The following is a 57,246-nucleotide window of genomic DNA, read 5'->3' as shown; positions in this document are numbered from 1 at the left end:
TCGATCTCGGTGTCCTTCGCGGTCAGCATGATGACCGGGACGTTGGAGCGGGTGCGCAGCTCGCGGCACACCTCCGTGCCGGAGAGGCCGGGCAGCATGAGGTCGAGCAGGACGAGGTCGGCGCCGCCGTCGTCGAACGCGGTGAGCGCGTCCGGTCCCGTCGCGACGGCGACGACCTCGAAGCCCTCGCGCTCGAGCTGGTAGGTCAGGGGTTCTGCGTAGGACTTCTCGTCCTCGACGACCAGGATGCGGGTCATGCGGAGCGTTCCTCCTCGGTGTCGGCCGCCGACGGCGCGACGGGAGCGGCGTCGAGCTCCTCGGGTGCGCGGGCGGCCGGGATCTTGATCGTGAAGGTAGAACCCTGGCCCGGCTCGGACCAGATGGAGATCTCGCCGCCGTGGTCGGCGACGACGTGCTTGACGATGCTCAGCCCGAGGCCGGTGCCGCCGGTCTCGCGCGAGCGCGCCGGGTCGACGCGGTAGAACCGCTCGAAGATCCGTTCCTGCTGGTCGGACGAGATCCCGATGCCCTGGTCGACGACGGACAGCTCGACGAAGTCGTCGACGCGCCTGACGCCGACCGACACGGCGGAACCGTCGGCCGAGTAGCTCACGGCGTTGTCGAGCAGGTTGCGCAGGGCGGTCACGAGGAGGTTGTGGTCGCCGTACACGTACCCCGACAGGTCACCTGCGACGGACAGCCGGATCTTCCGGCTCTCCGCGGGGGTGCGGGCGCGGTCGACCGACTCGGTGACGATCTGCTCGACCGGCACGGCACGCAGGCCGTCGAGCGCACCTGCGACCTGCAGCCGGGAGAGCTCGATGATCTCGTGGACGAGCGCGCCGAGGCGCATCGCCTCGGACTGCATGCTCCCTGCGAAGCGACGCACCGCCTCCGGGTCGTCTGCGGCGTCCTGCACCGTCTCGGCGAGGAGCGAAAGGGCGCCGACGGGCGTCTTGAGCTCGTGCGAGATGTTGACGACGAAGTCGCGCCGCACGGCCTCGAGCCGGCGCGCCTCGGTGCGGTCCTCGGCGAGGACGAGCACGTGCCGGGCGTCGACCTGCGCGACGCGCACCTGGAGCAGCACGTCGCCCCGGCCGGAAGGGCCGCGCGGCAGCTCGAGCTCCTCGTCGAGGATCTCGCCGCTCGCGCGGACCTTCGCGACCATGTCGTCGATCGCGCGGTGCACGATCGCGTCGTGGCGCACGATCCCGAGCGCGTACGCGGGTGCGGAGGCGCGTACGACCTCGTCGGCCTCGTTGAGCACGATCGCGGCGGAGCGCAGCACGGCGAGGACGCGGACGAGCCCTTCGTCGAGGTCGGCAGGCGGGCCGACCGGGTACTCGCGCTGCTGGTTCTCGCTGTACCGGAACGCGAGCATCGCGACGACGCCGGTGCCGAGCCCGACCACCCCGGCGATGAGCATCCCGATTCCGTCCACGCGCCCAGCGTACGGGGGTCTCGGCGGCCGCGGGCCGCCTGAGCGGGGGCTTCGCGTACCGCTCGACAAGAGTTCACCTGGGGACGGCCTGGTGTTCACCGAGGCGCCGCGCTGGCTTGCGACGGTCGCGGTGACAGGTGCCCGAGCGGGCGCCGGGACGAGAACGAGGTGGACATGCGGCAGATCTTCGACGCCGAGCTCAAGCAGGTCGGCGACGACCTCGCGGAGATGAGCCGGCTGGTGGAGCAGGCGATCGTCAAGGCGGGCACGGCCCTCCTGACGGCAGACATCGAGCTCGCGCAGCAGGTGGTGGCGCAGGACCAGGCGATCGACGAGCTCGAGCGAGACCTGGACGAGCGGTGCGTGCTGCTGCTCGCGCAGCAGCAGCCGGTCGCGACGGACCTGCGCATCGTCGTCTCGGCGCTGCGCATCAGCTCGTCGCTCGAGCGGATGGGCGACCTCGCGCGGCACATCGCGCAGGTGGCGCGGGGCCGCTACCCGCGGCACGCGGTGACGGGCGACCTGCAGGCGACGTTCGCGCAGATGAACGACGCCGCAGTCCGGGTCGCGCGGCGCGTCACCACGCTGCTGACGACGCGCGACCTCACGGTCGCGCACAACATCGAGCGTGACGACGACCTGCTCGACACGTTGCACCAGGACACGTTCGCGGCCCTGCTCGGGACGGGCTGGACCGGGACACCGCAGGAGACGGTCGACGTGACGCTCCTGGGGCGCTACTACGAGCGGTTCGGCGACCACGGTGAGTCGGTCGCACGGCGCATGCTCTACCTCGTGACGGGAGCGTTCGAGGAGGCGCGGCCCTGAGCCGCTCCGCCTGAGCGGGAGCACCCGAGACGACAGCAGGCCCGGACCGTACGGTCCGGGCCTGCTGCGTGCGTGGGGTTCGCTGTTACTTCTTGCCCTGGTTCGCGACGGCCTTGATGGCCTCCGCCGCGGCGTCGGGGTCGAGGTACTTGCCGGGGCCGACGGGCTTGAGGGTCTCCTCGTCGAGCTCGTAGACGAGCGGGATGCCGGTCGGGATGTTGAGGCCCGCGATGTCGTCGTCGGAGATGCCCTCGAGGTACTTCACGATCGCGCGCAGCGAGTTACCGTGCGCGGCGACGAGGACGGTCTTGCCGGCCTTGAGGTCAGGCACGATCTCGGCGTCCCAGTACGGGAGCGCACGCTCGAGGACGTCCTTGAGGCACTCGGTGAGGACCTGGGGGGCGTCGGCGTAGCGCGGGTCGGCGTCCTGCGAGAACTCCGAGCCGACCTCGATCGCGGGCGGCGGGACGTCGTAGGAGCGGCGCCACAGCATGAACTGCTCCTCGCCGAACTCGGCGAGGGTCTGGGCCTTGTCCTTGCCCTGGAGCGCACCGTAGTGACGCTCGTTGAGGCGCCAGCTGCGCTTGACCGGGATCCAGAGGCGGTCCGCGGCGTCGAGCGCGAGGTGCGCGGTGTTCATCGCGCGGCGCAGGAGCGACGTGTGCACGACGTCCGGGAGGACGCCGGCCTCGCGCAGGAGCTTGCCGCCGCGCTTCGCCTCCTCGACGCCCTTCTCGGAGAGGGCCACGTCGACCCAGCCGGTGAACAGGTTCTTGGCGTTCCATTCGCTCTCGCCGTGGCGGAGCAGCACGAGGGTGTAGGTCATGGTTCCCATTGTTGCGCACGCAGGGACCGCGCACGCAGGGACCTTTCGTCCGTGGACGGTCGAGACGCCTCGCGGCCCTGTCCCGCGCTCAGGGCGCCCCCCCGCGGCTCAGGCGCGCTCGCGCCGCACCTTCGCCGCGAGGTCGTACACGTCGAGCATCGCCGCGGCGGCGGCGTCCCACCCGTACGAGCGTCCGACGGCGAGCGCGCCCTCCGCGAGACGCGCACGTCGTGCCGGGTCCGCGAGCAGCCGCTCGAGCTCCCCCGCCCACCGGCGCGGGTCGTGCCCGTCGACGAGGACGCCCGAGACGTCGTCGCGCACGACGGTGCGCAGGCCTCCGACGGCGGCCGCCACGACCGGGGTGCCGCACGCCTGCGCCTCGACCGCGACGAGACCGAACGACTCGGTGTGGCTCGGCACCGCGACCACGTCGACCGCGCGGAACCAGCGGGCGAGCTCCTCGCGCGGCGCGGGCGGGCGGAACACCACGTGCTCGCTCACGCCGAGCCGGTAGGCGAGCGCCTCGAGCTCGCGCACCGCCGTCGGCCGGCCTGACGGCCCGCCGAGGACCACGAGCGTCGGCAGCGCGTCGAGCGTGCCGCGCTCGACGGCGTGGGCGCGCATGACCGCGAGCGCCTCGACGAGCACGTCCGGGCCCTTGAGCAGCTGCACGCGCCCCGCGAACAGGACCACGGGGCCGTCCGGGAGGCCGAGCACGCGACGCTCGTCGGCGCGCGGCGCCGACGACGGCGTGAAGATGTCGAGGTCCACGCCCGGCGGCACGACGTGCACGCGCTCCGGCACGGCGTCGTACAGGTCGACGAGCTCGTGCGCCTCCTGCGCGGTCGACGCGACGAGGCCGTCCGCGGCGTCGACGACCTGCTCCTCGCCGATGACGCGACCGCGCGGTTCGGGGGTGTCGCCCGGCGCGAGCGCCGCGTTCTTGACCTTTGCCATCGTGTGCATCGAGTGCACGAGCGGCACGTCCCAGCGGTCCGCCGCGAGCCAGGCCGCCTGGCCGGACAGCCAGTAGTGCGAGTGCACGACGTCGTACCAGCCGGCGCGGCGCGACGCCTCCGTGCGCAGCACGCCCGCGGTGAAGGCGCACAGCTGGCCGGGAAGGTCGTTCTTGTCGAGGCCCTCGAACGGCCCGGCGGTCACGTGCCGCACGAGGACGCCGTCCGACATCTCGACGCTCTCCGGCTGGGACGACGCCGTCGCCCGCGTGAAGATCTCGACCTGCGCGCCCGTGCGCGCGAGCGCGTCCGCGAGCCCGGTGATGTAGACGTTCATGCCGCCCGCGTCGCCCGTGCCCGGCTGCGCGAGCGGCGACGTGTGGACGCTCATCATCGCGACGCGCAGCCCGTCGCCCCGCGCGCTCACCGGGATGCCCCCGGGGCGCGGCGCACGCAGGAAGGACGCAGGTTCATGCGACAAGTATCCGCCCGTCGGGCGACCGCCACCCGCCACGTTCCCCATGGGCGAAACCCCGGCCGCCGGGAAGCTCCCCTTCGCGACCGACGACACGCCCGATCCGGGCCGGAAGTCCCATGCGAGGCCGTGAATAACCCGGAAGCGTAGAAGCCATGACAGGAACCACCACGCCGGCAGCGGGCCTCAGCGGCCTCGCAGCGCTGCGTGCCCAGCTCGAGTCGGAACCCGCCGTCGTCGACCCGGACGCACCCGTCGTCGACGCCGCGACCCTCGCGGACGAGCACATCGTCTGTCACTGCACGAACGTCACGGCCGGCGAGCTGCGCGGCCTCATCCACGAGGCCGGGGTGGCCTCGCTCGCCGAGGTCCAGCGCTGCACGCGCGCGGGCGGCAGCTGTGGCAAGTGCCTGCCGCTGCTCACGGACGTCGTGACGATCGAGCTCGGCCGCGCAGGGATCTCCGCCTGACACGACCCCAGTTCTCCGACGCCGGCTCCCTGTCATCCCCCGAGACAGGGCGTCGGCGTCGGTCCTTCTCGGCTTGCGAGCGGCACGCGTCGGCGGACCGGGCGCCCGGTGGCGACAGGTCCGGGCCGTGGCGGTGCCGGAGCGTGCGGTGCTAGACCGGCACGACGCACGACGGGCGCACCGGCAGCGTCAGCCGCGAGAGCACGCGGCCCGAGCCGTCCGCGCCGATCTCGAGAGCGACGAGCTCGTGACCGCCCTGCGCCGCCACGACGACGACGTCCCGGTCGGCTGCCGCGCCCGCGAGCACGGCGTGGTGCCGCGGCCACTCGCCGCAGGGCGTGTCGGCGAGGTGCGTGAGCGCCACGCCGTCGTCGCCGCGCTCGACCGCGAAGGTCGCGAGGACGTCCTGCCCCCGCACGCCGACGTGCAGGCGCGTTCCCGCGTCGTTGAGCGTGATGTGCGAGGGCTGGCTCGGTCCGTCGCCCGCGGGCGTCGCGCACGCGGGCAGCACCTGCAGCACCTCGCCGTCCGGGCCGCCGTCCGCGCCGGGCAGGCGCACGACGGCGACGGTCGAGTCGAGCTCGCACGCGACGATCGCCACGTCGTCGGGCAGCAGCACGAGGTGCCGCGGGCCCGAGCCCGCGGGCATGCGCGCGGTCACGCCGTCGGCCGTGACACCCGCGTCCGTGACGCGGTAGCGCACGAGCTGGTCGGTGCCGAGGTCCGCCGCCCACACGTGGGTACCGCCGGGCGCGAGCGTCGCGGAGTGCACGTGCGACGCGTCCTGGCGGTCCGCGTGGGGGCCGGGCGCGCCGTCGTGCCCGTGGGTGCGCGCGTCCCCCGCGGGGGCGCCGTCGGGCGAGAGCGGGACGCTCCCGAGGACCGCCGAGCCGGGCGCGCCCGAGCCGTAGCAGGACACGAGCACCTCGGACCCGAGCACCTCGAGGTGGCACGGGTAGCCGCCGCCGGCCGGCACGGTCACGAGCGGGCGCAGCGACATCGCGGCGTCGTCCGGGTCACCCGTCGCGAAGGCCGCGACCGCTCCACCGGGCTCCGCCTCCTGCGTCGCGTAGAGGACGGGCAGCGTCGGGTGCACCGCGACGAACGACGCCTGCGCGAGCGCCGCGGCGCGGCCGCGGTCGACGAGCGTGCCGTCGTCGAGCAGGTCGACGCGCCACACCCCTTCTGCCGGTGGGACGACCCCGTCGCGCGACGGGTACGTGCCGATCCAGAACCTCACGCGTCGACCACCTGCTTCGTCGCGGGCTGTCCCGTCGCGCCCTGCGCCGCCTGCCGGGCCGCGCCCGACGGCACCGGGATGCCCTCGAGCTCCGACCACGCACCCGGCTCCAGCGCGCCCCAGGCTCCCGGGTTCGAGACGACGAGGTGCAGCACCGACAGCGCGGCACCCGACATCGCGGCCCGCGTCCCCGACACCGACGCCTTGACGTTCATCTCGACCCACGGGGCCGTCAGCACGCGGCGGTCGAGCTCGCGGCGGACGTGGTCGACGAGCAGGTCGGTGAGCGGCGAGTAGATGCCGCCGAGCACGACCTCGTTGATGTCGGTGAGGTTCATGAAGGACGACAGCGCGATGCCGAGCGCGCGCCCGCCGCGGGCGAGCGCGTCGAGCGCCTTCTCGTCGCCGGAGCGCGCGGCGTCGACGAGCGCCTCGACCGGGAGGTCGCGCGCAAGACCGGCCGCAGCCATGAGCGAGTCCTTGCCGGCGTACGTCTCGAGGCACCCCTCGGAGCCGCACGTGCAGTCGGGGCCGTTCGGGTCGACGGTCACGTGGCCGAGCTCGCCGCTCCAGCCGTGGTCGCCCTTGAAGACGACGCCGCCGTCGACGAGGGCGCCACCGATGCCGACCTCGCCGGAGACGTAGAGGAAGCTCGGGCGCGCGGCGTGCTGGGCGCGGATCTCCGCGACGGCGGCGAGGTTCGCCTCGTTCGCGACGCGCACGCCGATCTCGTCGAACGGGGCGACCGTGCGCAGGGCGCCGAGGTCCTCGTCGGCCCAGCCGAGGTTCGGGGCGAGCCGCAGGGGCCCGCTGACGCGGTCGACGATGCCGGGCAGGGCGAGGCACGCGCCGGCGACGCGTGCGCCCTTGTTGGTCGTCGTGGTGACGACACGCTTGCCGAGACCGCCGAGCAGCGGCAGGACCTCCGCGGGCTCGGAGTGGCGGAAGTCGTCCTCGATGATCTCCTCCGCGAGGACGTTGCCGGCGAGGTCGATCGCGCGGGCGCCGAGGTAGTCGACGTTCGCCTCGAGGCCGATTCCGACGATCGTGCCGCGCGCGGGGACGAGCGGTACGGCGGGCCGGCCGGCGGTGCGGCGGGCGACCGGTTCGAGCTCGTCGACCATGCGTGCGGAGACGAGGAGGTCGACGAGGGCGGAGACGGTTGCCCGCGTCAGGCCTGTGCCGACGGCGAGGTCGGCCCGGGACACGGGCTCGGTCGCGTCGACGATCTGCTCGAGCACGAGCCCCAGGTTGTGCTCGCGCATCGCCGACTGGCTGGCGCCCGCGCCTGCGGCACGGCCGCGTGACGTGGCCTTCGTCCGGGCTGCCGCGCTGCCGCCCGCTCCGCTTGCGTTCATGGGTTGACCTTAGCCGAATCTGGCGATAAGTTCAGCCGCACAACAAATCTCGATGAGGAGACCCCCATGTCGCTCACCCCCACCCGCGAAGACAAGTTCTCCTTCGGTCTCTGGACCGTGGGCTGGAACGCACAGGACCAGTTCGGAAGCGCGACGCGCCCGTGGCTCGACCCGGTCGAGTCCGTGCACAAGCTCGCCGAGCTCGGCGCCGCCCACGTCACCTTCCACGACGACGACGTCGTCCCGTTCGGCTCCTCCGCAGCTGAGCGCGACACGATCCTCGAGCGCTTCAAGGGCGCGCTCGCGGAGACCGGCATCACCGTCGAGATGGTCACCACCAACACCTTCTCCCACCCGATCTTCAAGGACGGCGCATTCACCTCGAACGACCGCCGCGTGCGCCGCTACGGCCTGCGCAAGGTCCTGCGCAACGTGGACCTCGCCGCCGAGCTCGACGCCGACACCTTCGTCATGTGGGGCGGCCGCGAGGGCGCCGAGTACGACTCGGCCAAGGACCTCAAGGCCGCGCACGACCGCTACGCCGAGGGCCTCGACACCGTCGCCGCGTACATCAAGGAGAAGGGCTACAAGCTCCGCATCGCGATCGAGCCGAAGCCGAACGAGCCCCGCGGCGACATCCTCCTCCCGACGATCGGTCACGCCCTCGCGCTGATCTCGACCCTCGAGAACGAGGACATCGTCGGCCTCAACCCGGAGACGGGCCACGAGCAGATGGCCGGCCTCAACTACACGACGGGTCTCGCGCAGGCGCTGTGGGCGGGCAAGCTCTTCCACATCGACCTCAACGGCCAGCGGTCCATCAAGTACGACCAGGACCTCGTCTTCGGCCACGGCGACCTGTTCTCCGCGTTCGCCACCGTCGACCTCATCGAGAACGGCTTCCCGTCGGGCGGCCCGAAGTACGACGGCCCGCGCCACTTCGACTACAAGCCCTCGCGCACCGAGAGCTTCAAGGGCGTGTGGGAGTCGGCCGAGGCCAACATCCAGACGTACCTCCTCCTCAAGGAGCGCGCGATCGCGTTCCGCGAGGACCCCGAGGTCCAGGAGGCCCTCGAGGAGGCCGGTGTCTACGAGCTCGCGCAGCCGACCCTCGCCGAGGGCGAGACGCTGGACGACCTGCTCAACGACCCGACCACGTTCGAGGAGCTCGACGTCGACGAGGTCGCCTCGCGCGGCTTCGGCTTCGTCCGCCTGAACCAGCTCGCTCTCGAGCACGCCATCGGCGCTCGCTGAGCAGAACGGTCCGCAGCGACATGCTCCCGGACGCCCGCCGCTGCGGGCGTCCGGGAGGCCGACAGCGGCCCAGAACCACGGTCTGACGACCGCCACCGGAGCTCCACCCGTGCGAGCACCGGCGACGCCGCCCCGGCGGCGCACCGAGCCGTCCGGTCCTCGCCACTCCAGCGACGACCGGGCGGCTCGACCCTCATCCACCTCTGGTCACGAGGCCGTGGCCGCTCACCCGAAGGACCCTGATGGCACTCGTCGCCGGCGTGGACTCGTCCACGCAGTCCTGCAAGATCGTCATCCGCGACTCCGAGACCGGAGCGCTCGTCCGCTCCGGCCGCGCGAAGCACCCCGACGGCACGACCGTCGACCCGAACGCCTGGTGGACCGCGCTCGTCGAGGCGGCCGCTGACGCTGGCGGTCTCGACGACGTCGCCGCGATCGCGGTCGGCGGACAGCAGCACGGCATGGTCGCGCTCGACGCCGACGGCAACGTCGTCCGCGACGCGATGCTGTGGAACGACACGAGCTCCGCGCCCGACGCCGCGGACCTGATCGCCGAGCTCGGCGACGGCGACGCCGCCGCCGGCGCGCAGGCGTGGGCGGACGCGGTCGGCTCGGTGCCGGTCCCCTCGCTCACGGTCACGAAGCTGCGCTGGCTCGCACGCGTCGAGCCGGAGAACGCCGCTCGGGTCGCCGCCGTCGCGCTCCCGCACGACTGGCTGACATGGCGCCTCATGGGCGCGAAGAGCCTCGACACGCTCACGACGGACCGCTCGGACGCCTCGGGCACGGGCTACTGGTCGCCCGCGACGGGCGAGTACCGCCGCGACCTGCTCGTGCGAGCCCTCGGCCACGACGTCACGCTGCCGACCGTCCTCGCCCCCGGCGCGAGCGCAGGCACGACCGACTGCGAGCTCACGCGCGGCGCTGTCGTCGGCGTCGGCGCGGGCGACAACGCGGGCGCCGCCCTCGGCCTCAACCTGCGCCCGGGCGACGTCTCGATGTCGCTCGGCACGTCCGGCGTCGTGTGCGCGGTCTCCGAGGCCCCGTCCGCTGACGGCTCGGGCCTCGTTGCGGGCTTCGCGGACGCGACTGGCCGCTACCTGCCGCTCGTGTGCACGCTCAACGCGTCGCGCGTCCTCGACTGGGCGTGCCAGCTCCTCGGCGTGGACTACGACCGCCTCGCCGAGCTTGCCCTGTCCGCGCCTGCGGGCGCCGACGGCGTCGTCCTCGTCCCCTACTTCGAGGGCGAGCGCACGCCGAACCGCCCGACGGCCACGGCGTCGCTCCACGGCCTGCAGCTCGGCACGGGCACCCCGGCGAACGTCGCGCGCGCGGCGGTCGAGGGCATGCTGTGCGCCCTGGCCGACGGCGTCGACGAGATCGAGCGTCACGGCGCCTCCGTGTCGCGCCTGCAGCTCATCGGTGGCGGCGCGCAGTCGCCCGCGGTGCGGGCGATTGCGCCGATCGTCCTCGGCGTCGACGTCGTCGTGCCGCAGCCGGGTGAGTACGTGGCCGACGGCGCGGCCCGCCAGGCCGCCTGGGCGCTCTCGGGCGCCGCCGAGGCGCCCTCGTGGTCGACGTCCGTCGAGGAGCCTGTCGTGGTGGCTGCGGACACGTCCGAGTCGGGACGCGCGACGACGCGTCTCGTCCGCGAGCGTTATGCGGCGGCGCGCGAGCTGATCCTCGAGCGCCCCTGACAAAGCCTCACCGGGAGGAGGGCCCGTGCGCGAGAGATCGCGCACGGGCCCTTGTCTTTTACTGCGTCGGCGGTGCCGCGGCATGGCACGGCCGCCTATGTTCTTCCGCCGCCTTCGTCGCCGCGCGGGCGTGCGAAAAGGGGCCCCACCGTCAGATCGGCGGGGCCCCTTTTCGTGCCGGCCGCTCGCGGCCGGACCAGATCAGCTGGCGGCCTCGTAGGCGGCCTTGATCTCTGCGGAGATGCGTCCGCGGTCGTTCACCTTGTAGCCGTTGGCACGCGCCCACTCGCGAATTTCGTTCGCGTTCGAGGAGCTGCGGGACGAGCTCGAGCGGCGGGCCGCGCGCGGGGCCGCGGACTTGCCGACCTTGCGTCCGTGCCCGATCCACGGGGCGAGCGCCTCGCGCAGCTGAGCGGCGTTGTCGGCATTGAGGTCGATCTCGTAGGTGACACCGTCGAGACCGAACGAAACCGTCTCGGAAGCCTCGCCACCGTCGATGTCATCCACCAGGATGACCTGGACCTTCTGCGCCATGCGTCTCTCACCTCGTCATCATTGTCAGATCCTGCGGACGATCTGAGAATACGCCCGCAGGCGTACGATCGCCCCCGATATGGCGATTATTGAGGTGTGCGCCTAATACGTCAAAACGAGCGCAGAAAACAACCGAGGCGCGAGACGGTCGCTTCAGGCCGAGGGACCGGATTCCTGTGCGCGGCGGGCCGCGCGCTCCTTCAGGCGCTCTTCCGCCTCGAATGCGGCAAGCGCCTCTCGCTCGGAACGGTCGGAGCGGATGATCGCGCGGATAGCGAGGTAGAAGAGCGCGAAGACCCCGACAGAGGGGATCAGCGCGCCCAGGGCCGCGAGGAAGGAGTCCACTGGCTCAGCCTACTCGTGGCTCCCTGGACGGAGCTGCTCGCCCGCATGGGACCTTCGTCACCGCGGCGATACACGAGATGAACCCATGACCAGCCGCTCGATGCCCGACTTGTCCGGATCTGCCACACGACAAACCGGACAGCGCTGCACCGTTAGCGGATCGTTACCTCCCAGGATTCCGCAGGATGCTGCGGCTGAGATATGTTCAGTCGCAGAACAAATCGGCGCAGCGTTGCGTTCAAGAAGTGAAGGCTGCACGATGGTGTCCGCCGGATCCGGTCAGACCCGATGGTGGGGCTGATCACGAGGCGTCGAGGTCGACGCCGGACCCGGCCGCACCCGGTTCTTCGTTCCGACCGGAACAGCAAGATCAGACGAAGGGAAATGCCAACGATGTCTACCACCCGCAAGCTGCTCGCGATCGCCGGCTCGGCGTCGCTCATCCTCGGGATGGCTGCGTGCAGCTCCGAGCGCGAGACCCCCGCCGCCACCACGCCCGCCCCGGGCGCATCCTCCGGAGCCCCCGCAGGCGACGGCGCACTCATCGGTGTCGCGATGCCGACCCGTTCGCTCGAGCGCTGGAACAACGACGGCGCGCACGTCGAGTCCCTCCTCAAGGAGGCCGGCTACGAGGTCTCGCTGCAGTACGCCGACAACAAGGTCGAGCAGCAGATCCAGCAGCTCGAGACCATGATCAACCAGGGCGCCAAGGTCCTCGTCGTCGCCTCGATCGACGGCACCGCTCTCAGCAACGTCCTCGAGACCGCCGCCGCCGCGGGCATCAAGGTCATCGCGTACGACCGTCTCATCAACGGCACGGACGCTGTCGACTACTACGCGACGTTCGACAACTACCAGGTCGGCCAGCTCCAGGGGAAGTTCATCGAGGAGCAGCTCGAGCTCGCGACGACGACCGAGAAGTTCAACCTCGAGCCCTTCGCCGGTTCGCCCGACGACAACAACGCGAAGTTCTTCTTCTCCGGCGCGTGGGACGTCCTGCTCCCCTACGTGCAGGACGGCAAGCTCGTCGTCCCGTCCGGCAAGGACCCGAAGTCGAACGACGAGTGGACCAAGATCGGTATCCAGGGCTGGGAGTCCGCGAAGGCTCAGGCTGAGATGGACAACCGCATCAACTCGTTCTACGGCGACAAGAAGGTCGACGTCGTCCTGTCCCCGAACGACTCGCTCGCCCTCGGTATCGAGCAGTCGCTCGAGTCCAACGGCTACAAGCCGGGCGGTGACTGGCCGATCATCACGGGCCAGGACGCCGACAAGGCCAACGTCATCAACATGCTCGCTGACAAGCAGTCGATGACGGTCTGGAAGGACACCCGCACGCTCGGCACGCAGGTCGCCAAGATGGTCGACCAGATCCTCAAGGGCGAGACCGTCGAGGTGAACGACACCACCACGTACGACAACGGCAAGAAGGTCGTCCCGTCCTTCCTGCTCCCGCCGCAGGTCGTCACGAAGGACACGGTCCAGAAGGACCTCGTCGACTCGGGCTTCTACAAGGCCTCGGACATCGGTCTCTGACCTGATCCTGCGGTCCACCACGGACCATGACGTCGGGGCAACCTGACGCCACCCGCCGGGGCGGGGCATCCCGCCCCGCCCCGGCACACCGAAATCTCCAGCACGAGGACGAGGACATGTCCACGCACAGCAACATTCTCGAGATGCGCGGTATCACGAAGACCTTCCCAGGCGTCAAGGCGCTCCAGGACGTCACCCTCACGGTGAAGCGCGGGGAGGTGCACGCGATCTGCGGCGAGAACGGCGCAGGCAAGTCGACGCTGATGAAGGTGCTCTCCGGCGTCTACCCCCACGGCTCCTACACGGGTGACATCTACTTCGAGGCCGAGCCCTGCGAGTTCCGCACGATCCGCGACTCCGAGGAGCGCGGCATCGTGATCATCCACCAGGAGCTCGCGCTCAGCCCGCACCTCTCGATCGCCGAGAACATCTTCCTCGGCAACGAGCGCGCCCGCGGCGGGGTGATCGACTGGACCCGCACGAACGCTGAGGCGGCTCAGCTCCTCGCCCGCGTCGGGCTCAGCGAGAGCCCCGACACCAAGATCAAGGACATCGGCGTCGGCAAGCAGCAGCTCGTCGAGATCGCCAAGGCCCTCTCCAAGCGCGTGAAGCTGCTCATCCTCGACGAGCCCACCGCGGCGCTCAACGACGAGGACAGCGCTCACCTGCTCGACCTGATGCGCTCCCTCAAGGGCCAGGGCATCACGTCGATCATCATCTCCCACAAGCTCAACGAGATCGCCGCAATCGCCGACTCCACGACGATCATCCGCGACGGTCAGACGATCGAGACGCTCGACATGCACGGCGCCGAGCCCGTCTCCGAGGACCGCATCATCCGCGGGATGGTCGGCCGGTCGCTCGACAACCGCTTCCCGGACCGCGTCTCGAACCCCGGCGCCGAGGTGCTGCGCATCGAGGACTGGACGGTCCACCACCCGATCGTCCACGACCGCATCGTCGTCGACAACGCCGCGCTGAGCGTGCGCGCAGGCGAGATCGTCGGCATCGCCGGCCTCATGGGCGCCGGCCGCACCGAGCTCGCGATGAGCATGTTCGGCCGCTCCTACGGCAGCAACTTCTCCGGCCGCATGTACAAGGACGGCGAGGAGATCCGCCCGCGCACGGTGCGCCAGGCGATCGACCACGGCATCGCGTACGTCTCCGAGGACCGCAAGCGCTACGGCCTGAACCTGATCGAGGACATCAAGCGGAACATCGCCGCCTCTGCTCTCGGCAAGATCTCCCGTGGCGGCGTCGTCGACGGCCGCGGGGAGGTCCGCCACGCGGAGCAGTTCCGCAAGGACCTCAACATCAAGACGCCGAGCGTGGACGCCCTGACCGGAAAGCTCTCCGGCGGCAACCAGCAGAAGGTCGTCCTCGCGAAGTGGATCTTCACGGACCCGGACGTCCTCATCCTCGATGAGCCGACGCGCGGTATCGACGTCGGCGCCAAGTACGAGATCTACCAGATCATGAATGCCCTCGCCGAAGCCGGCAAGGCCATCATCGTCATCTCCTCCGAGCTGCCCGAGCTGCTCGGAACCTGTGACCGCATCTACGCGATGAGCCAGGGCCGGATCACCGGTGAGCTGCCCCGCGAGGAAGCGACCCAGGAAAACCTCATGCGCTACATGACCAAGGAAAAGGAAGGGGCGGACGCGTGAACGCGCTGACGCAGAACCTCACCCGGAACCTCCGCGAGTACGGGATGATGGCGGCCCTCGTCGTCATCGTCGTCGTGTTCCAGGTGCTGACGGACGGCAAGATGCTGATCCCGAACAACATCGCGAGCCTCGTCCAGCAGAACGCTTACGTGTTCATCCTGACGATCGGCATGGTCATGGTCATCGTGGCCGGCCACATCGACCTCTCGGTCGGTTCGGTCGTGGCGTTCGTCGGCGGTCTCATCGGCTACCTGATGATCACCGAAGGTCTCCCCTGGCCTCTCGTCGTGGTCATCGCGGTCGCGATCGGCGCCCTGGTCGGCTGCTGGCAGGGCTTCTGGGTGGCCTACGTCGGGATCCCGGCATTCATCGTGACCCTCGCGGGCATGCTGATCTTCCGCGGTCTCGCGATCGTCATCGCGGGCACCACGATCTCGGGCTTCCCCGACGGGTTCAACCAGATCTCGAAGGGCTCGCTGCCCAACTTCCTCGGCTTCGCCGGCAACCTCGACGTCGTCACCGTCGTCATCGGTGCGCTCGCCATCGTCGGCCTCGTCGTCGCAGGCCTGCGCCAGCGTGCGACCCTCCACCGTGAGGGCCTGAGCACCGAGAGCCTCGTGGGCTTCGTCATCAAGACGGTCATCATCAGCGCCCTCATCGCGTACATCACGTACCTGCTCGCCAACTCGGCCGGCGGTACCCCGATCGTCCTCGTGATCGTCGGTGTCCTCGTCCTCGTCTACACGTTCGTCATGAACAAGACGGTCTTCGGCCGCCACATCTACGCGATCGGTGGCAACCTGCACGCCGCCGTCCTCTCGGGCGTCAACACCAAGCGCGTCAACTTCATGATCTTCGTGAACATGGGTCTCCTCGCCGGTATCGCCGGTGTCGTGACCACCGCCCGCGCCGGTGCCTCCGTCGCCTCGGCCGGTGTGAACTTCGAGCTCGACGCGATCGCTGCGGCCTTCATCGGTGGAACCGCCGTCACCGGCGGTATCGGCAAGGTCTCCGGCGCCATCATCGGTGCACTCATCATGGGTGTCCTGAACATGGGTCTGTCGATCATGGGCGTCGACGCTGCCTGGCAGCAGTCGATCAAGGGCCTCGTGCTCCTCGCGGCCGTCGCCTTCGACATCCTCAACAAGCGCAAGTCGGGCGGCCACTGACCGTCGTCCCTCCTCCACAGGGCGAAGGCCTCCAGCACCTCACGGTGCTGGAGGCCTTCGGCTTTCCGTGCGAGGCTGTGACCCACCGCTGCCCCTCGCGTCCGGAGCCCTGATGACCACGTCCACGCCGTCCGCCCTGTTCGTCTGCGTCCACAACGCAGGTCGCTCCCAGATGGCCGCAGGTCTCCTCCGGCACCTGTCGGGCGGGGCGGTCGAGGTCCGCTCCGCCGGCTCGATGCCCGCGTCCCAGATCAACCCCGTCGCCGTCGAGGCGATGCTCGAGATCGGCATCGACATCCGCGACGAGCAGCCCAAGGTGCTGACCACGGAGGCCGTGCGGGCCTCCGACGTCGTCGTCACGATGGGCTGTGGCGACGCGTGCCCGGTCTTCCCCGGCAAGCGCTACGAGGACTGGGCCCTGGCCGACCCTGCGGGCCAAGGCCTCGAGCCGGTGCGGGTGATCCGTGACGAGATCCGCGCCCGGGTCCTCTCGCTCCTGGCAGAGCTCGGCGTCGATCCGGTCACGGACTGAGAGTCCGGCGTCAGGCGGGGCAGCAGGGCGGCGCGACGCTCGGCGCGCGCCGGGGCACCGGCACCCGCAGGCGCTCGACGACGTCACGAGCCCGTCCCGGTCGCTGGCGCTCGGAACGACCGGGGAAGTCGCGCACCGCGCGCAGGCGCTCGGCGTCGCGGGCAAGCTGGCTCTCGCCCTGGACGTACGCCATCAGGTGGAGGTCGCCGTTCATCGCTCCTCCTCGACAGCGGGCTTGCGGGCGCGGACGACTGCGCCGTGCATGCCGTCAGCGACCTCGTGCGTGAGCTCGACCGCGGCGTCGACGAACCCTGCGGCGACGAGACCCTCGAGGTACTCACCTCGGGAGAGAGCGCCGGCGATGCACCCGACGTACGAGCCGCGCTCGGCGCGCTGGTCCGGGCTCAGGTGGTCCTCCGCGACGACGTCGGAGATGCCGAGCCGTTCGCCGCGCCCGCCTTCGTAGCGTTGGCCCGGGCCAGCTCGAGCATCTCGTCGGTCATGTCGACGCCGTAGGCGAAGCCGGTCTCGCCGACGCGGCGCGCGGAGAGCAGGACGTCGACGCCACCCCCCGAACCGAGGTCGAGCGCACGCTCGCCCTCCCGGAGCTCTGCGACCAGCAGCGGGTTGCCGCAGCCGAGCGATGCCGCGAGCGCCTCGGCTGGGACGTCGGCAGCGTCCTCGGACCGGTAGAGCGCAGCCCCGAATCGTTCGTCGACTCCGACGCCGGCTTCGTCACCCGCGAGAAGCGCGGCGTCTGGGTCTACTACACGCTCGTGCCGAGCACGGTCCGCGAGCTCGGCGCGCACCTGAGCGAGCACCTGCTCACCAAGGTCGCCGCATGACCGCGGTCGACACGAGCATCGCCCTCGCCCCGATGCGCGCCGAGCACGCGAACGCCGTCCTCGCGATCTACGCCGCAGGCATCGCGAGCGGCACCGCGACCTTCGAGTCGAGCGCGCCCACGTGGGACCAGTTCGACGCGACCCACCTCGCCGACCACCGCTTCGTCGCCCTCGACGGTGACGACGTCGTCGGGTGGGTCGCCGTCTCCCCCGTCTCGGGGCGCTGCGTCTACGCGGGCGTCGTCGAGAGCTCGCTCTACGTCGCCCCGCACGCGCAGGGACGTGGCGTCGGGCGCGCGCTCACCGAGCGCCTGATCGGGTCGGCGCGCGACGGCGGCGTGTGGACGATCCAGTGCGGCATCTTCCCGCAGAACACCGCGAGCCTCGCGCTCCACGAACGTATGGGCTTCCGCGTCGTCGGGACGCGCGAACGCTTCGGACGGATGACGCACGGCCCGCTGGCCGGGCAGTGGCTCGACGTCGTGCTGCTCGAGAAGCGGCTCTAGCCGCGCCTCCGCCGCGAGCCCTCGTCGGCGGCGGCACGGCGCCCTCCCTGCTGCGGGCGCGGCCGCAGCGGCGCCCGGCCCCCCGACCCGCACAGACGACCGCGGCGCACCCTCGTGCGAGGGTGCGCCGCGGCGTCGGCTCCAGGAAGGCTCAGGCGAGCGGCTTCACCAGCGGGAACATGATCGTCTCGCGGATGCCGAGGCCCGTGAGCGCCATGAGCAGCCGGTCGAGGCCCATGCCCATGCCGCCGCTCGGCGGCATCGCGAACTCCATCGCGGCGAGGAAGTCCTCGTCGAGGACCATCGCCTCGTCGTCGCCCGCCGCAGCGAGCAGCGCCTGCGCCTCGAAGCGCTGGCGCTGGATGACCGGGTCGACGAGCTCCGAGTACGCGGTCGCAAGCTCGAAGCCGCGGACGTACAGGTCCCACTTCTCCACGAGGCCCTTCTTGGACCGGTGGTCGCGCGTGAGCGGGCTCGTCTCGACCGGGAAGTCGCGGACGAACGTCGGCGCGTACAGGTGGTCGCCGACGTGGAACTCCCACAGCTCCTCGACGAGCTTGCCGTGGTTCTGACGCTTCGGGTCGATCTTCAGGTCGAACTTCTCGACGAGCGCGAGCAGCTCCGCGTCTGGCGTGTCGTGCGTGATCTCGGTGCCGAGCTTCTCGGAGAGCGACTCGTACATCGTGATCTCGGCCCAGTCGCCGCCGAGCTCGTACTGCTCGCCGTCAGGCAGCGTGACGAGGGTCGTGCCGAGGACGTCCATCGCGGCCGTCTGCACGAGGTCCTTCGTGAGCGCCGCCATCGTGTCGTAGTCGCCGTAGGCCTCGTACGCCTCGAGCATCGTGAACTCGGGCGAGTGCGTCGAGTCCGCGCCCTCGTTGCGGAAGTTGCGGTTGATCTCGAAGACCTTCTCGACGCCGCCGACGACCGCGCGCTTGAGGAACAGCTCGGGCGCGATACGCAGGAACAGCTCCATGTCGAACGCGTTCATGTGTGTCGCGAACGGACGAGCCGCGGCGCCACCGTGGATCGTCTGCAGCATCGGCGTCTCGATCTCGAGGAAGTCGCGCCGGTGGAAGTTCTCGCGCAGCGAGCGCACGACGCCGGCACGCAGCCGCACCGTGTCGCGCGCGGCGGGGCGGGCGATGAGGTCGACGTAGCGCTGGCGGACGCGCGCCTCCTCGGAGAGCTCGGCGGTCGTGCCGTCCTCACGCTCGTACATGTTGGGCAGCGGGCGCAGCGACTTCGCCGCGAGCGTCCACGAGTCCGCGAATACCGAGAGCTCGCCGCGGCGCGAGGCACCGACGCGGCCGTGCACGAAGAGGTGGTCGCCCAGGTCGACGTCGGACTTGAACGCCGCGAGGCGCTCCTCGCCGACCGCGGCGAGGGAGAGCATCGCCTGGATGCGCACGCCGGCGCCGTCCTGCAGCGTGACGAAGCAGAGCTTGCCGGTGTTCCGCAGGAACACCACGCGGCCCGCGACGCCGACGACGTCGTCCGTCTCGACGCCCGCCTCGAGGTCGCCGTACTTCTCGCGCACCGACGCGATCGAGTGCGTCACGGGGACGCCGACCGGGTAGGCCTCCTGGCCGCTCGCGAGGAGACGCTCACGCTTCTCCTTGCGCACCCGGATCTGCTCGGGGGTGTCGTCCGCCGGGGCGGCCGCGGGGTCCTGGGGCGTGGGCGCAGCGGTCTGCGCGGAGTCAGCGGGAGTCACGCCCCCAATCCTACCGAGCGCTGCAGCATGAGCGACGCCGGGCTCCCGGCACCGGGCCGGCGAGCCCGGGTCCAGCCGGGCCGCCCGGCACCGCCCGTCCCACCCGCCACCGGCCCGGCCCGACCCGGCCCAGCCCGACCCGGCCCGACCCGGCCCGACCCAGGGAGATGAGTCCGTCGGTTCCAGCACGAGTCCGTCAACTGCAAGCGACGTAGTGACGCCGGAGCTGACGGACTCACGGGCCGGGCGTGGTGGCGGAGTTGCCGCCGGGAGACCGACGGAGCCGCGGCCGGGCGGAGCGACGGAGTCGCGGCCGGGCGTGGTGGCGGAGTCGCGGTCGGGCGGAGCGACGGGGTCGCGGCCGCCTGGAATGACGGGCTCGCGGTGGGAGGCCTGCTACTGGAGGTCGAGTGCGAGGTCGAGGATCGGCGCGGAGTGGGTGAGGGCGCCGACCGACATGTAGTCGACCCCCGTCGCGGCGACCGCGGCGGCGCGGTCGAGCGTGAGGTTGCCCGTCGCCTCGAGCTCGACGCGCCCGTGCGCCGGCTCGAGCGCCCGCACCGCGCGGACGGTCGCTGCGAGGACGTCGTCGGGCATGTTGTCGAGGAGGAGGAAGTCCGCTCCCGCCTCGACGGCCTCGACGGCCTGCTCGAGCAGGTCCGCCTCGACCTGGACGAGCACGTCGGGGAACGCAGCGCGCACGCGCTCGATCGCGGCCGACACGGAGCCCGCCGCGACCACGTGGTTGTCCTTGATCATCGCGACGTCGAACAAGCCCATGCGCTTGTTCGTCCCGCCGCCGCAGCGCACCGCGTACTTGTCGAGCTCGCGCAGACCCGGCGTCGTCTTGCGGGTGTCGAGGACGGTCGCACACGTGCCGTCCGGGCGCGGAGCTGCGTCGAGGACGTCGGCCCACGCGCGCGTCGCCGTCGCGACGCCCGACGCGCGCGACGCGAGGTTGAGCATCGTCCGCTCCCCCACGAGCAGCGCCTGCACCGGGCCGCGCAGCCGCGCGAGGACGTCGCCGCGGCGCACCCGGGCACCGTCGGGCACGTCGAGGCTCACCTCGACGGGAGCGAGACCGAAGCGCGCGCACACCTGCGCCAGAACCTCCGGCACGACGACGAGGCCGGCGACCGTGCCGTCCTCGCGCGCCACGAGGTGCGCCTCACGCACGACGTCGGGGCCGATCGTCGCCAGCGTCGTCACGTCGCGGCCCGGCGCCGGGCCGAGGTCCTCGTCGAGCGCGATCGCGACGGTGCGTGCGATCCAGGCAAGGTCGAGCGGGCGCTCGACGACGGCCGACGGCGATGCAGAGGCAGGCTGGTGCGCGGGAGTCTGGGTCACGGGCCCACGCTACCGGGGCGCAGGCCGCCTCCGCGGGCACCGCTCAGTAGTCCGGCGCTGCCGGGAGCCCGAACATCGTCTCGAGCGACGTCGCGCCCGACTCGTACGCGAGACGCGCCATCTCGACGCCGACGTACCTCAGGTGCCACGGCTCGGCGTCGTACCCCGTGACCTCCTCGGCGCCCTTCTGGTACCGCACGACCCAACCGTGCTCGTGCGCGTGCTCCGCGAGCCAGCGCGCCTGCGGCGTCTTGCCGAAGCAGCCCATCGTGCCGCACGCACCCGTCGCTGCGACGACGTCGACCGCGAGGCCCGTCTGGTGCTCGGAGTGGCCGGGACGGGCCGACCGCGCCGTCGCGCGCTCCTCGCCGAGCTGGTCGACCCACCCCTGGAACGTCCGCGCCTGCTCGTCGTACGAGCGGTAGGCGCTGTGGACCCCGATCGGCACGTCCGCCTTGGCGGCCGCCTCCCTCAGGTCCGCGAGGGCCTCGGCCGCCTCGGCGCGCAGCCGCACCTGGCTGCCTGAGACCGGGACGAGGTCCGACGGCTCGAAGTCCTCCGGGGCCAGTGGGCGCTGCTTGTTGACGACCACCGTGAGGCTGTCGGGGGAGCTCACGTCCGCGGTCGCGGCGGCGAGCCAGGCGGCGAGGGTCTTCGCCCCGGCCTTGGCGCCGTCGGGGGTTCCGGGCGGGGGCTCGGCTGTCGCTCCGGTCGCCCCTGCGAACAGAGCCTGCGCCCCGGCTTCGTCGTCCGTGTCGGCGTCCTCGCTGCCCGCGCCGCCGCTGCCCGTGCCGCGCCCGCCGGCGCCGGGCTCCCCCGCCGCTGCCAGGCTGCCGGACGCCGCGTCGAGGCTCCCGCTCCCCTGCGGGGCAGGTGCCACGGGCTCACCGCGCCGCTCGACCGTCACGACGAGGCCGAGCTGCTCGGCGACGAGATACGACACTGCGGCGCTCGCCCCCACGACGAGGAGGGCGATCAGGAGGCGGAGCACGCGCAGGCGCACGTCCGAGCGCCGCGGTGCGCCGCCTCCGGGGCGCCGCACCGCGTCCGGTCTGCTGGCACCCGTGCTGGGCGCCGGCGTCGGGCCGCTCCGGCTGCGTGCCATCTCATCAGTATGTCCGGAATGTGGCACGGGCGCGACGACAAGCCTCCTCGGAGGCGCAGGTCACACACCCTGGCCGACGGCGTCAGCCCTCACGACGTCCCGGTGCTCGACGACGACACGTCCCTCCGTGTCGAGTCGCACCTCGACACGGACGCGCCACGCGTCGTCCTGCTCGGGGAAGTCCGTGCGGAAGTGGCCGCCGCGCGACTCCGTCCGCTCGAGCGCCGTCACCGCGAGCACGGTCGCGAGCTGGTGGAGGTTCGTCGTCTCCCACTCGGCGACCTGCGGGTGCGCGTCGACGACGCCCGCCGGACGCGGACCGCCGTCGATCGGCACGGCCCCGAGACGGTCGAGGGACTCCACGAGACCGTCGCGAGAGCGCACGACACCCGGCCCGAACGCCGCCGCCCGCTGGATGCGAGAGCGCATCGCCGCAGGCACGAGCGCGACCGGGCCCTCGTACTCGACCGGCTCGAGCGGGGCGAGGCGCCCCGAACGGAGCCCGTCCACGACGTCGGCGGCCGCGCGGTGCGCGAAGACGAGGCCCTCGAGGAGGGAGTTGGACGCGAGGCGGTTCGCGCCGTGCACGCCCGTGCACGCGACCTCGCCGACCGCGTACAGACCGGGCACGTTCGTGCGCCCGTGCAGGTCCGTGACGACGCCGCCCGAGTGGTAGTGCTGTGCCGGCGCGACGGGCACGAGGTCCGTCGTCCAGTCGATGCCGTGCTCCGCGAGGCGGTCCGTGATCGTCGGGAACCGCTCCCGCAGGAAGTCCGCGCCGAGGTGACGGGCATCGAGGAACACGTGGTTCGCGTCGGTCACCTTGAGGCGCTCGACGATCGCGTGCGCGACGACGTCGCGCGGGGCGAGCTCCGCCATCGGGTGCACGTCCGGCATGAAGCGCACGCCGTCGATGTCGACGAGCCACGCGCCCTCGCCGCGCACGGCCTCCGAGATGAGCGGGAGCTGGCCGCGCATGCCCGAGCCGAGCCACAGCACGGTCGGGTGGAACTGCACGAACTCGACGTCGCCCAGGACGGCGCCCGCGCGCAGGGCGAGCGCGTCGCCGTCGCCCGTGGCCTGCACCGGGTTCGTCGAGGAGCGGTAGACCTGGCCGATGCCACCGGTCGCGAGGACGACCGCAGGCGCGAGGACGGCGCCGACGCCGTCGCGCTGCCCCTCACCGATGACGTGCAAGGTCACCCCGGCGACCGCGCCGGGGACCTCGTTGCCGTCCGCGTCGCGCGTCGGCTCACCCTGGAGCAGGTCGAGGACGAGCGCGTGCTCGATCACGTCGATGCCCGGGTCCGACACGACCGCGTCGAGCTGCGCGAGCAGCGCCCGCGAGATCTCGGCACCCGTCGCGTCGCCGCCCGCGTGCGCGATGCGGTCCGCGTGGTGCCCGCCCTCACGGGTCAGCGCGATGTCGCCTCCCGGGGCGCGGTCGAAACGCGCGCCGAGCGCGACGAGCTCGCGCACCCGGTCCGGGCCCTCGGTCACGAGGACCTCGACCGCGGTGCGGTCGCACACCCCGACGCCCGCGACGAGGGTGTCCTCGAGGTGCGCCTGGGGAGAGTCCGTCGGGTCCAGAGCAGCCGCGATGCCGCCCTGCGCCCACACGGTCGAGCCCGACGACAGCTCCCCCTTCGTCACGAGCAGCACACGCCCGGACTCGCCGAGCCGCGAACGCAGCTCGAGCGCCGCCGTCAGCCCCGCGATGCCCGACCCCACGACCACCACGTCAGCGTGCGCCGTCCAGCCCGGCTGGGGCGCTTCGAGCCGGCGCGCGAGCACCGGCCCGGTCACGACAGGTCCGCCGGGGCGACCGGGTGCTGGAAGCCCGCGATCGGCAGGCCGGACGCCTCGAGGCCGTAGCCGTCGGGCACCTGGCCCGGCTCCTCGTTGACCTCGACGATGCGGTTGTCCGCGTCGACGAAGACGACGTGCGGCATGAAGGTGCGCGCGTCGGCGTCGTTCATCGACCCGTAGGCGATGAGGATGACGACGTCGCCCGGGTGGACGAGGTGCGCGGCGGCGCCGTTGATGCAGATCTGGCCAGAGCCGGGCTCGCCCGGGATGACGTACGTCGTCAGGCGGGAGCCGTTCGTGACGTCGACGACGTCGACCTGCTGGCCCGCGATCAGGTCGGCCGCCCGGAGCAGGTCGGCGTCGACCGTGATCGAGCCGACGTAGTGGAGGTCCGCCTGCGTGACGGTCGCCCGGTGGATCTTCGCGATCATCATCGGGCGCATCAGCGAGGCCGGAGGGGTGGTGTTCATCAGTGTCCTTCCACGGACGCGGCGAGTCAGGCCTGTGCAGGCCCGCGCAGGTCGACGGCCGTGTTGTCGATCAGTCGGGTGGTACCCACGCGAGCAGCCACGAGGAGACGCGCCGGGCCGGAGAAGTCCGAGGGCACCTCCTCCACGGTAGTCGCGTCGACGAGCGCGAGGTAGTCGGCGGAGATCCCGGCGTCGTCGAGCACCGCCTGGGCCGCGGCGCGGACCGCGTCCGCGCCCTGCGCGGCAACCGCGGAACCCGCGCGCAGCGCCGCGGACAGGGCGAGGGCCTGCGACCGCTCGTCGTCGGACAGGTACGCGTTGCGCGACGACAGGGCGAGCCCGTCCTCCTGCCGCACGATCGGGACGCCGAGGATCTCGACCGGCAGGTCGAGGTCGAGGACCATGCGTCGGACCGCGAGGAGCTGCTGCGCGTCCTTCTCGCCGAACACCGCGACGTCGGGCGCCGTGAGGTTGAGCAGCTTGAGGACGACCGTCAGCACGCCGTCGAAGTGGCCGGGACGGATCGCGCCCTCGAGCACCTCGCCGATCGAGCCGGCAGTCACGCGGACGATCGGCCCGGACGGGTACATCTCCTCGTCGCTCGGCGCGAAGACGACGTCGACCCGGCCCTTCGCGCCGGCCGACTCGAGCATGCGCACGTCCTTGTCGAGGTCGCGCGGGTACGCGTCGAAGTCCTCGCCCGGCCCGAACTGCAACGGGTTGACGAAGATCGTCACGACGACCTGGCCGTCGGGCCCGACGGCCTCGCGCGCCGCGCGGACGAGCGACAGGTGCCCGTCGTGCAGGGCGCCCATCGTCATGACGACGGCGCGGCGCGGCGCGGTCTCGTCGCCGACGTCGTCGAGGTCGAGGCCGGCGAGCTCCTCGGGCGCCCACAGCGCCTCGTCGAGCTCGGCGCGCGTGCGGGCGATGGTGGTCATGAGCGGTCCTCCGGTGGTGCTGGTTCGTTCAGGGCGTCGAGCAGCGCTCGCGCCTGGTCCGGGTCGATGCGCCCGACGCCGAGGGCGCGCTGCGTCGCGGCCCGGCTCAGGGCGCGGTAGCTCTCGACGACGTCGAGGGCGTCCTCGTCCGCTGCGAGGTCGGCGAGGACCTCGAGGTGCTCGCGGACCGTGCCGACGTCGCCGCGCGACACGGGTCCGGTGAGGGCGGCGATCGCGCCCGGGTCGCCCGCGCTCGGGGGCTGCGCCGCGTCGCCGACGTCGGCCGCACGCAGCGCGCTCTCGAGGCTCGCGTGGACGAGCGGTGCGAGCATGCGCCCCGGGTCCTCGACGCCCGCGACGCCGAGCGCCTGCGCGGCCTGCGCGAGCAGGACGACGAGGTGGTTGGACGCGTGCGCGAGGGCCGCGTGGTACAGCCCGCGCCGGCTCTCGTCGAGGACGACGGGCTCGCCGCCGAGCTCGACGACGAGCGCCTGCCCGATCGGCGCGACCATCGGCGCGGAGGTCACCGCGAACGCCGCGCCCTCGAGGCGCGCGAGGTCGAGCGACGTGCCCGTGAAGGCCATCGCGGGGTGGAGCGCAAGAGCGATCGCTCCGCCCGCTGCGGCAGGCGCGAGGACGTCGGTGCCGTAGCGGCCCGACGTGTGCACGACGATCTGCCCTGCCTGCCAGGCGCCGAGCGCTGCGAGGCCGGACACGAGGTCGGCGAGCGCGTCGTCGGGCACCGTGAGCAGGACGAGCTGGCTGCGCCGCACGACCTCGGGGACCTCGAGCACGGGCACTCCGGGCAGGAGCGCCTCGATCCGGTCGCGGGACGCCTCGGAGACGCCGGACGCGCCGACGACCGTGTGCCCGACCGAGCGGAGCGCGGAGCCGAGCACGGCGCCCACGCGGCCCGCCCCGACGATCCCGACCCCGAGCCGGCCGGGCCGCTGGGACTGCGTCACTGCGGTGCGCCCCCGTCCGAGTCAGGCGCTGCGGGCGGCGCAGCGTCGGGCGCTGCGGGCGACGCCGCGTCGAGCGCGGGCACCGCGATCTGGCGCATCCACTGCTCCGGTCCTGTGCCCAGGCGGGCGGTGCGGGCGCGGTCGTCCTGCTCGAGGAGCAGGCGTGCGGCGTCGGCGTCCGCGAGGTGCGGGACGGCCGGGACGACCGGGCCGGCCGAGACATGCAGGGCGAAGCTCGTGAGGCCGAGACGACGCTGCAGCGGCCCCTGCTGGAGGGCGAGCGACTGGGTGCGCTCGTGCGGCACGAGCACGACCGAGCGCGTGAACCGACCCGTGCGGATGACCAGGCCGCGGCCCGTGACGGCGTAACCGTTGCGGCGCCAGCTCCACGGGTCGAGCCACCGCGCCGCGCGCGGGCTCGTCACGAAGCGCTCGCTCGCGCCCGAGCCCGTGAACGCTTCCTCCAGGAGGCCGAGCGGGTCCTGGACGCCGAGGTCCGGCAGCACGAGCCACATCGCGTCGAGCGCCGCGCGGCGGTCACCGACCGGCAGCAGCAGGTTCGACGTCGTCTTGGCCGCCTCCGCGCCCCCGAAGTACCCGGCGATCGTCACGTCGACGCGCCACCAGTCCTTGCGCCGCCACAGCAGCGGCTGGCGCAGCCGCAGGGCCTGGACGCGGCCGGGCGGGATGGTCTGGGCACGCGTCTCGAGCAGGCCCGAGCGCAACCGGATGCCGTCCGGGGAGACGGCGGCCGTGAAGTTCGCCTCGCCGAAGAACCGCCCGGCGAGGTAGCTGCCGAAACCGAAGATCGCGGGGATGAACGAGAACAGCGCGCTCCACTGCCCGCTGATGACGACGACGACGCCGATGCCGATCAGCACGAGCACGAACATCGGGAGCGCCCACGTGCGCAGGATCGAGCCGATGAGCATGCCGAACGGCACGTCGAGGACGCTCTCCTCCGGTGCGACGGGGGCGGCCTCGCCCTCGACGAGCTCGACGCCCGCGGCGCGGGCGAGCAGCTCGGCGCGCAGCTCGTTCGCGTCGGACATCTTGAGGAAGCCGATCGCGACGGTCGAGTCCGCACCACCGGCGACCTCGATGCGCAGCTCGCCGAGCTGGAAGATGCGCGCGAGCACCGGCTGGACGACGTCGATCGCCTGGATGCGGTCGAGCCGCGCCTGGCGCTGCTGCCGGAACAGGACGCCCTTGTGCAGGTGCACGGCGTCGGGGCCGACGGCGTAGCGCATCATCCGCCACGCGATCGCGCAGTACGCGAAGACGACGAGCAGGATGGCCGCGACGACGAGCGCGACGATGCCGAAGCCGAGGTCCTGGACCGCCTCGCCGGCCTCGCCGAAGTTGTCGCCGATGTTGTTGGCGACGACGAACACCAGGGCGACGATCACGGCCCAGCCACGCACGACCGGCGTGACCGGGTGCATGCGCCGCCAGGACAGCCCGGCCTCGTTCTCCTGCAGGTCGGTCGCGGGCGGCGTCTCGGGTCCCGCCACGCTCACAGCCCCGCCAGCTGGGCCTCGCCGCGCGACGCGAGCCGGTCGCGCAGGCGAGCCGCCTCGGCGGGCTCGAGCCCGTCGATCGTGGCGTCGGTGCCCGGCGCGGCGGTGTGCAGCTGGACGGACGCGATGCCGAGGGCGCGCGCGAGCGGGCCCGCGGTCACGTCGACGTACTGCATGCGGCCGTACGGCACGACGACGAGCGAGCGGAACATGACGCCCTTGCGCAGCAGGAGGTCGTCCTCGCGCTCGACGTAGCCGATCGCGCGGACCTGCCGCCAGATGATGATGGCGACCCAGAGCCACACGAGGCCGACGGCACCGGCGCCGATCCACACCCACGGCGTCACGAGCACCGCGACGACCGCGGCGGCGATCGTCGGCAGGCCGAGGAAGATCGCGGCGATGATCTGGCGGGCGGTGACGAGGCGCAGGGAGACCCGCTGCCAGGCGATGCCGTCAGGGTCGAACGGGCTGGTCGAGATCGTGACGTGCTCGCTCGTGGGAGTCTGCTCCGTGGTCATGCGCCCATCCTCCCACCGTCGTGCCCGAGGTCCAGTCGTCGGCCCTGCGCAGCAGCCCGGGCGAGCGCGACGCCGCCCACCGCGCAGCTGGCAGCCCGAGCCACCGCCCCACCGTCTCGCCTTGCGACAGGTGCCACGAGCAACCGGGCGGCGCGCCGCCCTTTCGTCGGACGCGTCCGCTCAGGCGGGCTGACCGTCCGGCTCGGGGCCCGTGCTGGCGGGGCCGTCGAGGTCGTCGTCGTGCGGCGACGCGATGCGGCACCAGCGTTCGACGACGCACCCGGCAACCGTGAGAGCCACGGACAGCAGCGCCGCGGCGCCTGCCCCGATCGCGCGGTCGCGCATCGGCTCGTAGCCGAGGTCACCGACGACGAGGAGCGCCTGGGCCGCGTACCAGCCCGTCAACCCCGCGCCGGAGAGCGCGGCCGCCTGCGCGAGGACGAGCGTCCGCGCCGCGCGCAGACCGCCGAGGGAGGGCTTGCGCCCCCGCAGGTACGCGCGCACCTGCAGGCCGGCGACGACGACCGCGACGCTCAGCAGCGCGAGGCCCAGGTGCACCGGCCAGCGCACGGGCGACGGCATGCTGCCGCGGCCTCGCGCCTGGTCGAGGACCAACCAGCCGAGCGCCGTGACCACGAGCGCCACGACGACGAGCCACCGCAGGCGCACACCGCGAGTCACTGCGCGGGGCCATCCTCGGAGAACGGCGTCGGGGCGGTGGGCTGCGCCGGGGTCGGCGGCACGTCCTCGATCTCACCCTCACCGGGCTGCTCGTCGAGCCAGTCGAGCGCGAGCCAGCGCACACCCTGGCGGTCCGGGGCGGTCGCGGCGAGCGCGTCGACGGGGCCGCCGCCGAGACCGGGCAGCACGGCGCCGGGCTCGATCTGGTCCCACGGCTGCAGGACGAACGCGCGCTCGTGCGCGCGCGGGTGCGGGAGCTCGAGGTCGTCGGTCACGCCGGTGACCTGGCCGTACGTGATGATGTCGATGTCGAGCGTGCGCGGTCCCCAGTGCTCGGTGCGGACCCGGCCGTGCACCTGCTCGATGTGCTGGCACAGGTGCAGCAGCTCGCGAGGCGCGAGGAGCGTGCGGACCATGATCACCGTGTTGAGGTAGTCGGGCTGCTCGGGGCCACCGACAGCGGCGGTCCGAGCGAGCGGCGCGACCGCCTCGATGTCGATGACACCGGACGACTCGAGCTCGCGGACCGCCTGGCGCAGCGTCTCGCGGGCGTCGCCGAGGTTGGCGCCGAGCGCGAGGATGGCGCGCACGGGCTCGGCCGGGACCTCGTCCATGCGGTCACGCTCGTGCGGCGCCTCGGACGGGGCTGCGGAGGGTGCAGGCTGCACCGCGACGAGCTCGTCCTCGGGCTCGAGGTCGGGGACGTGCTGCGGCGCGGGGGCGGTGACCGGCGCGAACGGGTGCGCCGTGGACTCGGCGACGAGCGGCACGTCGGTCACGGCGTCGGCCAGCTCGGGTGCGGTCACGGGCGTGAACGGGTGGTCGGTCGGCGGGAGCTCCGACAGCGGGGGCTCCTCGACGGCGGCCGCCTCCTCGGGCGGGTTGACCGGCGCGAACGGGTGCGCGGGGACCGCCGCGACGGGTGCCTCCTCAACCGGAGCCGCGAGCGCGTCGGGGGCCGTGTCGGGCTCAGGTGCGGTGACCGGCGCGAACGGGTGTCCGGGGATCTCTGCCGCCGGGGCGGGCTCAGCGGCCGGAGCCGCTTCATCGAGCGACGTCACGGGCGCGAACGGGTGCCCGGGGGTCTCGACCGGTGCGGGCGCGGAGGGCTCCGGGTCAGCCTCGGGTTCCGCGACAGGGGCAGACGCGTCGGCGGGCTGGACGCCGGGCACGCTCCAGGACTCGAGCGCACCGAGGAGCGCGACCGGCTCGTCCTCCGGGAAGGGGATGAGCTCGGGCTCCTCGTCGACCGCGGCGTGCTCAGGGGCGGCGTCAGCGGGCTCGGCCTGCTCGTCGGCGTGAGCGTGCGGCACGCCCTCGGCCGGTGTGCCGATCTCGGTGACCGGCTCCGCCGACTCCGCGACGGGGGCGTCGTCGACGACGAGCGTGCTCTCGACGGCCGGAGCGCTCGGCGCGACGGTCGGCGACGAGTCGAGCTCCCGGAGGGTGGCGAACGCCGAAGTGCGGCGCGGGATGTCCGCCAGGGTCACGATGCGCTCGGCCGGCTCGGCGGGCGCGACGTCCTCGGCGGGCGCGACGTCCTGGACGGGCGCGGCGTCCTGGACGGGCGCGACGTCCTGGACGGGCGCGACGTCCTCGACGGGCGCAGCGCGCTCGCCCGGGACGAGGTTCTGCGCGGGGACGAGATCGTCCGACGGCGCGAAGGCCGGAACAGGCGCAAAGCCGTCGGCCGATGCAGCAGCGTCGGCCAGCCCGGCGTCGTCCGCGGACGCAGGCTTCTCGGCGAGGGCCGAGGCGTCGACGGGCGAGAACGCGTCAGCAGGTGCCTCGGCGGGCGCGGGCTCGTCGCGGAACGTCGGCTCGTCGGCCACGGGCGCGTACGCGAAGGCCTCGGGCGCTGCCTCAGCGACGGGCGCCTCGGCAGCAGCCTGCTCGGGAGCAGGCCCCTCGACGACATCCGGCTCGTCGTCGAGCTGGGTGATCGGCATCTCGATCGTCGCGTCGGCAGGGTCGACGTCGAAGCGGCGCCCGACGACGGGCTCCTCCGCCGCCGGAGCGGCGGCGTGGCTCGCGTCGGTCGGCAGGACCGGGGCACCCAGGTCGTCGGTGCTCGGCGGGAACGTCATGCCGCCCGAGCGGCTCACGCCCGGAAGAGCAGCACCGCCACCGAACGCGCCACCACCCGGCAGCGCCGCGCCGCCCAGGGAAGCAGCAGCGCCGAGCGCACCGGCACCGAGCGATCCGAGACCGCCGCCCAGCGCGTCCTCGGTCAGGGCACTCTCGCGCGTGGGCGCCTCGGCGTCCGCCGCGTACGCCTCCTCGTCACGGTCGACCGCAGGAAGCTCGACCGTGGCCGGGGCGGCCTCGACGACGGGCTCGACGGCGACGGGCTGCTCGGCCACGAGCTGCTCGGCGACGGGCTCCTGGGCGCGCTCCTCGCGCAGCGACGGCAGCGACGCGACTGACGCGGCCGGCTCGGCCTGCGGGTCGAACCGCGCGGCGGGCAGCTTCGTCCGGTCGCGGTGCACCGCGACGACGACGTCGTCGAACGGCACAGGCACGGGCGCGTGCGGCTTGTGCACGAACACGTCGACCGCGCCGACGATCGCGTGGTCCATGACGACCGACGCGATCTGCTCGGCGAGCGTCTCGACGAGCTGGACGGCCGGTCCCTCGATGACCTCGACGACCTGCTCCGCGAGCGTCGCGTAGCTGAGCGTGAGAGACAGGTCGTCGCCCGCCGCCGCGCGGCGGGTGTCGAGGTGCACGACGACGTCCGCGACGAACACCTGGCCCTCGGCACGCTCGTGGTCGAGCACGCCGTGGTAGCCCTTCGCTCGGATACCGGTCAGGCGCACCTGATCGAGCGGCCGACCGTGCTGGTCGGCGACGGAGCCGGGAGTTGGCAGGGACACGTGGTCCTCCAGAGTCGTCAGTCGGTACGCGCCGCGGACACCCATCGCTGGGCGACCCGCACCGCGTCGACGGTGCCAGGAACGTCATGAACCCGCACGCACCACGCCCCGGAGGCAGCCGCGAGAGCCGAGACGGCCGCGGTCGCACCGTCGCGAGCGAGCGGAGGTACCGGCTGCCCGTCCGGTCCAGCGAGCAGCCTACCGAGGAATCGCTTTCTTGACGCCCCGACGAGGACGGGAAGACCGACGTCGAGGAGCTCGCCGAGGCGGCCGAGGAGCGGCCAGTTCGCCTCGCCCGGCTTCGCGAAGCCGAGGCCCGGGTCGAGCACGACCTGCTCGCGCCGCACGCCCGCCGCCTCGAGGGCGGCGAGGCGCTCGAGGAGCTCGCGCCGCACATCGGTCACGACGTCGTCGTAGTCGGCGAGGTCGTCCATGACGTCGGCGTGCCCACGCCAGTGCATCGCGACGTACACCGCGCCCGTCCGGGCGACGACGTCGTACATGTCGGGGTCTGCGAGCCCGCCCGAGACGTCGTTGATGATCTGGGCGCCGGCAGCGACGGTCGCCTCGGCGACCGACGCGCGCGTCGTGTCGACGGACACGACGGCGCCGCGCGAGACGAGCTCCCGCACGACGGGCAGGACGCGCCGCAGCTCTTCGTCCTCGGGGACGCGATCGGCGCCCGGGCGGGTGGACTCGCCGCCCACGTCGAGGATGTCGGCGCCCTGCGCCATGAGCAGCACGCCGTGCGCGACGGCGGCGGTCGGCTCGAACCACTCGCCGCCGTCGGAGAAGGAGTCCGGGGTGACGTTGACGACGCCCATGACGAGCGTCCGGTCGAGCGTGGTCAGGCTCCCCGGGAGCGGTGACGGGTGGCGCGGGGCGTCAGCGGGAGGCACCCTGCCATGCTAGTCGCGGTGCTTCCCCGCGCTCCCCGGCGTGGTCAGTGACCGAGGATGAGGCTCATGGCCTCGGCGCGGGTCGTGCCGTTGCGCATCTGCCCGCGCACTGCGGACGTGACGGTCCGCGAGCCGGGCTTGCGGACGCCGCGCATCGACATGCACAGGTGCTCGCACTCGATCACGACGATGACGCCTCGGGGCTGCAGGTGCTCGACGAGCGCGTCCGCGACCTGCGACGTGAGGCGCTCCTGGACCTGCGGGCGGCGCGCGAACACGTCGACGAGGCGGGCGAGCTTGCTCAGGCCGGTCACGCGGCCGTCGACGTTCGGGATGTAGCCGACGTGCGCGACGCCGTGGAACGGTACGAGGTGGTGCTCGCACGTCGAGTACAGCTCGATGTCCTTGACGAGGACCATCTCGTCGTGGCCGATGTCGAACGTCGTCGACAGCACGTCGGCCGGGTCCTGGTGCAGTCCCGCGAACGTCTCCGCGTACGCGCGCGCGACCCGGGCGGGGGTCTCGAGGAGGCCCTCGCGGTCCGGGTCCTCGCCCACGGCGAGGAGGAGCTCGCGCACGGCCGCCTCGGCACGCGCGAGGTCGACGTGTCCTGCCGCGACGGCGGCGCCCGCCTCGGGCATGAGGTGCTCGCTCATGGTGACCTCTCTCAGCGCTGGACGGTACCGCCGTCGGGCACGGGGCCCTGCGGGTCGACCGGGTGCTCGTCGCGTGCGGCGCCCTCGTCCTGGGGGACGATCGGCTCGTCGCCGCGAGTCTCCTTCTCGGCGGGGGTCAGCACCGGGGGGCGGTCGGAGACCGAGCGCTGCTCGCTCGACAGCCACACCTCGCGGGCGGGTCGCTTCTCGACCGGGGCAAAGATCTCGGCGAGCTCCGCCTGGTTGAGCGTCTCCTTCTCGAGCAGCTCGAGGACGAGGTGGTCGAGCACGTCGCGGTACTGGACGAGCACCTCCCAGGCTTCGTCGTGGGCGGCCTCGATGAGCTTGCGGACCTCGTGGTCGACCGTGCCGGCCACGGCCTCCGAGTAGTCGCGCTGGTGGCCCATGTCGCGGCCGAGGAACGGCTCACCGGAACCGGTGCCGAGGCGGATCGCGCCGACGCGCTCGCTCATGCCGTACTCGGTGACCATCTTGCGGGCGATCGCGGTCGCCTTCTCGATGTCGTTCGACGCGCCGGTCGTCGGGTCGTGGAACACGAGCTCCTCGGCGACGCGGCCGCCCATCGCGTACGCGATCTGGTCGAGCAGCTCGTTGCGGGTCGTCGAGTACTTGTCCTGCGTCGGCATGACCATCGTGTAGCCGAGAGCCCGGCCGCGCGGGAGGATCGTCACCTTGGTGACGGGGTCCGTGTAGCGCATCGCCGCCGCCACGAGCGCGTGACCACCCTCGTGGTACGCGGTGATCTTCTGCTCCTTGACGTTCATGACGCGCGTGCGCTTCTGGGGGCCCGCGATGACGCGGTCGATCGCCTCGTCGAGGGCGCGGTCGTCGATGAGCTGGGCGCCCGAGCGCGCGGTCAGGAGCGCGGCCTCGTTGAGGACGTTGGCGAGGTCGGCGCCCGTGAAGCCGGGGGTGCGGCGGGCGACGGTCGCGAGGTCGATGCCCTCGACGATCGGCTTGCCCTTGGCGTGCACCTTGAGGATCGCCTCGCGGCCCTTGAGGTCGGGCGCCTCGACCGCGATCTGCCGGTCGAAGCGGCCCGGGCGCAGCAGGGCCGGGTCGAGGATGTCGGGGCGGTTGGTCGCCGCGATCATGATGACGTTGGCCTTGGGGTCGAACCCGTCCATCTCGACGAGAAGCTGGTTGAGCGTCTGCTCGCGCTCGTCGTGACCGCCGCCCATGCCAGCGCCGCGGTGGCGGCCGACGGCGTCGATCTCGTCGACGAAGATGATCGCCGGAGCGTTCTCCTTGGCCTGGTGGAACAGGTCACGCACGCGGCTCGCGCCGACGCCGACGAACATCTCGACGAAGTCCGAGCCGGAGATCGTGTAGAACGGCACGCCCGCCTCGCCGGCGACAGCGCGGGCGAGGAGCGTCTTGCCGGTGCCGGGCGGCCCGTAGAGCAGGACGCCCTTGGGGATCTTCGCGCCGACCGCCTGGAACTTCGCGGGCTCCGCGAGGAACTCCTTGATCTCGTGCAGCTCCTCGACCGCCTCGTCGGCCCCTGCGACGTCGGCGAACGTGACCTGCGGGCTCTCCTTGCCGACGAGCTTCGCCTTGGACTTGCCGAAGCCCATGACGCGAGAGCCGCCGCCCTGCATGCGGGACATGAGGAAGAAGAACAGCACGCCGATGATGAGGAACGGCACGAGCACCGAGAACATCGAGGCGATGAAGCTGACCGTCGCGATGTCGGAGTTGTAGCCCTTGGGCGGGTTCGCCGCGACGATCGCGTCGACGACGTCCTCGCCCTGCGGCTCGACGTAGAGGAACTCGACCGTCTTGCCGAAGTCCTTGTCGCCGACCTTGAACGGCTCGGTGAGCGTGAGCTGGACGCGCTGGTCGCCGTCGACCACGAGAGCCTGCTCGACCGTCTTGCCCTTGAGGAGCTGCAGACCCTGCGACGTGTCGATGCGCTCGACCTTGGTGCCTGTGAACAGCGAGAAGCCGACCCACACCAGGAGGGCGGCAAGGGCGATCCACAGGTACGGCGCGCTGGCGATCTTCTTCATGGTCATCTGCTCGGGGTCGTCCCCGGTCCTTCCGCTCGCGGTGCTCCCTGGAACGCTACACGCCGAAACTGGGCGAGGCCTGGTTGTTCGCCGAGGGCGTGGGGAAGCCTTGCGGAGGGATCATGCTGCAGGTCGCGGGGGCCGCGCACGGCGCCTGCGCGGACAGCACGACGCCGGGGCCCGGCGAGGGCCCCGGCGTCGGGAGGTGTGTGCGTCAGCTCTCGTAGACGTGCGGCGCGAGCGTGCCCACGAACGGCAGGTTGCGGTACTTCTCCGCGTAGTCGAGGCCGTAGCCCACGACGAACTGGTTCGGGATGTCGAAGCCGACGTAGCGCACGTCGAGGTCGACCTTGACGGCCTCGGGCTTGCGGAGCATCGCGGCGATCTCGACGCTCTTCGGGCCGCGCGAGCGCAGGTTCGACAGCAGCCAGGACAGCGTCAGGCCCGAGTCGACGATGTCCTCGACGATGAGCACGTTGCGGCCCGTGAGGTCGGCGTCGAGGTCCTTGAGGATGCGGACGACGCCGGAGGACTTGGTGCCCGAGCCGTACGACGACACGGCCATCCAGTCCATCTCGGCCGGGTGGTGCAGGCGGCGCGCGAGGTCCGCCATGACCATGACGGCGCCCTTGAGCACACCCACGAGGAGGAGGTCCTGACCCTTGTAGTCCTCGTCGATCTGAGCGGCCATCTCCGCCAGGCGGTCGTTCAGCTGCTGCTCGCTCAGCAGGACGGACTCGAGGTCGTTCCCGATGTCGGAAAGGTCCACGACGAAGTTCTCCTCAGGGTGCGGGGGGTGCCCGCCGAGCGGGCGTGCAGCACAAGCCTGCCACAGGATCGGGTGCCGCCGACGCGGCCCGGGAGCGGGACGGCACCCTGACCGTGCCACGAGACGACGAGCGCGTCGAGGGCGAGGACGTGGGTCCGCGTGAGCGCTCCCGCGGGGCTGCCAGCCTGCACGGCAGCCGCGCGCAGGGCTCTGCGCCGCACCGCCGCGGGCGCTTCGGCGAGGATCGCGACGTCGTACCCCTCGTCGGGAGGTGCGGCCGCCGCTCGGGCGAGGAGGTCGTCAGCGAGCTGCGTGAGCGCGTCGTCGTCCTCGCGGAGCTGCTCGGCCGTCCGGGCGAGCGCCGCGGCGACGCCCGGACCGAGGGCGTCCTCGAGGACCGGCAGGACGCGGTGCCGCACGACCGAGCGACGCGGCCCCCCGCCGTCGGGCGTCGGCACGTTCGTCGGGTCGTGCCAGACGTCGAGGCCCAGCTCCGCGCACACGCCCTCCGTGTCGGCGCGGGTGAGGTCGAGGAACGGGCGGCGCAACCGCCCCCGCTCGGGGCGCATGCCCGCGAGCGAGCGGGCGCCCGCGCCGCGAGCGAGGCCGAGCAGCACCGTCTCGGCCTGGTCGTCGCGCGTGTGCCCCACGAGCACGACGCCGTCCGGCGCACCGGCAGCATCGATCTCCGCGTCGAGCGCGGCTTCGAGGGCGGCGTACCGCGCGGTGCGCGCGGCAGCCTCCGGGCCGCCGTCCCGCCCGACCTCGACCCGCACGACGCGCGCCGCGAGCCCGAGGCGCTCGCACGCGGCGGCGGCACGGCGCGCGACGTCCGCGGAGCCCTCCTGCATACCGTGGTCGACGACGACGGCTCGTGCGACGAGCCCGCGCGCGGCCCGCGGGCCGCGCGTCTCCTGCGCGACGCACGCCACGAGCGCGAGCGAGTCCGCTCCGCCCGAGCACCCGACGACGACGACCGCACCGTCGGGCAGCGCGTCGAGCACCCTCCGGACCGCGCCGCGGCCCGCGACGAGGTGCGGCTGCGGCAGGCTCATGCCCGCGAGCCGCCCAGCCCGAGCCTGCGGCCCCACGCGACCGGGTCGTGGATCTCGCGGGCCGTCGGCAGGTTCTCGGGCGACTCCCAGACGAGGTTGACGGCGTCGCGCCCGTGCGCGCGCCGCACCTCGCGCACGAAGGCCGCGCCGTCGGTGTACTGCGCGAGCTTCTCCTCCATGCCGAGCAGGCGGCCGAGCTGGCGGGCCAGACCGCTCGTGTCGCGGCGTCGGGCGTCGAAGCCCTTGCGGATCGTGCGGACGGCTGGCACAACCTGCGGGCCGACGGCGTCCATCATCACGTCCGCGTGCCCCTCGAGCAGCGCCATGACGGCACCGATCTCGGCCATGACCTCGCGCTGCGACGGCGTGAGCACACGGGAGGCGAGGGATGCCTCGCGACCGGCCGAGACGAACCGCTCGGCCGTCCGCCACCACGCGCGCAGCCGCGCCGGGAGCGGGCCCTCGGCGAGCTCGCGGCCCGTGCGGGCGACGTCGTCCGACAGCTCGGCGACACGCGCGCGCAGGTGGTCCGCGAGCCAGGGCGCGGCGGCGAGCTGGAGCGCGTGAGTCTGCTCGTGCAGGCAGACCCACAGCGCGAAGTCACGCGCGGGCGCGTCGAGGCCGCGCTGGGCACCGAGGATGTTCGGTGCGACGAGCAGGAGCCGCCCGGGAGCGGGTGCGAACGGGTCGAACTGGCCGAGGACGCGGGTCGAGGCGAGCGCGAGCGCCGCACCGATCTCGGCGCCGCCGGCGGCGCGCGCGAGCGTCCCGGGGCTCGAGCCGGGCGGCGCGAGGTCGGGGAGCATCGAGCGGGCCGTCTCGGCGGCCGCGCGCACCCAGGTCGCACGGTCGACGACGAGGACCCGCGAGAGCGCGTCAGGGACCGACGTGTCCCTCCCGTCGGCCGGGGTCATCGCCGTCACGCGCAGGACGTGCGGCACGGCCTCTTGCGCGGACGCGCGCAGCAGGGCGACGTGCTCCGCGAGCTCGTCGCGCGAGCCGGTCGGCCCGGCGGGCACGAGCCCGCTGCCGACCGCGTCGGCGACGGGCCAGTCGACCGCGTCCGACGCTCCCGTCACGAGCAGCCGCAGCTCGTCAGACGCGTCGTGAACGCGTCGACGGTCGCCCGCGCGTTCCACGAGGCACCGTCGGGGACCTTGTCCGCCATGACGACGAACACGAGCAGCCGGCCGTCCTTCGTGACCGTCGTACCCGCGAGCGAGGTGACCCCGGGGAGCGAGCCGGTCTTCGCGCGGACGAGGCCGCGCGCCGGGGACACGGTGAAGCGCTCGTGGAGCGTCCCCGAGAGGCCTGCGACGGGGAGCGAGACGGCGAGGTCGCGCAGGTGCGGGTTGTCCGGCGAGACGATCTTGAGGAGCAGGTTGACGAGCACGATCGGCTGGACGGAGGAGCCGTCGCCGAGGCCCGAGCAGTCGGCGAGCCGGACGGTCGACGTGTCGACGCCGAGCCTGCCGACCGCCGCGAGGACAGCCGCGGTCGCCCCCTCGAACGAGGCGGGCAGGCCCGCCTCAGCGGCGACGACGCGCCCGACCACCTCGGTGATCGTGTTGTCGGAGGTCTGCAGGAAGTACGCGACGACCTCTGAGAGCGGGGCCGACGACACCCGCCCTGTCTCGTCGCCGTCGGCGGGCGCGGCCGCCCGGGATACCGTGCCGTTGACGGTGATGCCGACCTCGGAGAGGGCGGCGGCGAACTTCTGCGCGGCCGAGAGCGACGGGTCCGCGAAGCGCGGGACGTACTCCCCCTCGGTGCGGCGGCCGACGTCGACCGCGAGCGCGGTGACCGGGGCGACGTAGCCGGCCTCGACGTTGCGCTTGTCCCACGTGGGCGAGACGGTCGGGCCCGAGAAGAACGAGTCGTCGAGACGCAGCGTCACCGCGTCGATCCCCGCGAGCTTGAGCGACTGCGCGGTCTGCGCAGCAAGGTCGGCGAGGCCGGCACGACCGTTGACGGCGGACGCGTCGCCGCGACCGGCCGCGAGCATCATGTCGCCGCCCCCGACGAGGTAGAGCTGCTCACCGGCCCCCAGGACGGTGCGGGTGTCGAGCGTGTGGTCCGGCCCGGGCGAGCCGAGCGCGGCTGCTGCCGTGAAGAGCTTCGCGGTCGACGCGGGCGTGCGCCCGATCGTCGCGCCGGTGCCGGCGATACCCGTCCCGGTGAGCGCGTCAGCGACGAGGACACCCACACCGGGGCCGACCTTGTCATCCTCGTCGACGAACCTCGACACGAGCTTTTCGACCTCTGTGGCGGACGGCACAGCGGCGTCCGGGGACAGGGGGCCGAGGCCGGCCGTGAGCTCGGGCAGGTCACCCGCGCCGTCGATGGTCGGGAAAGGTGCCGCCGGGGCCGGGACCGGCGCATTCGTGAGGAAACCGGGCACCGTGTCGGTGATGTCGGCGACCACGTAACCACCGCCCGCGAGGAGCACGAACGAGACGGTCAACCCCGCCACGCGCGCTGCGAGCCCCATCGTCCCGCCTTCCCTCGATCGATCTTCGTTCACAACATACGCTGTCCGTGCGTCACACTAGAGCAGAGCCGCGGGCGGCTGGATCAGCGATGACGCCGACCGCCCCCGCACACGAGAGTCGAAACGCCCGGTCTGGCACGCAGGTCAGCCGTGGCACTTGGAGGAGAGCTGTGGAGTTCGACGTCACGATCGAGATCCCCAAGGGGCAGCGCAACAAGTACGAGGTCGACCACCACACCGGCCGCATCCGCCTCGACCGGATGCTGTTCACGTCCACCCGGTACCCGGACGACTACGGCTTCATCGAGGGCACCCTGGGTGAGGACGGCGACCCGCTCGACGCGCTCGTGCTGCTCGAGGAGCCCACGTTCCCCGGGTGCCTGATCCGCTGCCGCGCGCTCGGCATGTTCCGCATGCGCGACGAGGCCGGCGGTGACGACAAGGTGCTGTGCGTGCCGACGGGTGACCAGCGCGCCGCATGGCGCCAGGACATCGACGACGTGTCGGACTACCACCGTCTCGAGATCCAGCACTTCTTCGAGGTCTACAAGGACCTCGAGCCTGGCAAGTCCGTCGAGGGCGCCCACTGGGTCGGCCGCGAGGAGGCCGAGGCTGAGATCGAGCGGTCCCGCCAGCGCGCGATCGACTCCGGCTACACGCACTGAGCTTCCGGGGCCGCGCCCCGCACGACAGATCGCCCGTCCGCACACGTCAGGTGTGCAGGCGGGCGATCTGTCGTCCAGGGGTGGGGCGCCGAGCCGGCCTTCGGGTAGCCGCCTCGGGCTCACGCACAGATCGCCCGTCCGCACACGTCAGGTGTGCAGGCGGGCGATCTGTCGTCAGCGGGAGCCGGGTCCGGGCCCAGGTCAGGGGCGGCCGGCGTACGGCATCGTGTTGGCGTAGCGGACCGGGGTCACGCGCAGCGCGACGCCGGGGCGCGGGGCCTCGACCATCATCCCGTCGCCCGCGTACATCGCGACGTGGTGGATCGTCGACGCGTCGGACGTGTTGGTGGCCCAGAAGATCAGGTCGCCGGGACGCATCTGCGAGTAGCTGATCTTCTTGACGTACTGGTACTGCGAGCGCGACGTGCGCGTGATGCCGACGCCCTGCGCCGCCCATGCGGACATCGTCAGGCCCGAGCAGTCGTACGCGTCGGGACCGGCAGCGCCCCAGCCGTAGGGCAGGCCGACGCGCTTCTTGGCCCACTTGACCGCCGCGAGGCCCTGCGCGGCCGTGCCGACCGAGCGCCCGGTACCGAGGACGTTGTCCGCCGGCGGCTTCGGCGTCTTGGTCGGGGCCGGGGTCGGCGACTTCGTCGGGGCCTGCGTCGGCGCCTGGGTGGGCGCCTGCGTCGGCGCCTGCGTGGGAGCCTGCGTCGGCGCCTGGGTCGGAGCCTGCGTGGGCTCCTGCGTCGGAGTCTTCGTCGGGGTCTTGGTGGGCTTCTTGGCCGGCTTCTTCGTCGGGGACGTGCTGGGCGTCCTCGTCGGAGTCTGCGTCGGCGCGTTCGTGGCGGGCGGCGGCGTCTGCTCGCGCTCGCGCTTGGCCGCCTCCTCCTCGCGCTGCTTGCGCTCGGCGTCGAGGGCGTCCTGCCGCTGGCGCTCGAGCTCCGTGGTCGTGTTGCGCGCGGCGGCGAGGCTCGCGATGAGCGCGTCGCGTCGCGTCTCCCCCTGGGCGAGCGCGGCGTCGGCCGCTTCCTGCTTCTCCTGGGCGGTGCGGTAGGCGGCGTCAGCCTTGGTCGCGGCGCTCGTGGCGCGCGCGAGCGACTTGTCGGCCTGGTCCTGGAGGTTCTGGGCGACGAGGGAGTCGGCGCGGTACTGCTGCACCGCGGTGTCGGCGACGGAGCCGACGACGCCGAGGGAGCTCGTGCGTTCGATGACCTCGGTGATGCCGTCGGCGGACAGGACCGCCTCGAGGTTCTTGATGGCTCCGCCGGAGCGGTACTGCTCGAGGGCTACCCCGACGAGGATCTTGCGGGAGGCCTCCATGCGGTCGAGCGCGGTCGTGAGCCGCGCCCCGGCCGCGTCGGCCTCCTTCTGGGCGGCCTCGAGCTCGACGGTCGCCGTGAGGTACTCCTCGCCCGCGGTCGCGGCGGCATCCATGGCGGCCTGCGCGGCGGATCCGAGCGTCGCGAGCTCGACCTCCATCTGGGCGACCGAGCCTGCGATGGCGTCCTCGTTCTGACGTGCCTGGTTCACGTCGTCGGACGACGGTGCCGTCGGGTCGCCGAACGCCGGGACCGCTGCCCCGAGGCTCAGGAGCAGCGCCGAGGAGGCCAGGACGGCAGCACCGCGCACCCGGCGGGCGCGCTGGCGGGCGGGACGAAGCATGGACGACCTCCAGGACGTGAGCAGGTCGAGGCTATCTGGCCTGCGCCCCGTTGGGAACACCTGCCCCATCAATCACTCGCGTCACATCTGTCACAACAGTCACAGGAGTCACTCCAGTCACACAGCGGCGGCACGCCCGGTCGGCGTCTCACGTTCGTCCAACTGATGAGACGCCCGTATCGCCGACCGGGAGAGCCGCCCTAGAGTCAGCCGCATGAGCCGTCGAATGTGTAGCTGACCAGCCGCACATCCGCATGCCCGGACTGGCCGGAGCCGTCGTCGCCGACGCCCTCCCGCCACCGTGGCGACGCGCAGGTGCGGACCACTCCCCCTTCCTCACGAGCGGTGGACGCACCTGGCTCACAGCACCCGACGCGCCGAGCCCAGGCCGCCGCTCCGCAGGACCCCGCCACAACAGTCCAGGAGCCACCCATGAGCAACCCCGCCAGCTGGTCGTTCGAGACCCGCCAGATCCACGCCGGCCAGACGCCCGACCCGACCACCGGCGCCCGCGCCCTGCCGATCTACCAGACGACCTCGTTCGTCTTCCCCGACGCCGACACCGCCGCCGCGCGCTTCGCGCTCTCCGACCTCGGCCCGATCTACACCCGCATCGGCAACCCGACCCAGACCGCGGTCGAGGACCGCATCGCCTCGCTCGAGGGCGGTGTCGGCGCGCTCCTCCTGTCGTCCGGCCAGGCGGCCGCGCACCTCGCGATCCTCAACATCGCCGAGGCCGGCGACCACGTCGTCGCGAGCCCGTCGCTCTACGGCGGGACGTACAACCTGCTGCACTACACGCTCAAGAAGATCGGCATCGAGACGACCTTCGTCTCCGACCCGCACGACCCGCAGGCGTGGCGCGACGCGGTCCGCCCGAACACCAAGCTGTTCTTCGCCGAGACGATCCCGAACCCGCGCTCCGACGTCCTCGACATCGAGACCGTCGCGGGCATCGCGCACGAGGTCGGCGTGCCGCTCGTCGTCGACAACACCGTCGCGACCCCCTACCTGCTCAACCCGCTGCAGTGGGGCGCGGACGTCGTCGTCCACTCGGCGACGAAGTTCCTCGGCGGCCACGGCACCGCGATCGGCGGCGTCATCGTCGACGGCGGCTCGTTCGACTACGCCCAGCACCCCGAGCGTTTCCCGAACTACAACACGCCGGACGACAGCTACCACGGCCTCGTCTACGCGCGTGACCTCGGCGTCGGCTCGGCGTTCGGCGCGAACCTCTCGTTCATCCTCAAGGCGCGCGTCCAGCTCCTGCGCGACCTGGGCTCCGCGATCAGCCCGTTCAACGCGTTCCTCATCGCGCAGGGCATCGAGACCCTCTCGCTGCGCGTCGAGCGTCACGTCGAGAACGCGCAGAAGGTCGCCGAGTACCTTGAGGCGCGCGACGAGGTCCGCAAGGTCCACTACGCCGGCCTGCCGTCGAGCGAGTGGTACGCGAACGCGCAGAAGTACCTGCCGCGCGGCGCGGGCGCGGTCCTCGCGTTCGAGCTCGACGGTGGCGCCGAGGCCGGCAAGGCGTTCGTCGACGGCCTGAGCCTGCACTCGAACCTCGCCAACATCGGGGACGTGCGCTCGCTCGTCATCCACCCCGCGTCGACGACGCACTCGCAGCTCACCCCCGAGCAGCAGGCGTACTCGGGCGTCACTCCGGGCCTCGTCCGCCTGAGCGTCGGCCTCGAGAACATCGCCGACATCCTCGCGGACCTCGACGCCGGCTTCACCGCAGCCAAGGCCGCGATCGAGCAGGGCGCCTGATGTGTCCCGGTGCGGCGCCGCGTGCCGCCGTCTCCCCGCCCTCGACCTCGCGTCCGCAGTCCGGACGCGAGGCTCACAGCGTGGACACGCCGTGCCCCGGCGCCGCACCGGCCCTAGATTCCCGTGACATGAGGACCGACGACGCGTCGGCGCGCCCCGGGCCCCGCTCGTCCGCGCGTCGAGGAGCCCCCGCCTTCGCGGGCGCGCCGCAGCGCCTCGCCGCGTTCCCGCCCCGCACCCCGCTCCCGACGGCGCCCGTGCCCGCGACCGGCGCCTGGCGCCCCGGCGACGAGCCGGGCGACCGCAAGTTCGTCGACGTCGGCGACCTCGACCTCGAGTCCGGCCAGCTCCTCCCCGACGTGACCGTCGCCTACGAGACGTGGGGCGAGCTCGACGCCGACGCCTCGAACGCGATCCTCGTCCTGCACGCCCTCACCGGCGACTCGCACGTGAGCGGGCCCGCAGGCCCCGGCCACCGCAGCCCCGGGTGGTGGCAGGACATGATCGGGCCCGGCGCCCCGATCGACACGGACAAGTACTTCGTCGTCGCCCCGAACGTCGTCGGCGGCTGCCAGGGCTCGACCGGCCCGGCGTCCGACGCCCCCGACGGTCGCCCGTGGGGCAGCCGGTTCCCCGACGTCACGGTCCGCGACCAGGTCGCCGCCGAGATCCGCCTCGCCGAGGCGCTCGGCGTCCGCTCGTGGCGGTTCGTCGTCGGCGCGTCCATGGGCGGGCTCCGTGTGCTCGAGTGGGCGCTCCTCGGCCCGGAGCACGGCATCGACGTCGCGGCGATCGGCGTCATCGCGTCCGGCGCGCAGACGACCGGCGACCAGATCGCCTGGGCGCACCCCCAGATCGCCGCGATCCTCGCCGACCCCGGCTTCCGCGGCGGCGACTACTACGACGCGCCCGACGGCGAGGGCCCGCACGTCGGCCTCGGCATCGCGAGGCAGATCGCCCACGCGACGTACCGCAGCGCCGTCGAGCTCGACCAGCGCTTCGGCCGCATCCCCCAGGGCGGCGAGGACCCGCTGCGCGGCGGCCGCTACGCCGTGCAGTCCTACCTCGACCACCACGCGCACAAGCTCGCGCTGCGCTTCGACGCGAACAGCTATCTCGCGCTCACGCAGTCGATGCTCACGCACGACCTCGGCCGCGACCGGGGCGGCGTCGAGCACGCGCTCTCGCTCGTCAAGGCGCGCGCGCTCGTCGTCGCCGTCGACTCGGACCGGCTGTTCCTGCCGGCCGACTGCGCGCGCCTCGCCCGGCACCTTCCGGCGGCCGCGCCCCTGCGCGTCCTGCGCTCCGAGCACGGGCACGACGGGTTCCTCATCGAGTTCGACCAGCTCGGGCCGATCGTCACCGAGTTCCTCGCGACCGAGGCCGTCCGCGGCCGCTGAGCGACCACGGCGCACGGCCGAGCGCAACGACGCAGGCCGCGGCGAGCAGGGCGGCACCACCGCCCCAGAGTCCCGGGACGAGGGCCCCGCGCAGGCTGTCCGCGAGCACCTCGCCGCCTCGGGCGACGACGAGCCCTCCGAGGCTCTCGGGGGCGTCCACACTGCGCTGCAGCACTGCCGGGACCGTCCCCGCGAGCGCACGGGCGGTCGCGCACGCCAGGACGACGCCCCCGCCGAGGACCACGCCCACAGCGCCCCGCCGTCTCGACAGGGCCAGGGCAACCGCGGCTGCGAGCACGACGGCGAACCAGCCCCACAGCCGCGCCACCTCCGCCCACCGGTACGCCGTCCTGACCTGAGCGACCTCCTCCCGGTCCAGCACGACGACCGTGAGGTCCACGCTCCTGAGCGCGTCCGGCACAGGGAGCCGCTCCGCCTCGAGGCGTGCCACGACCTGGTCGGCGACCGCGCCCAGGTCGAGGAGAACCTCCCCCGTCGCCGACACCCCGGCGACGCCCGCGCCGCCCGCCGACGAGGGCGCACCGGTCGTCAGCACCCAGCGCAGCCCGGCGTGCATCGCGCGGTTCGCCCGGTCCCACGTCGCCGACGCCGCGCTCGAGCCGACCGCGCTCTCGACGCCGTCGCGCACAGTCGCCTGCAAGAACGACGTCGACGTCGCGACGAGGGCCTCGCGCACCCGGTCGCCGTCCCTCGCCGGGCCGAGCGTCGCGTCGAGCGACCGCCGTACGACCGACTCGACGTCGACGGCGTCGAGGAGCCTGCCGCTCACCTCGGCTGACGCGACCGAACGCAGCTCGTCGTCATCGGCGATCTGCGACATCGCCGACGCGTACGAGTCCGGGTCGCCCACGACGCGGTGCGCCCATCCTGCCGCGAGAGTGCCCGGCACCCCGAGGACCGCCGCGGCCACGAGCACCACGACGAGGACCCGGCGCGCGACCGTTCTCATGAGCCCAACCTAGGTCCGCGACGACGCGGCGACCACGGTCCTGGGCCGGGTCGACGGCGCGGGAGGCGCGAGGTCGGCCCAGGCGCGTGCCTCGAGGAGCTCGAGCCGGTTGCCGATCGTGTCAGCCGCGGAGAAGCGATCGTGCCCGGAGACGCGTCGTCCCACATGACCTCGTCGCCACCGGACCCGCAGGTGACGGGGACACGGGCACCTGCCCAGGTCAGGACGCCCGTCCGGTGGCATGATCGGTGCCATGACCACGCCTCTCGCCGACGTCGCCGCAGCCCTCAACCGCCAGTGGGAGCGCCTCGAGCGGTGGCTCGAGCCGCTCGGCGACGACCTGCTCGGTACCGCGGACCAGCCGAGTGCCCTGCCGGGTTGGACCAACGGAGAGCTGCTCGCCCACCTCGGCCGCGCGATGAGCGCGGTCACCGCCGCGATGCCGTGCCCTCCCGGCACGAAGCCGCTGAGCCTCGCCGAGTACCTTGGCACCTACCCCGGCCGCGCGCAGGAGATCACCGACACGACGAAGGACCTCGCGCAGGAGATCGCCGCGACGCCGCAGGCCACCGTGCGTGAGATGGCCCGCGACGCCCTCGACCACCTTGTGGCGCTCGGCGACGACGGCGACCGCGTCGTCCAGGCCCGCCGCGCCCCGATCAAGCTGCGTGAGCTCGCCGTGTCCCGGCTCATCGAGCTCGTCGTCCACGCCGACGACCTGGTCACCTCCCTGCACGGCACGGTCGACTCGACCGGCCCGGCGGACCCCCGCGCCCCCGAGGCGACCCGCATCGTCGCCGACGAGCTCCTCAGGATCGTCGTCACCCGCGGCGGCTGGCGGCTCGAGGTCGTCGAGCCGCTGCTCTGGGTGCGTCTCGCGAGCGGGCGCCAGCCCTACGACGTCGACGCACTCGCCCGCGCGCTGAGCACGGGCGACACCGCGACCGGCGTCCCCGACCTCGGTCGGATGCTCCCGCTGTTCTGACCAGCGCACGCCCGGCCCCGAGCCCCTGGCGCGGCCGGAGCAGGTCGGTATGTTAGGGGCATGCTGGCTGCCTACGCTGCGTCGACGTCCCCCACCGATCCGCTGAGCGGCCTCGTCGTCGGGGAACGTCCCGCGCCCGAGCCGCGCGAGAGCTGGACGGTCGTCGACGTCCGGGCCGCCTCGCTCAACCACCACGACCTGTGGTCGCTGCGCGGCGTCGGCCTGCCGGACGAGGCGCTGCCGATGATCCTCGGGACCGACGCCGCAGGTGTCACCCCGGACGGGCGCGAGGTCGTCGTGCACGGCGTCATCGGTGCCGACGGCCACGGTGTCGGCCCGCGCGAGCGCCGCACGCTCCTCTCCGAGAAGTACCCCGGCACGCTCGCCGAGCAGGTCGCCGTCCCGACCGCGAACCTGATCGACAAGCCCGCCTCGCTGTCGTTCGCCGAGGCTGCGTGCCTGCCCACCGCGTGGCTCACCGCCTACTCGTTGCTCTTCCGCGCCGCCGACCTGCGCCCGGGCAACAGCGTCCTCGTGCAGGGCGCGGGCGGCGGCGTCTCGTCGGCTGCGATCGCTCTCGGCGTCGCTGCGGGTCTCGAGGTCTTCGCGACGAGCCGCTCTGCCGAGAAGCGCGAACGCGCAGCCGCGCTCGGCGCGACCACCCTCGAGCCCGGGGCTCGTCTCCCCCGCAAGGTCGACGCCGTCGTCGAGACGGTCGGCCGCGCCACCTGGGCGCACTCCGCCGCGAGCGTGCGCCCCGGCGGCACGATCGCGGTCGCCGGAGCGACGACGGGCGACGCCGACGCCGCCCAGCTCACCCGCATCTTCTTCCAGGAGATCCGCGTCCAGGGCGTCACGATGGGCCGTCGCGAGGACCTCGCCGCGCTGCTCGCGTTCCTCGGTGCGCACGACCTGCGCCCCACGATCGCGCTCGAGGTGCCGCTCGCGGAGACGGCCCGAGGGATCGAGCTTCTCGCCGAGGGCACGCACTTCGGGAAGGTCGTGGTCCTCCCGTGAGCCCGCGCCGCTACCCGCCCGGGTGGCGGCAGGACGTCCTCGGCCCTGACTTCCGGGCTCTCGACCTCGACCTGGCCGCCGACGACGAGGGCGACGTCGTCGCGACCCTCGTGCGGTTCGCGCCCGAGCCCGACCCGTTCCCGCGCCCCGCGCGTGCCGTGCTCTACCTGCACGGCTGGTCGGACTACTTCTTCCACACCGAGCTCGCCGCCTACTGGCACGCCCAGGGCGTCGCGTTCTACGCGCTCGACCTGCGCAAGTACGGCCGCTCGATGCGCGCGCACCAGACCCCCGGCTACGTCGAGGACCTCACGACGTACGACGAGGACATCGCGGCCGCGCTCGACGTGATCCGCGCCGAGCTCGGGTCGCACGCGTCGCTCCTGCTCATGGCGCACTCGACGGGCGGCCTGACCGCCGCACTGTGGGCGGACCGCCACCCGGGCGTCGTCTCCGGGCTCGTGCTCAACTCGCCCTGGCTCGAGCTGCAGGGCTCGTCGGTCGCACGCACCGTGTCCGCGCCGGCGATCGCGCAGCTCGCACGCTTCCAGCCGCGCACGGCGCTCCCGAACATCGACCCGGGCTTCTACTCGCGGACGGTCGACCGTGCCTCGGGCGGCGAGTGGGACACGGACCCGCGCTGGCGGCCGACGCCGTCGTTCCCCGTGCGCGCCGGCTGGCTCAACGCGATCCTCGCGGGACACGCGGCCGTCGCGCGCGGGCTGAACCTCGACGTGCCCGTGCTGACCCTCCTGTCGGGGCGGTCCGCGATCAGCCCCCGCTGGAGCGAGGACATGCGCGAGGCGGACGCGGTGCTCGACGTCGAGGCGATCGCCCGGCGCGTGCCCAACCTGGGCAACGTCGTGACCCTCGTGCGGGTACCCGGCGGGATCCACGACCTCGCGCTGTCGCGCCCCGGCCCGCGGGCCGTGTTCTACGAGCAGATCACGCGCTGGGTCGTCGCGTACGGCTGGCAGTGAGCGGCTGATCAGCCGTTCGCGCGCAGGTCGCGCAGCGTCGGACCGGTCTCCTCGCCGACACGCCACGCGCCCCAGCCGTCGACCGTGTGCTCGGCACCGGACACGATCGTCGCGGCGACGTCCGGCGACATGAAGCGGCGGCCGTCGGGCAGCTCGATCACGCCGTCCGGGTGGAGCGTCACCTCGAAGCGCTCGTTGCGGCGGTGGCGGACCCAGAGCAGCGGTGTCGGCTCGCCGAGCCGGCTCGCGAGCTGCTTGAGCGCCGCGTCGCGCCACCCCTGGGGTACCGGCTGACGCGGGCTGCGCGGCGGTGGCACGGGCTCGGTGACGTCGCCGTACGACATGGCGGCCGCGTAGCTGCGCGAGGACTCGCGCAGGGTGGAGAGGTCGTTCGGGTTGGTGTCGATCGACGTCTCCTCGACCGACGCGAGCCGTGCGCGCGAGCGCGCGCCCGCGAACGCGGCCGGGTGCGTCGCCGCACCGGTGATCGACGGCGCGGGGCCGCCGAGGCGCGGCGTGGTCGAGGCGACCGGGCCGGCCGAGCCGAACGTGACGGTGCGCTTGGCGCGGGCGGTCGGCGTGACGACTGCGGCGCTCGAGGCGCCCAGGTCCGCGACCTGGCCGCCGACGATCTCTTGCTCAGTCGCCTCCGCGGCGACGGGGAGCGGGTCGACCTCGATCGCCGAGCCGGGCGCGAGGGCCGGGGCCAGGCCGACGCTCGCCGGCGCGTGCGCCATCGCGGCGGCGTAGCCGGCCGCGGCGCTGGTCGCTGCGTGCTGGTGCGGCTTCGCGGCGGGGACGGCAGGTGCGGGGGCGAGCGGCGCGTGCGCGACGGCGGCAGCACCACCAGCGCCGGGTACGTGCGCGGCGGCAGCGCCCGCGCCGGGTACGTGCGCGGCGGCCGCGCCACCAGCGATGGGCGCGTACGGGCCAGCGGGAGCGACGGCGGCAGGGGCGTGCACCGCCGCGGGTGCGAGCGGCGCGGGGGCCCCCGCGGGCGGGACCGGCCGCGGGCCCGGTGCCTGGCCGCCAGAAGGTGCCGACGTCGCCGCCCCTGCCTGCGTCGCGGCAGGTCGGGCGGCGTCGGGCTGCGCCGAGGCGTGCGCGGTGCGCGCGGACGGCGACGAGGTGGCGGATGCCGCGGACGGCATCGACTCCATGCCGCGCGGGCCGCGGGCGCTGTCGCCGAGCGGGGACACGTCGACGTAGCGGCGCCCGTCGGGCGCGCGGACGACGCCGAGGCGGAAGACGTCGACCTGCATGCCGGGCTGGCGGAGGAAGTCGAGCGCGTCGACCGTCGTCAGGGCCGCGGAGGCGCACACGAGCACGAGGCGGACGCCGCCCGTGCGGACGTGCGGCTGCGTCGCGCCGAGCGTCGGGACACGCGCGAGGAACATCGCGTGGTCGGTGCCGAACGCCTCGGCGCCACGGTCGTAGCCTGCGACGAGCTCGCCGCGGGACTGACGGCCGGCGCGGCCCGCGCGGCCGAGCGCCGCGACGAGCGCGGCGTCGTCGAGCATGCCGACGAGCTCGACGGCCACGACCGCGCCGTGCGCGTCGAGCGCCGTCAGGTACGGGGCGTCCTCGCCAGGCTGCGCGTGGTGCACGGGCATGACGGGCTCGCCGAGGAGCGCGTCGAGGTGGTGCTCGACGACGCTGCGCGCCTCGGGCAGGAACGCCACGGGCGCGGGCTGCATCGACGGCACGGGCACGACCCGGTCCGAGTCGATCTCATAGATGGGCAAGGCACTTCCCCCGAACTGTCCTCGAGCGCCGCGCGCGTCCCCCCGGACTGGTCGCTCGCGCCCATGCTACGAGGAAAGCCCTTGCTCGGGAAGGATGAAGACGGGCCCTCAGAGGTGCTCGGCGAGCAGCTCTGCGAGCGCCTTGCCCCGCACGTCGGCGAGGCCGAGCGCCTGGGTGCGGCACGAGTAGCCGTCGGCGACGTACATGTCGCCGTCGGCCATGCCCCGCAGCGCCGGGAGCAGGGCGTTCTCCGCGACCTGGACGGACACGTCGTAGTGGCCCTTCTGCATGCCGAAGTTCCCCGCGAGGCCGCAGCAGCCGGCGAGCGTCGTGATGGTCGCCCCGGCGTCGCGCATGAGCGCCTCGTCCGCGGCGAAGCCCATGACGGAGTGGTGGTGGCAGTGCGGCTGCACGACGGCGGTCACGTCGGACAGGTCGGGGACCTGCCAGACGTCGGGGTCGGGGCCGAGCGGCGCGGGCGCCGTGAGCAGCTCGGCGAGCGTGTGCGTCGCGCGGGCGACGGCGTGGGCGCGCGGGTCGTCCGGCAGGAGCTCGAGCAGGTCGGAGCGCAGCACGCCCGTGCAGGACGGCTCGAGGCCGACGATCGGCACGCCGTTGACCGCGAACGGGCCGAGGATGCCGAGGAGGTTCTCGAGGCGCTTGCGGGCGCCGTCGAGCTGGCCCGTCGAGATCCAGGTGAGGCCGCAGCAGGCCTCGTCCTCGGGGACGATCACGTCGTAGCCGGCGGCGACGAGCACCTTGACGGCGGCCTCGGGGACGCTCGGGGCGAGGGTGTCGCTGAACGAGTCGGTCCACAGCACGACCTGGGTGCGGGAGCGCACGCCCGGCGTCTGCGGCTGGTCGCCCGCGACGCCGAGGGCACCGGTCGTGGCCTTCGCCTCGCTCGACGGCGTCACGCCCAGCTCTGCGCGACGGCGGCGCCACGTCCTGCGGAACGGCTCGGTCGCGAAGCTGACCATCGTCCGGCGCGGGTCCATGCCGCCGAGAGTCATGACAGCCTTGGCGATCGGGCGGACGCCGAGCACGGCGTTCGCGAGCGACGCGAGGCCGGGGACCGCCGTGACGAGGCGGGTCCACCGGGGCAGCCAGCCGAGCGCGTAGTGGTCGACCGGCCGCACGCGCCCGCGGTAGGAGCGGTAGAGCGTCTCGGACTTGAACGCCGCCATGTCGACGCCGGCCGGGCAGTCGCGCGAGCACGCCTTGCACGACAGGCACAGGTCGAGCGCGGCGTGCACCTCGGGCGAGCGCCAGCCGCCGCGCACGAGGCGACCGTTGACCATCTCCTGCAGGACGCGGGCGCGGCCGCGGGTCACGTCGGTCTCGTCCTTGGTCGCCTGGTACGACGGGCACATGAACCCGCCCGACGCGGAGCTGTCCGCGCGGCACTTGCCGACGCCGGTGCAGCGGTGGACGGCCTTGGTGAAGTCGCCGTCGTCGTGGGCGAAGGCGAAGCCGGTGCCCTTCTTCCCAGGGCGGTCGACGCGCACGGGCGCGGCGGCGGGGCGACGCAGGTCGGCGTCGATCGCGGCTGGCCGCACGATGATCCCGGGGTTGAGGAGGTCGGCCGGGTCGAAGAGGGCCTTGAACTCCTCGAAGAGCCGGATGGCGTCGGGGCTGTACACGAGCGGCAGCAGCTCGCCGCGGGCGCGGCCGTCGCCGTGCTCGCCGGAGAGCGAGCCGCCGTGCGACGCGACGAGCGTCGCGGCGTCCGTGATGAAGCGGCGGAACACCGAGGCGTCATGCTCGAGCGGCACGTCGAGGCGCACGTGCATGCAGCCGTCGCCGAAGTGGCCGAACATCAGGCCCTCGACGTCGTACGAGTCCATGAGGGCCTCGAACTCGCGCAGGTACGTGCCGAGCCGCTCCGGCGGCACCGCGGCGTCCTCCCAGCCGGGCCACGCCTGGTTGCCCGACGGCGTGCGGCCGCCGAGGCCCGCGCCGTCGGCGCGGATCTGCCACATGGCGCGCGCGTCGGGACCCGGCGGCAGGACCGTCTTCGCGTCGGTCGACGCGGCCTCCGCGATCGCGTAGGCCTTGCCGAGGGCCTCCTCGACGTCGGCGCCGGTGACCTCGACCATGAGCCAGCCGCCGCCGGGCGGCAGCGGCGGGACAGCGCCGTCGCCCTTGTGGCGGCGCACGACCTCGACGAGGCGTGCGTCGAGGCCCTCGATCGCGAGGGGGTCGAGGGCGAGGAGGCGCGGGACGTCGTCGGCCGCGGTCGGCATGTCGGGGTAGCCGAGGCACACGAGGACGGGGGCCGCGGCGACGGGGTGGAGGCGGACGGTCGCGCCGAGGATCGTCGCGACCGTGCCCTCGGTGCCGACGAGGGCCTTCGCGAGGTCGCTGCCGTTCTCGGGGAGCAGGTGCTCGAGGCTGTATCCCGACACCTGGCGGCCGAAGCGGCCGAGCTCGGTGCGGATGAGCGCCATGTTCGCGGTGACGAGGTCGCCGAGCCCGGGCACGACGTCGAGCGCGCCCTTGCCTGCGCCCGCCGTGAAGCGGCGTCCCCGCCCGTCGACGACGTCGAGCTCGAGGGTGTTGTCGGCCGTGCGGCCGTACGCGACGGCGTGCGGGCCGCACGCGTTGTTGCCGATCATGCCGCCGAGGGTCGCGCGGTTCTGCGTCGAGGGGTCAGGACCGAAGCGCAGGCCGTGCGGCGCGGCCGCGGCCTGCAGGCTCGACATGACGACGCCCGGCTCGATGCGCGCGGTGCGCGCCTCGGGGTCGATCTCGTGGATCGTGCTGAGGTGCTTCGAGAAGTCGAGGACGACGCCGGGGCCGACGGCGTTCCCTGCGACCGACGTCCCGGCGCCCCGCGACGTGATGGGCACCCCAGCCTCGCGGGCGACCTCGAGCGCGGCGAGCACGTCGTCGGTGCTGCGCGGGAAGACGACGACCTGGGGCGGGACGCGGTAGTTGGAGGCGTCGGTCGAGTACTGGGCCCGCCGGAGCGTCGAGCCGTCGACCTGGCCCTCGACCGCGGCGCTCAGCGACGCGACGAGCGCGGACGTGTCCACGTCGGCGAGGGGCTGAGGGGCTGGTGGGGTCTCGAGGGTGCTGGCCACCCGACCAGTTTCCCACGTCGCGCCGACCGCGGTTCAGACCTTGGACCCTGCCGTCTCACGGGGACGCACGGACGACCGCGACCGAGGCCGGTCGCGGCCGTCCGTGTGCGTCGGGCGACGAAGGGGAAGCCCGCCGCGGGTCTGTCAGGCGAGCGATGCCTCGAGCGAGATCGACGTGCCCGCGAGCGCCTTGCTCACCGGGCACGTGTCCTTCGCGGCCTGGGCGACCTCGACGAACTTCGCCTCGTCGATGCCCTCGACCTCGCCGCTCACCGTGAGGGTGATGTCGGGGATCTGGAATCCGCCCGCCGGGTCCGGGCCGAGGCCGACCTCGGCGGAGACGTGCAGGGCCTGGGGCGGGAAACCCGCCTCCCCGAGCAGGGCGCTGAGCTGCATCGCGTAGCAGGACGAGTGCGCTGCGGCGATGAGCTCCTCCGGGCTCGTGCGGCCGCCGGCCTCGTCAGCCGAGCGGCTGGGGAAGGACACCTCGTACGTGCCGATCCCGGAGCTCGTGAGCTCGACCTGGCCCGAGCCCTGCTCGAGCGTGCCGTTCCATGCGGTCCGTGCCTTGCGCGTGGGCATCGCGTCCTCCAGTGCCTGAGACGGTGGCTGTCCTTCGAATGTAGCGACGGTCGACGCGACCGGCACGGCGAACGAGCCTCACCTCGGACCTCACCCGCTCGATCACCCCTCTTTCCGCGGGCAGCGCCTCATCTTCCGGGACGAGCGTGCCGATACGTAGGGCATGAAGATGTTCGCCTGGTCGACCGACGCCTCTGGCGGCGTTCGTGCCGTTGAGCCTGCCGTGCCTCCGCGCACCGCGCTGCGGACCGAGCGACCCGACCCTGCGCAGCTCGTCTGGATGGAGGAGCTCCGCGAGTTCCTCCGTGAGCCCACGATGCGGCTCGACAACGCTGCTGCCGTGCAGGCGCTCTACATCGACTACTGCAGCCGCTGGCACGGCACGCCCGAGACCGACCGCTGGAACCCGAACACGTCGATCAACGCGATCGGCGTCGTCGTCGGCGACCTCATGCGTGCGCGCCGCCCGGAGCTCGAGTGGCGCGTCGTCGCGGACTGCCGCCCCACGACCCTCCTGCTGACCGACCCCGCCGGGAACCCCGTCGCATCGCCGCTGAGCGACGTCGCCACCCGCTGGATGGCCAAGGAGATGCTCTGGATGGACGCCTACCTCCACCAGCACGCACCGGTCGCGACGGCCGAGATGACCTGGATCCCCAGCAAGCTGGCACAGCGCCCCGAGCTGCGGAAGCACGCAGCGCGGTTCTGAGCCTTGCTCCGGGCGGGCACCTGCTCGCCCCTCGCCCTCGAGGCCCCCGACTCGAGGGCGCACACGGGAGCGGGCCCGCAGGGCTCCTGCGGGCCCGCTCCCGTGATCCAGCACGACGTCGGCGCTCCCCTTACGCCCACGCCGACCTGGGCCGCGCCTCCACAGGCGCGGCATCTTCGACCGCCCCGTGCGGGGCGAGGTGTCAGCGCACCCGGTCGATCGCCTCGTCGCTCAGCGCAAGCACGCGCCAGACGTTGTCACGACCGTCGTCGAACGCGTAGACGGGCACGACCCACTCGCGACCGTCGGCCCCGCTGACGATCTCGCTCGTCACACCGGCGCCGGTGATCGTCACCTCGACGACGCCCCACGGCACCTCCCCCTCCGGCACGTCCGCCGGGTCCGAGGTCGGCGCCTCGAGCGGCGCACCGGGCGTGTGGCTCACCGCGTAGACCGGGTCTCCCAGGCGATCGACAGCCTCGTCGACCGGCACGAGCGGAAGCTCGCCCACGAGCGTCCCACGCGACAGCGTGCCGTCGTGCTCGAACAGGTCGTCCGCGAGCGCGCCGCCGTCAGGTTCGTCCGACGCCGGGGCGCTCGGGTCCACGGACGGGTCCAGCACCCACACGGACGCTCTGTCGGGCCCGTCCGGGAGCTCAGCCGCTGAGAAGACGATCCGCTGCGGCGCCGCGTCCTCCCACGGCTCATCGAGCATCTCGGCACCGAGGGAGTCCCGCGACGCGACGACGTCGGGCGCACCGGGCGCCTGCCGGACGCCGATCGCGTACCCGCCAGCCACCGCGACCGCAGCGGCAGCAGCCGCCGCGGCGACGCGCGTGAAGCGGCGCCGACGACGCGCGGCAAGGCTCACGACGACACCACCGTCCCCCTCGGCCGCCGACGCGTCGACGAGCGGCGTCCGCGGCCCCGCCGATCCGTACTCGCCTGCGCCGTCCTCCTGCGTCCGCGCCACCACGAGCGGCCACAGCCGCGCCGGGTCCGGGACGCTCGCGCCCGCAGGGTCGCAGCGCACGAGCGACTCGAACGCCACGTCGCGCACACCGTCGTCGACCAGGTGGTCCTGGTCCTCGCGCCCCGTCATCTCAGCCCGCCTTCTCGCACCGTCGTCCGTGGGAATCTCCATGAGCTGGTCATCGCCCCTCCACCGCCTCGCGCCTCTCCCACTGCTCCCGCAGCCGGGCGCGAGCCCGGCTCAGCGCCGCGTCCGCACCTCCGCGAGAGATGCCGAGCACCGCCGCGAGGTCGTCCCCCGAGAGGCCCTCCCACGCGTTGAGCACGAGAACCTGGCGGTCACGCGACGACATGGACATCAGCACCTGCCGCACCGACTCGTCGACGACGACCAGGTGGGCGGGGTCGGCGTGGTCCACCTGGTCCGGGAGCCGGTCGACCGGGACCGGGCGGCCCTTACGGTGGTGGTTCGCCAGCAGGAAGCCCGCCGTGCGGTACAGCCACGGCAGCTCCGCGCCGTCCGGGACGTCGGCGCGCCGGCGCCAGGCCACCACGAACGTCTCCGCCGTCAGGTCGTCCACCTCGCCCACGTGCGTGCGCCGCACGAAGTAGCGGTGGACCGCCGGGGCGTGCGTACGGAAGATGCCCTCGAACCACACCTGGTCGTGCCCCGTCACACCCCCGCCGCCCTCCGGCTCGTCCGTCAGGTCGACCGACCAGACGCTCTCCTCCTCATGTGTCTCCACACCCCCCATCCTTGCGGCTCACCCTGCGATCCGGGGAATCTCGCTGTGCCGGTCGCGCCGTTGAACCTTGGCGTGCGCGGGACCAGACTGGGGGTACGGACGCGACGGAGCGTCCGGCGACGGGAGCAGGTGATGACCATGCCTTCAAACCGCGTCGTCGTCGGGGTCGACGGCTCGCTCAACTCTGACCACGCCCTCGCCTGGGCCGCTGACGCGGCGGAGTCGCGGCACGTCCCGCTCGAGGTCGTCCTCGCCTGGGACGCCACGTGGGTCCACATGTCCGAGGGCATCATGGCGATCACGGACGTCGACGAGACGTTCCGGCGGCTCGCCGCGTTCGCCCAGGAGCGGATCGACTCCTCGATCGCCCGCGTCCAGGAGAAGCACGACCTCAGCGGGATCGACATCATCAGGACCCC

General features: G+C 73.0%; 53 protein-coding genes (2 of these 53 only partly in view). 17 read left to right on the top strand and 36 right to left on the bottom strand.

Going from position 1 to position 57,246, the window contains the following annotated elements; translation table 11 throughout:
• Both ATL41_RS10350 and ATL41_RS10345 read right to left on the bottom strand, forming a co-directional pair.
• Positions 1–257: the 5' end (the start) of a response regulator transcription factor gene (locus tag ATL41_RS10350; RefSeq protein ID WP_098458398.1), read on the bottom strand. 463 nt of this gene lie to the left of the window's left edge; 257 of the gene's 720 nt are visible here — the first part of the coding sequence; the start codon lies at positions 255–257; the stop codon falls past the left edge of the window.
• Positions 254–1,441: a sensor histidine kinase gene (locus tag ATL41_RS10345; protein ID WP_245854762.1), complete on the bottom strand. Its 1,188-nt coding sequence runs from the start codon at positions 1,439–1,441 to the stop codon at positions 254–256. The genes ATL41_RS10350 and ATL41_RS10345 overlap by 4 nt, the downstream gene beginning before the upstream one ends.
• 174 nt (positions 1,442–1,615) lie before the next feature.
• Here ATL41_RS10345 and phoU point away from each other — a divergent pair, with 174 nt between their 5' ends.
• Positions 1,616–2,269, top strand: coding sequence for a phosphate signaling complex protein PhoU (phoU, locus tag ATL41_RS10340; RefSeq protein ID WP_098459053.1), 654 nt, complete (start codon positions 1,616–1,618; stop codon positions 2,267–2,269).
• 85 nt (positions 2,270–2,354) lie between these two features.
• On the opposite strand, the gene ATL41_RS10335 is transcribed toward phoU, so the two are convergent.
• Together ATL41_RS10335 and mshA are read right to left on the bottom strand one after the other, a co-directional pair.
• The gene (locus ATL41_RS10335) at positions 2,355–3,095 is read right to left on the bottom strand and encodes a phosphoglyceromutase (RefSeq protein WP_098459052.1); all 741 of its coding nucleotides are present in this window, start codon (positions 3,093–3,095) and stop codon (positions 2,355–2,357) included.
• Between the two features lie 108 nt (positions 3,096–3,203).
• Entirely contained in the window at positions 3,204–4,445 is a 1,242-nt protein-coding gene (gene mshA / locus ATL41_RS10330) for a D-inositol-3-phosphate glycosyltransferase (protein WP_245854922.1), read from the bottom strand.
• A gap of 236 nt (positions 4,446–4,681) precedes the next feature.
• On the opposite strand from mshA, the gene ATL41_RS10325 reads away from it, so the two are divergent.
• Positions 4,682–4,996 carry a (2Fe-2S)-binding protein gene (locus ATL41_RS10325; protein ID WP_098458395.1) on the top strand — a complete coding sequence of 105 codons (315 nt, stop codon included), beginning with the start codon at positions 4,682–4,684 and terminating at the stop codon, positions 4,994–4,996.
• 151 nt (positions 4,997–5,147) lie between these two features.
• Here the strand turns inward: ATL41_RS10325 and ATL41_RS10320 are convergent, their stop codons facing one another.
• Positions 5,148–6,236, bottom strand: coding sequence for a lactonase family protein (locus tag ATL41_RS10320; RefSeq protein WP_169924550.1), 1,089 nt, complete (start codon positions 6,234–6,236; stop codon positions 5,148–5,150).
• The gene (locus ATL41_RS10315; RefSeq protein WP_098458393.1) at positions 6,233–7,594 is read right to left on the bottom strand and encodes an ROK family protein; all 1,362 of its coding nucleotides are present in this window, start codon (positions 7,592–7,594) and stop codon (positions 6,233–6,235) included. Before ATL41_RS10315 ends, ATL41_RS10320 begins: the two co-directional genes overlap by 4 nt.
• A 66-nt stretch (positions 7,595–7,660) precedes the next feature.
• Between ATL41_RS10315 and xylA the strand changes: the two genes are divergently transcribed.
• Positions 7,661–8,848 carry a xylose isomerase gene (xylA, locus tag ATL41_RS10310; protein ID WP_098458392.1) on the top strand — a complete coding sequence of 396 codons (1,188 nt, stop codon included), beginning with the start codon at positions 7,661–7,663 and terminating at the stop codon, positions 8,846–8,848.
• 242 nt (positions 8,849–9,090) lie between these two features.
• Positions 9,091–10,545: a xylulokinase gene (gene xylB / locus ATL41_RS10305; RefSeq protein ID WP_098458391.1), complete on the top strand. Its 1,455-nt coding sequence runs from the start codon at positions 9,091–9,093 to the stop codon at positions 10,543–10,545.
• Between the two features lie 201 nt (positions 10,546–10,746).
• Here xylB and ATL41_RS10300 read toward each other — a convergent pair whose 3' ends face one another.
• Complete coding sequence (locus ATL41_RS10300) at positions 10,747–11,079, bottom strand: histone-like nucleoid-structuring protein Lsr2 (protein ID WP_098458390.1); 333 nt, start codon at positions 11,077–11,079, stop codon at positions 10,747–10,749.
• Between the two features lie 153 nt (positions 11,080–11,232).
• On the bottom strand, positions 11,233–11,424 hold the full coding sequence (locus ATL41_RS10295; RefSeq protein WP_098458389.1) for a hypothetical protein: 192 nt from the start codon (positions 11,422–11,424) through the stop codon (positions 11,233–11,235).
• A 384-nt stretch (positions 11,425–11,808) separates the two neighbouring features.
• Between ATL41_RS10295 and chvE the strand changes: the two genes are divergently transcribed.
• The 4 genes from chvE (at position 11,809) to ATL41_RS10275 (ending at position 16,328) form a co-directional block, all read left to right on the top strand.
• A complete protein-coding gene (gene chvE / locus ATL41_RS10290) occupies positions 11,809–12,960 on the top strand; it encodes a multiple monosaccharide ABC transporter substrate-binding protein (protein ID WP_425432670.1) in 1,152 nt (383 codons plus the stop codon).
• A 116-nt stretch (positions 12,961–13,076) separates the two neighbouring features.
• Entirely contained in the window at positions 13,077–14,627 is a 1,551-nt protein-coding gene (gene mmsA, locus ATL41_RS10285; RefSeq protein WP_098458387.1) for a multiple monosaccharide ABC transporter ATP-binding protein, read from the top strand.
• Positions 14,624–15,796, top strand: a complete 1,173-nt coding sequence (gene mmsB / locus ATL41_RS10280; protein ID WP_281253872.1) for a multiple monosaccharide ABC transporter permease — start codon at positions 14,624–14,626, stop codon at positions 15,794–15,796. Before mmsA ends, mmsB begins: the two co-directional genes overlap by 4 nt.
• A gap of 112 nt (positions 15,797–15,908) precedes the next feature.
• Positions 15,909–16,328, top strand: a complete 420-nt coding sequence (locus tag ATL41_RS10275; protein ID WP_098458386.1) for an arsenate reductase ArsC — start codon at positions 15,909–15,911, stop codon at positions 16,326–16,328.
• 10 nt (positions 16,329–16,338) lie between these two features.
• On the opposite strand, the gene ATL41_RS10270 is transcribed toward ATL41_RS10275, so the two are convergent.
• Positions 16,339–16,542 (bottom strand): hypothetical protein, encoded by a 204-nt coding sequence (locus tag ATL41_RS10270; RefSeq protein WP_098458385.1) that lies wholly within the window; start codon positions 16,540–16,542, stop codon positions 16,339–16,341.
• 190 nt (positions 16,543–16,732) lie between these two features.
• Positions 16,733–17,149, bottom strand: a complete 417-nt coding sequence (locus tag ATL41_RS10265; protein ID WP_245854760.1) for a methyltransferase domain-containing protein — start codon at positions 17,147–17,149, stop codon at positions 16,733–16,735.
• 20 nt (positions 17,150–17,169) lie between these two features.
• On the opposite strand from ATL41_RS10265, the gene ATL41_RS10260 reads away from it, so the two are divergent.
• The gene (locus tag ATL41_RS10260; protein ID WP_098458384.1) at positions 17,170–17,679 is read left to right on the top strand and encodes a GNAT family N-acetyltransferase; all 510 of its coding nucleotides are present in this window, start codon (positions 17,170–17,172) and stop codon (positions 17,677–17,679) included.
• Positions 17,680–17,830: 151 nt separating this feature from the next.
• On the opposite strand, the gene lysS is transcribed toward ATL41_RS10260, so the two are convergent.
• From lysS to dacB, 18 genes are all read right to left on the bottom strand, one after another.
• On the bottom strand, positions 17,831–19,396 hold the full coding sequence (gene lysS / locus ATL41_RS10255) for a lysine--tRNA ligase (RefSeq protein ID WP_098458383.1): 1,566 nt from the start codon (positions 19,394–19,396) through the stop codon (positions 17,831–17,833).
• Between the two features lie 396 nt (positions 19,397–19,792).
• On the bottom strand, positions 19,793–20,743 hold the full coding sequence (gene nadC / locus ATL41_RS10250) for a carboxylating nicotinate-nucleotide diphosphorylase (RefSeq protein ID WP_098458382.1): 951 nt from the start codon (positions 20,741–20,743) through the stop codon (positions 19,793–19,795).
• Positions 20,744–20,786: 43 nt separating this feature from the next.
• Complete coding sequence (locus ATL41_RS10245) at positions 20,787–21,848, bottom strand: M15 family metallopeptidase (RefSeq protein WP_098458381.1); 1,062 nt, start codon at positions 21,846–21,848, stop codon at positions 20,787–20,789.
• A gap of 60 nt (positions 21,849–21,908) precedes the next feature.
• Entirely contained in the window at positions 21,909–23,654 is a 1,746-nt protein-coding gene (locus tag ATL41_RS10240) for an L-aspartate oxidase (protein ID WP_098458380.1), read from the bottom strand.
• On the bottom strand, positions 23,651–24,127 hold the full coding sequence (panD, locus tag ATL41_RS10235; RefSeq protein WP_098458379.1) for an aspartate 1-decarboxylase: 477 nt from the start codon (positions 24,125–24,127) through the stop codon (positions 23,651–23,653). The genes ATL41_RS10240 and panD overlap by 4 nt, the downstream gene beginning before the upstream one ends.
• Positions 24,128–24,153: 26 nt before the next feature.
• Entirely contained in the window at positions 24,154–25,068 is a 915-nt protein-coding gene (gene panC / locus ATL41_RS10230) for a pantoate--beta-alanine ligase (RefSeq protein ID WP_098458378.1), read from the bottom strand.
• Positions 25,065–26,033 carry a Rossmann-like and DUF2520 domain-containing protein gene (locus tag ATL41_RS10225; protein ID WP_098458377.1) on the bottom strand — a complete coding sequence of 323 codons (969 nt, stop codon included), beginning with the start codon at positions 26,031–26,033 and terminating at the stop codon, positions 25,065–25,067. The genes panC and ATL41_RS10225 overlap by 4 nt, the downstream gene beginning before the upstream one ends.
• The gene (locus tag ATL41_RS10220) at positions 26,030–27,547 is read right to left on the bottom strand and encodes a PH domain-containing protein (protein ID WP_245854758.1); all 1,518 of its coding nucleotides are present in this window, start codon (positions 27,545–27,547) and stop codon (positions 26,030–26,032) included. The genes ATL41_RS10225 and ATL41_RS10220 overlap by 4 nt, the downstream gene beginning before the upstream one ends.
• A 2-nt stretch (positions 27,548–27,549) precedes the next feature.
• Positions 27,550–28,074, bottom strand: a complete 525-nt coding sequence (locus ATL41_RS10215) for a PH domain-containing protein (protein ID WP_098458376.1) — start codon at positions 28,072–28,074, stop codon at positions 27,550–27,552.
• A 180-nt stretch (positions 28,075–28,254) separates the two neighbouring features.
• A complete protein-coding gene (locus ATL41_RS10210; protein ID WP_245854756.1) occupies positions 28,255–28,755 on the bottom strand; it encodes a DUF3180 domain-containing protein in 501 nt (166 codons plus the stop codon).
• Positions 28,752–31,631 carry a 2-amino-4-hydroxy-6-hydroxymethyldihydropteridine diphosphokinase gene (gene folK, locus ATL41_RS10205; protein ID WP_245854755.1) on the bottom strand — a complete coding sequence of 960 codons (2,880 nt, stop codon included), beginning with the start codon at positions 31,629–31,631 and terminating at the stop codon, positions 28,752–28,754. The genes ATL41_RS10210 and folK overlap by 4 nt, the downstream gene beginning before the upstream one ends.
• A 17-nt stretch (positions 31,632–31,648) precedes the next feature.
• On the bottom strand, positions 31,649–32,530 hold the full coding sequence (gene folP, locus ATL41_RS10195; RefSeq protein ID WP_425432669.1) for a dihydropteroate synthase: 882 nt from the start codon (positions 32,528–32,530) through the stop codon (positions 31,649–31,651).
• A gap of 44 nt (positions 32,531–32,574) precedes the next feature.
• Positions 32,575–33,186 (bottom strand): GTP cyclohydrolase I FolE, encoded by a 612-nt coding sequence (gene folE / locus ATL41_RS10190; protein WP_098458373.1) that lies wholly within the window; start codon positions 33,184–33,186, stop codon positions 32,575–32,577.
• Positions 33,187–33,197: 11 nt separating this feature from the next.
• Positions 33,198–35,225: an ATP-dependent zinc metalloprotease FtsH gene (gene ftsH, locus ATL41_RS10185; RefSeq protein ID WP_098458372.1), complete on the bottom strand. Its 2,028-nt coding sequence runs from the start codon at positions 35,223–35,225 to the stop codon at positions 33,198–33,200.
• Positions 35,226–35,433: 208 nt separating this feature from the next.
• Positions 35,434–35,988 (bottom strand): hypoxanthine phosphoribosyltransferase, encoded by a 555-nt coding sequence (gene hpt / locus ATL41_RS10180; RefSeq protein ID WP_098458371.1) that lies wholly within the window; start codon positions 35,986–35,988, stop codon positions 35,434–35,436.
• A complete protein-coding gene (tilS, locus tag ATL41_RS10175; RefSeq protein ID WP_098459048.1) occupies positions 35,943–37,043 on the bottom strand; it encodes a tRNA lysidine(34) synthetase TilS in 1,101 nt (366 codons plus the stop codon). Before tilS ends, hpt begins: the two co-directional genes overlap by 46 nt.
• Positions 37,040–38,122, bottom strand: a complete 1,083-nt coding sequence (locus ATL41_RS10170) for a zinc-dependent metalloprotease (protein WP_098459047.1) — start codon at positions 38,120–38,122, stop codon at positions 37,040–37,042. Before ATL41_RS10170 ends, tilS begins: the two co-directional genes overlap by 4 nt.
• The gene (gene dacB, locus ATL41_RS10165; protein WP_098458370.1) at positions 38,119–39,534 is read right to left on the bottom strand and encodes a D-alanyl-D-alanine carboxypeptidase/D-alanyl-D-alanine endopeptidase; all 1,416 of its coding nucleotides are present in this window, start codon (positions 39,532–39,534) and stop codon (positions 38,119–38,121) included. Before dacB ends, ATL41_RS10170 begins: the two co-directional genes overlap by 4 nt.
• 170 nt (positions 39,535–39,704) lie before the next feature.
• On the opposite strand from dacB, the gene ATL41_RS10160 reads away from it, so the two are divergent.
• Positions 39,705–40,199, top strand: coding sequence for an inorganic diphosphatase (locus ATL41_RS10160; RefSeq protein WP_098458369.1), 495 nt, complete (start codon positions 39,705–39,707; stop codon positions 40,197–40,199).
• Between the two features lie 201 nt (positions 40,200–40,400).
• Here ATL41_RS10160 and ATL41_RS10155 read toward each other — a convergent pair whose 3' ends face one another.
• Complete coding sequence (locus tag ATL41_RS10155; RefSeq protein WP_098458368.1) at positions 40,401–41,864, bottom strand: C40 family peptidase; 1,464 nt, start codon at positions 41,862–41,864, stop codon at positions 40,401–40,403.
• 432 nt (positions 41,865–42,296) lie between these two features.
• On the opposite strand from ATL41_RS10155, the gene ATL41_RS10150 reads away from it, so the two are divergent.
• Positions 42,297–43,634, top strand: coding sequence for a bifunctional o-acetylhomoserine/o-acetylserine sulfhydrylase (locus ATL41_RS10150; protein ID WP_098458367.1), 1,338 nt, complete (start codon positions 42,297–42,299; stop codon positions 43,632–43,634).
• A gap of 128 nt (positions 43,635–43,762) precedes the next feature.
• A complete protein-coding gene (gene metX / locus ATL41_RS10145; RefSeq protein WP_098458366.1) occupies positions 43,763–45,034 on the top strand; it encodes a homoserine O-acetyltransferase MetX in 1,272 nt (423 codons plus the stop codon).
• Here the strand turns inward: metX and ATL41_RS10140 are convergent.
• Together ATL41_RS10140 and ATL41_RS13185 are read right to left on the bottom strand one after the other, a co-directional pair.
• A complete protein-coding gene (locus ATL41_RS10140) occupies positions 44,994–46,004 on the bottom strand; it encodes a hypothetical protein (protein ID WP_098458365.1) in 1,011 nt (336 codons plus the stop codon). The genes metX and ATL41_RS10140 overlap by 41 nt on opposite strands.
• Before the next feature lie 9 nt (positions 46,005–46,013).
• Positions 46,014–46,169 (bottom strand): hypothetical protein, encoded by a 156-nt coding sequence (locus ATL41_RS13185; protein WP_169924549.1) that lies wholly within the window; start codon positions 46,167–46,169, stop codon positions 46,014–46,016.
• 88 nt (positions 46,170–46,257) lie between these two features.
• Between ATL41_RS13185 and ATL41_RS10135 the strand changes: the two genes are divergently transcribed.
• The 3 genes from ATL41_RS10135 to ATL41_RS10125 are packed head-to-tail and all read left to right on the top strand — an operon-like array spanning position 46,258 to position 48,986.
• Entirely contained in the window at positions 46,258–46,989 is a 732-nt protein-coding gene (locus tag ATL41_RS10135) for a maleylpyruvate isomerase N-terminal domain-containing protein (protein ID WP_098459046.1), read from the top strand.
• 60 nt (positions 46,990–47,049) lie between these two features.
• Positions 47,050–48,006, top strand: coding sequence for a zinc-binding dehydrogenase (locus tag ATL41_RS10130; RefSeq protein WP_098458364.1), 957 nt, complete (start codon positions 47,050–47,052; stop codon positions 48,004–48,006).
• A complete protein-coding gene (locus tag ATL41_RS10125; protein ID WP_098458363.1) occupies positions 48,003–48,986 on the top strand; it encodes an alpha/beta hydrolase in 984 nt (327 codons plus the stop codon). The genes ATL41_RS10130 and ATL41_RS10125 overlap by 4 nt, the downstream gene beginning before the upstream one ends.
• 8 nt (positions 48,987–48,994) lie before the next feature.
• Here the strand turns inward: ATL41_RS10125 and ATL41_RS10120 are convergent, their stop codons facing one another.
• The 3 genes from ATL41_RS10120 to ATL41_RS10110 all read right to left on the bottom strand — a co-directional run bounded on the left by ATL41_RS10120 (position 48,995) and on the right by ATL41_RS10110 (position 54,400).
• A complete protein-coding gene (locus ATL41_RS10120) occupies positions 48,995–50,731 on the bottom strand; it encodes a restriction system modified-DNA reader domain-containing protein (RefSeq protein WP_098458362.1) in 1,737 nt (578 codons plus the stop codon).
• 108 nt (positions 50,732–50,839) lie between these two features.
• Entirely contained in the window at positions 50,840–53,770 is a 2,931-nt protein-coding gene (locus ATL41_RS10115) for an FAD-binding and (Fe-S)-binding domain-containing protein (RefSeq protein WP_245854918.1), read from the bottom strand.
• A 192-nt stretch (positions 53,771–53,962) separates the two neighbouring features.
• Positions 53,963–54,400: an OsmC family peroxiredoxin gene (locus tag ATL41_RS10110; protein WP_098458360.1), complete on the bottom strand. Its 438-nt coding sequence runs from the start codon at positions 54,398–54,400 to the stop codon at positions 53,963–53,965.
• Positions 54,401–54,623: 223 nt separating this feature from the next.
• On the opposite strand from ATL41_RS10110, the gene ATL41_RS10105 reads away from it, so the two are divergent.
• On the top strand, positions 54,624–55,109 hold the full coding sequence (locus ATL41_RS10105; RefSeq protein WP_169924548.1) for a DUF3806 domain-containing protein: 486 nt from the start codon (positions 54,624–54,626) through the stop codon (positions 55,107–55,109).
• Positions 55,110–55,311: 202 nt separating this feature from the next.
• On the opposite strand, the gene ATL41_RS10100 is transcribed toward ATL41_RS10105, so the two are convergent.
• Together ATL41_RS10100 and ATL41_RS10095 are read right to left on the bottom strand one after the other, a co-directional pair.
• Positions 55,312–56,211 (bottom strand): hypothetical protein, encoded by a 900-nt coding sequence (locus ATL41_RS10100; protein ID WP_098458358.1) that lies wholly within the window; start codon positions 56,209–56,211, stop codon positions 55,312–55,314.
• A 49-nt stretch (positions 56,212–56,260) separates the two neighbouring features.
• Positions 56,261–56,827, bottom strand: a complete 567-nt coding sequence (locus ATL41_RS10095; protein ID WP_342744434.1) for an RNA polymerase sigma factor — start codon at positions 56,825–56,827, stop codon at positions 56,261–56,263.
• 132 nt (positions 56,828–56,959) lie between these two features.
• On the opposite strand from ATL41_RS10095, the gene ATL41_RS10090 reads away from it, so the two are divergent.
• Positions 56,960–57,246: the beginning of a universal stress protein gene (locus ATL41_RS10090; protein ID WP_169924547.1), read on the top strand. Its footprint extends 646 nt past the window's final position; 287 of the gene's 933 nt are visible here — the first part of the coding sequence; its start codon is at positions 56,960–56,962; its stop codon lies off the right edge, out of view.

Origin of the sequence: Flavimobilis soli (assembly GCF_002564025.1) — a bacterium.
In the GTDB taxonomy this organism is placed as follows: domain Bacteria; phylum Actinomycetota; class Actinomycetes; order Actinomycetales; family Cellulomonadaceae; genus Flavimobilis; species Flavimobilis soli.
This window is presented reverse-complemented; position numbering and strand designations above follow the sequence as displayed.

Bases quoted from the DNA above. Each gene is read 5' to 3' on its own strand.
- xylA (WP_098458392.1), top strand. From the start codon at position 7,661: ATGTCGCTCACCCCCACCCGCGAAGACAAGTTCTCCTTCGGTCTCTGG.
- ATL41_RS10260 (WP_098458384.1), top strand. From the start codon at position 17,170: ATGACCGCGGTCGACACGAGCATCGCCCTCGCCCCGATGCGCGCCGAG.
- chvE (WP_425432670.1), top strand. From the start codon at position 11,809: ATGCCAACGATGTCTACCACCCGCAAGCTGCTCGCGATCGCCGGCTCG.
- ATL41_RS10140 (WP_098458365.1), bottom strand. From the start codon at position 46,004: ATGAGAACGGTCGCGCGCCGGGTCCTCGTCGTGGTGCTCGTGGCCGCG.
- mshA (WP_245854922.1), bottom strand. From the start codon at position 4,445: ATGATGAGCGTCCACACGTCGCCGCTCGCGCAGCCGGGCACGGGCGAC.
- tilS (WP_098459048.1), bottom strand. From the start codon at position 37,043: ATGAGCCTGCCGCAGCCGCACCTCGTCGCGGGCCGCGGCGCGGTCCGG.
- ftsH (WP_098458372.1), bottom strand. From the start codon at position 35,225: ATGACCATGAAGAAGATCGCCAGCGCGCCGTACCTGTGGATCGCCCTT.
- ATL41_RS10275 (WP_098458386.1), top strand. From the start codon at position 15,909: ATGACCACGTCCACGCCGTCCGCCCTGTTCGTCTGCGTCCACAACGCA.
- ATL41_RS10155 (WP_098458368.1), bottom strand. From the start codon at position 41,864: ATGCTTCGTCCCGCCCGCCAGCGCGCCCGCCGGGTGCGCGGTGCTGCC.
- ATL41_RS10245 (WP_098458381.1), bottom strand. From the start codon at position 21,848: ATGGCACGCAGCCGGAGCGGCCCGACGCCGGCGCCCAGCACGGGTGCC.
- ATL41_RS10335 (WP_098459052.1), bottom strand. From the start codon at position 3,095: ATGACCTACACCCTCGTGCTGCTCCGCCACGGCGAGAGCGAATGGAAC.
- ATL41_RS10110 (WP_098458360.1), bottom strand. From the start codon at position 54,400: ATGCCCACGCGCAAGGCACGGACCGCATGGAACGGCACGCTCGAGCAG.
- ATL41_RS10325 (WP_098458395.1), top strand. From the start codon at position 4,682: ATGACAGGAACCACCACGCCGGCAGCGGGCCTCAGCGGCCTCGCAGCG.
- panC (WP_098458378.1), bottom strand. From the start codon at position 25,068: ATGACCACCATCGCCCGCACGCGCGCCGAGCTCGACGAGGCGCTGTGG.
- folE (WP_098458373.1), bottom strand. From the start codon at position 33,186: ATGAGCGAGCACCTCATGCCCGAGGCGGGCGCCGCCGTCGCGGCAGGA.
- ATL41_RS10300 (WP_098458390.1), bottom strand. From the start codon at position 11,079: ATGGCGCAGAAGGTCCAGGTCATCCTGGTGGATGACATCGACGGTGGC.
- dacB (WP_098458370.1), bottom strand. From the start codon at position 39,534: ATGGGGCTCGCAGCGCGCGTGGCGGGGTTGACCGTCTCGTTCGTGCTC.
- ATL41_RS10215 (WP_098458376.1), bottom strand. From the start codon at position 28,074: ATGACCACGGAGCAGACTCCCACGAGCGAGCACGTCACGATCTCGACC.
- panD (WP_098458379.1), bottom strand. From the start codon at position 24,127: ATGAACACCACCCCTCCGGCCTCGCTGATGCGCCCGATGATGATCGCG.
- ATL41_RS10130 (WP_098458364.1), top strand. From the start codon at position 47,050: ATGCTGGCTGCCTACGCTGCGTCGACGTCCCCCACCGATCCGCTGAGC.
- ATL41_RS10315 (WP_098458393.1), bottom strand. From the start codon at position 7,594: ATGAACGCAAGCGGAGCGGGCGGCAGCGCGGCAGCCCGGACGAAGGCC.
- mmsA (WP_098458387.1), top strand. From the start codon at position 13,077: ATGTCCACGCACAGCAACATTCTCGAGATGCGCGGTATCACGAAGACC.
- xylB (WP_098458391.1), top strand. From the start codon at position 9,091: ATGGCACTCGTCGCCGGCGTGGACTCGTCCACGCAGTCCTGCAAGATC.
- phoU (WP_098459053.1), top strand. From the start codon at position 1,616: ATGCGGCAGATCTTCGACGCCGAGCTCAAGCAGGTCGGCGACGACCTC.
- metX (WP_098458366.1), top strand. From the start codon at position 43,763: ATGAGGACCGACGACGCGTCGGCGCGCCCCGGGCCCCGCTCGTCCGCG.
- ATL41_RS10150 (WP_098458367.1), top strand. From the start codon at position 42,297: ATGAGCAACCCCGCCAGCTGGTCGTTCGAGACCCGCCAGATCCACGCC.
- ATL41_RS10135 (WP_098459046.1), top strand. From the start codon at position 46,258: ATGACCACGCCTCTCGCCGACGTCGCCGCAGCCCTCAACCGCCAGTGG.
- ATL41_RS10100 (WP_098458358.1), bottom strand. From the start codon at position 56,211: ATGACGGGGCGCGAGGACCAGGACCACCTGGTCGACGACGGTGTGCGC.
- ATL41_RS10270 (WP_098458385.1), bottom strand. From the start codon at position 16,542: ATGAACGGCGACCTCCACCTGATGGCGTACGTCCAGGGCGAGAGCCAG.